Source organism: Erythrobacter sanguineus, from assembly GCF_900143235.1.
GTDB lineage: Bacteria > Pseudomonadota > Alphaproteobacteria > Sphingomonadales > Sphingomonadaceae > Erythrobacter > Erythrobacter sanguineus.
Genome location: NZ_FRDF01000015.1, coordinates 55859 through 101028, shown reverse-complemented (window position 1 = coordinate 101028; position 45170 = coordinate 55859). Strand labels below are relative to the sequence as shown.

45 protein-coding genes (1 of these 45 cut by a window edge) are annotated in these 45170 nt (G+C 64.5%); 16 read left to right on the top strand and 29 right to left on the bottom strand.

Annotated elements, in window-relative coordinates; all coding sequences use genetic code 11:
* Nucleotides 1–249 (top strand): integrase core domain-containing protein (locus BUA05_RS12650; RefSeq protein ID WP_143150315.1); only part of this gene is annotated, 249 nt, incomplete at its 5' end.
* 103 nt (nucleotides 250–352) lie between these two features.
* Here BUA05_RS12650 and BUA05_RS12645 read toward each other — a convergent pair.
* Both BUA05_RS12645 and putA read right to left on the bottom strand, forming a co-directional pair.
* On the bottom strand, nucleotides 353–1120 hold the full coding sequence (locus BUA05_RS12645; RefSeq protein ID WP_072675383.1) for an endonuclease/exonuclease/phosphatase family protein: 768 nt from the start codon (nucleotides 1118–1120) through the stop codon (nucleotides 353–355).
* 46 nt (nucleotides 1121–1166) lie between these two features.
* Nucleotides 1167–4313 carry a bifunctional proline dehydrogenase/L-glutamate gamma-semialdehyde dehydrogenase PutA gene (putA, locus tag BUA05_RS12640; RefSeq protein WP_072675382.1) on the bottom strand — a complete coding sequence of 1049 codons (3147 nt, stop codon included), beginning with the start codon at nucleotides 4311–4313 and terminating at the stop codon, nucleotides 1167–1169.
* A gap of 208 nt (nucleotides 4314–4521) precedes the next feature.
* On the opposite strand from putA, the gene BUA05_RS12635 reads away from it, so the two are divergent.
* The gene (locus tag BUA05_RS12635; protein ID WP_245790196.1) at nucleotides 4522–4809 is read left to right on the top strand and encodes a YciI family protein; all 288 of its coding nucleotides are present in this window, start codon (nucleotides 4522–4524) and stop codon (nucleotides 4807–4809) included.
* 43 nt (nucleotides 4810–4852) lie between these two features.
* Here the strand turns inward: BUA05_RS12635 and BUA05_RS12630 are convergent, their stop codons facing one another.
* The 12 genes from BUA05_RS12630 to pepN all read right to left on the bottom strand — a co-directional run bounded on the left by BUA05_RS12630 (nucleotide 4853) and on the right by pepN (nucleotide 18125).
* Nucleotides 4853–5266: a Na+/H+ antiporter subunit G gene (locus tag BUA05_RS12630; RefSeq protein WP_072675380.1), complete on the bottom strand. Its 414-nt coding sequence runs from the start codon at nucleotides 5264–5266 to the stop codon at nucleotides 4853–4855.
* Nucleotides 5263–5532 (bottom strand): K+/H+ antiporter subunit F, encoded by a 270-nt coding sequence (locus BUA05_RS12625; RefSeq protein ID WP_072675379.1) that lies wholly within the window; start codon nucleotides 5530–5532, stop codon nucleotides 5263–5265. Before BUA05_RS12625 ends, BUA05_RS12630 begins: the two co-directional genes overlap by 4 nt.
* On the bottom strand, nucleotides 5529–6014 hold the full coding sequence (locus tag BUA05_RS12620; RefSeq protein WP_072675378.1) for a Na+/H+ antiporter subunit E: 486 nt from the start codon (nucleotides 6012–6014) through the stop codon (nucleotides 5529–5531). Before BUA05_RS12620 ends, BUA05_RS12625 begins: the two co-directional genes overlap by 4 nt.
* On the bottom strand, nucleotides 6011–7552 hold the full coding sequence (locus tag BUA05_RS12615; RefSeq protein ID WP_072675377.1) for a monovalent cation/H+ antiporter subunit D: 1542 nt from the start codon (nucleotides 7550–7552) through the stop codon (nucleotides 6011–6013). The genes BUA05_RS12620 and BUA05_RS12615 overlap by 4 nt, the downstream gene beginning before the upstream one ends.
* Entirely contained in the window at nucleotides 7549–7920 is a 372-nt protein-coding gene (locus BUA05_RS12610) for a Na+/H+ antiporter subunit C (protein WP_072675376.1), read from the bottom strand. The genes BUA05_RS12615 and BUA05_RS12610 overlap by 4 nt, the downstream gene beginning before the upstream one ends.
* A complete protein-coding gene (locus tag BUA05_RS12605) occupies nucleotides 7917–10757 on the bottom strand; it encodes a monovalent cation/H+ antiporter subunit A (protein ID WP_245790195.1) in 2841 nt (946 codons plus the stop codon). The genes BUA05_RS12610 and BUA05_RS12605 overlap by 4 nt, the downstream gene beginning before the upstream one ends.
* A 169-nt stretch (nucleotides 10758–10926) precedes the next feature.
* Nucleotides 10927–11478, bottom strand: a complete 552-nt coding sequence (locus BUA05_RS12600; RefSeq protein ID WP_072675391.1) for an adenine phosphoribosyltransferase — start codon at nucleotides 11476–11478, stop codon at nucleotides 10927–10929.
* Nucleotides 11479–11577: 99 nt separating this feature from the next.
* The gene (locus BUA05_RS12595; RefSeq protein ID WP_072675374.1) at nucleotides 11578–12435 is read right to left on the bottom strand and encodes a cytochrome c1; all 858 of its coding nucleotides are present in this window, start codon (nucleotides 12433–12435) and stop codon (nucleotides 11578–11580) included.
* A gap of 54 nt (nucleotides 12436–12489) precedes the next feature.
* Nucleotides 12490–13851: a cytochrome b gene (locus tag BUA05_RS12590; RefSeq protein ID WP_072675373.1), complete on the bottom strand. Its 1362-nt coding sequence runs from the start codon at nucleotides 13849–13851 to the stop codon at nucleotides 12490–12492.
* Between the two features lie 67 nt (nucleotides 13852–13918).
* Entirely contained in the window at nucleotides 13919–14482 is a 564-nt protein-coding gene (gene petA, locus BUA05_RS12585) for a ubiquinol-cytochrome c reductase iron-sulfur subunit (RefSeq protein WP_425429523.1), read from the bottom strand.
* 228 nt (nucleotides 14483–14710) lie between these two features.
* Nucleotides 14711–15472, bottom strand: a complete 762-nt coding sequence (gene pgeF / locus BUA05_RS12580) for a peptidoglycan editing factor PgeF (protein ID WP_072675371.1) — start codon at nucleotides 15470–15472, stop codon at nucleotides 14711–14713.
* The gene (pepN, locus tag BUA05_RS12575; RefSeq protein ID WP_072675370.1) at nucleotides 15465–18125 is read right to left on the bottom strand and encodes an aminopeptidase N; all 2661 of its coding nucleotides are present in this window, start codon (nucleotides 18123–18125) and stop codon (nucleotides 15465–15467) included. Before pepN ends, pgeF begins: the two co-directional genes overlap by 8 nt.
* A 51-nt stretch (nucleotides 18126–18176) precedes the next feature.
* On the opposite strand from pepN, the gene BUA05_RS12570 reads away from it, so the two are divergent.
* Nucleotides 18177–18971 carry a Rossmann-fold NAD(P)-binding domain-containing protein gene (locus BUA05_RS12570; RefSeq protein WP_072675369.1) on the top strand — a complete coding sequence of 265 codons (795 nt, stop codon included), beginning with the start codon at nucleotides 18177–18179 and terminating at the stop codon, nucleotides 18969–18971.
* On the opposite strand, the gene BUA05_RS12565 is transcribed toward BUA05_RS12570, so the two are convergent.
* Nucleotides 18954–19865, bottom strand: coding sequence for a DMT family transporter (locus BUA05_RS12565; RefSeq protein WP_072675368.1), 912 nt, complete (start codon nucleotides 19863–19865; stop codon nucleotides 18954–18956). The genes BUA05_RS12570 and BUA05_RS12565 overlap by 18 nt on opposite strands.
* Nucleotides 19862–20881, bottom strand: coding sequence for a threonine aldolase family protein (locus tag BUA05_RS12560; RefSeq protein WP_084662679.1), 1020 nt, complete (start codon nucleotides 20879–20881; stop codon nucleotides 19862–19864). The genes BUA05_RS12565 and BUA05_RS12560 overlap by 4 nt, the downstream gene beginning before the upstream one ends.
* Nucleotides 20882–20973: 92 nt before the next feature.
* Here BUA05_RS12560 and BUA05_RS12555 point away from each other — a divergent pair, with 92 nt between their 5' ends.
* Nucleotides 20974–21291, top strand: a complete 318-nt coding sequence (locus BUA05_RS12555; RefSeq protein ID WP_072675366.1) for a GNAT family N-acetyltransferase — start codon at nucleotides 20974–20976, stop codon at nucleotides 21289–21291.
* Here BUA05_RS12555 and BUA05_RS12550 read toward each other — a convergent pair.
* On the bottom strand, nucleotides 21237–22808 hold the full coding sequence (locus BUA05_RS12550) for a PH domain-containing protein (RefSeq protein ID WP_072675365.1): 1572 nt from the start codon (nucleotides 22806–22808) through the stop codon (nucleotides 21237–21239). The two genes, BUA05_RS12555 and BUA05_RS12550, sit on opposite strands and share 55 nt — an antisense overlap.
* The gene (locus tag BUA05_RS12545) at nucleotides 22805–23323 is read right to left on the bottom strand and encodes a PH domain-containing protein (protein ID WP_072675364.1); all 519 of its coding nucleotides are present in this window, start codon (nucleotides 23321–23323) and stop codon (nucleotides 22805–22807) included. Before BUA05_RS12545 ends, BUA05_RS12550 begins: the two co-directional genes overlap by 4 nt.
* Nucleotides 23324–23479: 156 nt before the next feature.
* On the opposite strand from BUA05_RS12545, the gene BUA05_RS12540 reads away from it, so the two are divergent.
* Entirely contained in the window at nucleotides 23480–24127 is a 648-nt protein-coding gene (locus tag BUA05_RS12540) for a glutathione S-transferase family protein (protein WP_072675363.1), read from the top strand.
* Nucleotides 24128–24907, top strand: a complete 780-nt coding sequence (locus BUA05_RS12535) for an SDR family NAD(P)-dependent oxidoreductase (RefSeq protein ID WP_072675362.1) — start codon at nucleotides 24128–24130, stop codon at nucleotides 24905–24907.
* Between the two features lie 7 nt (nucleotides 24908–24914).
* Here BUA05_RS12535 and BUA05_RS12530 read toward each other — a convergent pair whose 3' ends face one another.
* Both BUA05_RS12530 and BUA05_RS12525 read right to left on the bottom strand, forming a co-directional pair.
* Nucleotides 24915–26225 carry an MFS transporter gene (locus BUA05_RS12530; RefSeq protein WP_072675361.1) on the bottom strand — a complete coding sequence of 437 codons (1311 nt, stop codon included), beginning with the start codon at nucleotides 26223–26225 and terminating at the stop codon, nucleotides 24915–24917.
* Entirely contained in the window at nucleotides 26197–26976 is a 780-nt protein-coding gene (locus BUA05_RS12525; protein WP_072675360.1) for an SDR family NAD(P)-dependent oxidoreductase, read from the bottom strand. The genes BUA05_RS12530 and BUA05_RS12525 overlap by 29 nt, the downstream gene beginning before the upstream one ends.
* A 169-nt stretch (nucleotides 26977–27145) precedes the next feature.
* On the opposite strand from BUA05_RS12525, the gene BUA05_RS12520 reads away from it, so the two are divergent.
* From BUA05_RS12520 to BUA05_RS12510, 3 genes are all read left to right on the top strand, one after another.
* Entirely contained in the window at nucleotides 27146–28456 is a 1311-nt protein-coding gene (locus BUA05_RS12520) for an aromatic ring-hydroxylating oxygenase subunit alpha (RefSeq protein WP_245790194.1), read from the top strand.
* A gap of 209 nt (nucleotides 28457–28665) precedes the next feature.
* Nucleotides 28666–31125: a TonB-dependent receptor gene (locus tag BUA05_RS12515; RefSeq protein ID WP_084662677.1), complete on the top strand. Its 2460-nt coding sequence runs from the start codon at nucleotides 28666–28668 to the stop codon at nucleotides 31123–31125.
* A 155-nt stretch (nucleotides 31126–31280) separates the two neighbouring features.
* Entirely contained in the window at nucleotides 31281–32510 is a 1230-nt protein-coding gene (locus BUA05_RS12510) for an aromatic ring-hydroxylating oxygenase subunit alpha (protein WP_072675357.1), read from the top strand.
* Between the two features lie 55 nt (nucleotides 32511–32565).
* Here BUA05_RS12510 and BUA05_RS14820 read toward each other — a convergent pair whose 3' ends face one another.
* Nucleotides 32566–33030 (bottom strand): nuclear transport factor 2 family protein, encoded by a 465-nt coding sequence (locus BUA05_RS14820; protein ID WP_072675356.1) that lies wholly within the window; start codon nucleotides 33028–33030, stop codon nucleotides 32566–32568.
* A 4-nt stretch (nucleotides 33031–33034) separates the two neighbouring features.
* Nucleotides 33035–33982: an SDR family oxidoreductase gene (locus BUA05_RS12500; protein ID WP_072675355.1), complete on the bottom strand. Its 948-nt coding sequence runs from the start codon at nucleotides 33980–33982 to the stop codon at nucleotides 33035–33037.
* A 146-nt stretch (nucleotides 33983–34128) separates the two neighbouring features.
* On the opposite strand from BUA05_RS12500, the gene BUA05_RS12495 reads away from it, so the two are divergent.
* Together BUA05_RS12495 and BUA05_RS12490 are read left to right on the top strand one after the other, a co-directional pair.
* Entirely contained in the window at nucleotides 34129–35130 is a 1002-nt protein-coding gene (locus BUA05_RS12495) for an NADP-dependent oxidoreductase (protein WP_072675354.1), read from the top strand.
* Entirely contained in the window at nucleotides 35127–35678 is a 552-nt protein-coding gene (locus tag BUA05_RS12490) for a nuclear transport factor 2 family protein (protein WP_072675353.1), read from the top strand. The genes BUA05_RS12495 and BUA05_RS12490 overlap by 4 nt, the downstream gene beginning before the upstream one ends.
* A gap of 28 nt (nucleotides 35679–35706) precedes the next feature.
* Here BUA05_RS12490 and BUA05_RS12485 read toward each other — a convergent pair whose 3' ends face one another.
* The gene (locus tag BUA05_RS12485; protein WP_072675352.1) at nucleotides 35707–36120 is read right to left on the bottom strand and encodes a PaaI family thioesterase; all 414 of its coding nucleotides are present in this window, start codon (nucleotides 36118–36120) and stop codon (nucleotides 35707–35709) included.
* 88 nt (nucleotides 36121–36208) lie between these two features.
* Here BUA05_RS12485 and BUA05_RS12480 point away from each other — a divergent pair, with 88 nt between their 5' ends.
* Nucleotides 36209–37801 (top strand): fatty acid--CoA ligase, encoded by a 1593-nt coding sequence (locus tag BUA05_RS12480; protein WP_072675351.1) that lies wholly within the window; start codon nucleotides 36209–36211, stop codon nucleotides 37799–37801.
* A gap of 1 nt (nucleotide 37802) precedes the next feature.
* Nucleotides 37803–38333 carry a VOC family protein gene (locus tag BUA05_RS12475; RefSeq protein WP_245790193.1) on the top strand — a complete coding sequence of 177 codons (531 nt, stop codon included), beginning with the start codon at nucleotides 37803–37805 and terminating at the stop codon, nucleotides 38331–38333.
* Here BUA05_RS12475 and BUA05_RS12470 read toward each other — a convergent pair.
* Entirely contained in the window at nucleotides 38330–38701 is a 372-nt protein-coding gene (locus BUA05_RS12470; protein ID WP_072675350.1) for a hypothetical protein, read from the bottom strand. The two genes, BUA05_RS12475 and BUA05_RS12470, sit on opposite strands and share 4 nt — an antisense overlap.
* Nucleotides 38698–39231, bottom strand: a complete 534-nt coding sequence (locus BUA05_RS12465) for a carboxymuconolactone decarboxylase family protein (RefSeq protein WP_072675349.1) — start codon at nucleotides 39229–39231, stop codon at nucleotides 38698–38700. The genes BUA05_RS12470 and BUA05_RS12465 overlap by 4 nt, the downstream gene beginning before the upstream one ends.
* A gap of 119 nt (nucleotides 39232–39350) precedes the next feature.
* On the opposite strand from BUA05_RS12465, the gene BUA05_RS12460 reads away from it, so the two are divergent.
* Nucleotides 39351–39704: a nuclear transport factor 2 family protein gene (locus BUA05_RS12460; RefSeq protein WP_072675348.1), complete on the top strand. Its 354-nt coding sequence runs from the start codon at nucleotides 39351–39353 to the stop codon at nucleotides 39702–39704.
* A gap of 33 nt (nucleotides 39705–39737) precedes the next feature.
* Here the strand turns inward: BUA05_RS12460 and BUA05_RS12455 are convergent, their stop codons facing one another.
* From BUA05_RS12455 to BUA05_RS12445, 3 genes are read right to left on the bottom strand one after another with little or no spacing between them, the layout of a single operon-like run.
* A complete protein-coding gene (locus BUA05_RS12455; RefSeq protein WP_158093710.1) occupies nucleotides 39738–40256 on the bottom strand; it encodes a nuclear transport factor 2 family protein in 519 nt (172 codons plus the stop codon).
* A complete protein-coding gene (locus tag BUA05_RS12450) occupies nucleotides 40253–40654 on the bottom strand; it encodes a putative quinol monooxygenase (protein WP_072675346.1) in 402 nt (133 codons plus the stop codon). Before BUA05_RS12450 ends, BUA05_RS12455 begins: the two co-directional genes overlap by 4 nt.
* 15 nt (nucleotides 40655–40669) lie before the next feature.
* Nucleotides 40670–41971 carry a cytochrome P450 gene (locus BUA05_RS12445; RefSeq protein WP_072675345.1) on the bottom strand — a complete coding sequence of 434 codons (1302 nt, stop codon included), beginning with the start codon at nucleotides 41969–41971 and terminating at the stop codon, nucleotides 40670–40672.
* Between the two features lie 113 nt (nucleotides 41972–42084).
* Between BUA05_RS12445 and BUA05_RS12440 the strand changes: the two genes are divergently transcribed.
* Nucleotides 42085–42684: a carboxymuconolactone decarboxylase family protein gene (locus BUA05_RS12440; protein WP_072675344.1), complete on the top strand. Its 600-nt coding sequence runs from the start codon at nucleotides 42085–42087 to the stop codon at nucleotides 42682–42684.
* Nucleotides 42684–43958: a cytochrome P450 gene (locus BUA05_RS12435; RefSeq protein ID WP_072675343.1), complete on the top strand. Its 1275-nt coding sequence runs from the start codon at nucleotides 42684–42686 to the stop codon at nucleotides 43956–43958. Before BUA05_RS12440 ends, BUA05_RS12435 begins: the two co-directional genes overlap by 1 nt.
* On the opposite strand, the gene BUA05_RS12430 is transcribed toward BUA05_RS12435, so the two are convergent.
* A protein-coding gene (locus BUA05_RS12430) for an FAD-dependent oxidoreductase (RefSeq protein ID WP_211277624.1) crosses the window boundary here: on the bottom strand, nucleotides 43955–45170 show its 3' portion. Its footprint extends 404 nt past the window's final position; only the last 1216 of its 1620 coding nucleotides appear in the window; its start codon lies off the right edge, out of view — the gene reads right to left on this strand; the stop codon is at nucleotides 43955–43957. The genes BUA05_RS12435 and BUA05_RS12430 overlap by 4 nt on opposite strands.

Below are 45170 nucleotides of genomic sequence, written 5' to 3'. Positions count from 1 at the left end.
GAGCGTTGGCACCAGACCCTGAAGAACCGCATCCTGCTGGAAAACTACTTCTTGCCCGGTGACCTCGAGGCCCAGATCGAGGCCTTCGTCGAGCACTACAACCACCAGCGTTATCACGAAGCGCTGTCCAACGTGACGCCCGCCGACGCCTACCTCGGCAGGGCGGCTTCCATCCTCAATCAGCGTGAAAGGATCAAGCGACACACCATCGAACATCGGCGCTTGCAACACCGCAAGCTCGCCGCCTAAAACCAACCCCCAGACGAGGTCCGCACTCCGCTAATCTACGCCGCAAGTTGTGCCAAATGTTCTGACGACGGACAAGCCAACCCGGCGCTTGGCCCGATAGCGGTCATTCGCTCGCGCGCTGTCCCAGCGTGAACTCGGCCCATACCGGCAGGTGATCGGATGCGATCGTGGCGAGGGCGCTGCGGTGGACGCCGCAGTCCTTGGCGATCAGCCGTTCGCAATGCATGATCCGGTCGAGCCGCCCCACCGGGCGCGCGGCGTGGAAGCTGGGGCCGGTATCCAGAATGCTGAAATTGCGGCTGAACTCGCGGAAACAGCCTGCCTGTGCGCGCCATTCGTTGAGATCGCCCATCAGCACCGTGGGCCGGTGCTCGCGGGCTTCCTCGGCCAGCGCGGCGATCGCCCGGGCCTGCCGCACACGCCACAGGCCCGACAGATCAAGATGCATTCCGTAGATGCTGATGCTTGCCCCGCCGATCTCCAGCGTCGCTGTCACCACCCCGCGCGGTTCGAGGCAGGGCATGTGGATGATGTCGTGATGTTCCACCGTCACGCTGTCCTTCACCAGAATGGCATTGCCGTGCCACCCCATCGAATCGTGCTGCACGTCGAGCGGCACGGCGGTGTAATCCGTGTGGTTCTGGATCAGGAACGGCGGCAACACGCTGGCGCGCGTGCCAAACCGCAGATCGGCCTCCTGAAGCGCGACGATATCGGCGTCGATCTCCTCCAGCACCTTGAGGATGCGGGCCGGATCGCGCTTGCGATCAGTGCCAACACCCTTGTGGATGTTGTAGCTCGCCACCTTGATGGTGCGGGGCGGCAGGGGAGACAGCGTGGCAGATGGCGGGGGGGGCGGCGTATCGGACATGGCCGATCAGATAGCCGCGCTTGCCCCCCGCTGCCTAGCCCGCTGTCTAACCGGCGGCCAGCAGGCTGGCATTGCCGCCCGCCGCGGTGGTGTCGATCGTCATCACCCGCTCGGTGGCGAAGCGCGTGAGGTAATGCGGCCCGCCCGCCTTAGGCCCGGTGCCCGACAACCCCTCGCCGCCAAAAGGCTGGCTTTCCACCACCGCCCCGATCTGGTTGCGGTTGACGTAGAAATTGCCGACCCGCGCACGCGCCTGCACGAACCGCCGGGTTTCCGCGATGCGGCTGTGCAGGCCAAGCGTGAGGCCATAGCCGGTGGCGTTGATATCATCGATCACCTGACCCAGTTCGCTCGCCCTGAAGCGCGCGACGTGCAGCACCGGGCCGAAATGTTCGCGGCTCAGATCGCGGATCGAACCGAGTTCGACGATGGTCGGCGCAACGAAGCAGCCTTGCGCGATCCCGGGCGGGAGCGGAAGGCGCGTGACCTTGCGCTCGCTGGCAAGGCAGCGCGCGACGTGGCGTTCGAGCCGGGCCTGCGCGTCGGGATCGATAACCGGGCCGACATCGGTCGAAAACCGCGCCGGATCGCCGATAATCAGCGCCTCGAACCCGCCGCGGATCATTTCCAGCATCTGATCGGCGATATCATCCTGCAGATAGAGCACCCGCAGCGCCGAACAGCGCTGGCCGGCGCTCTGGAAGGCGCTGCCCAGCACGTCGCGCACCACCTGTTCGGGCAGGGCCGAGCTGTCGACGATCATCGCGTTCTGCCCGCCGGTCTCCGCGATCAGGGTGGCAATCGGGCCATCCCTGCCCGCCAGCGTGCGGTTGATCGCCTGCGCAGTCTCGGTCGAACCGGTGAAGGCGACCCCGGCCAGCCGCGGATCGGCGGTGATCATCTGTCCGACCGCCCCTGCGCCGGGCAACAATTGCAGCGCCTCGGGCGGGATGCCGGCCTCGTGGCACAGCCTGACAGCCAGCGCGGCAATCAGCGGGGTCTGCTCGGCGGGCTTGGCGATGACAGAATTGCCCGCCGCCAGCGCGGCTGCCGCCATGCCGGTGAAGATCGCCAGCGGGAAGTTCCACGGCGATATGGTGGCAAACACCCCGCGCCCATGGAGCGACAGCGAGTTTTCCTCCCCCGTCGGCCCCGGCAGGATGGTAGGCTGGCCGAATCGCTGGCGCGCGCCCTCAGCATAATAACGCAGGAAATCCACCGCCTCGCGCAGTTCGAGCACGGCGTCGAGCAGGGTCTTGCCGGCCTCGCGCTGGCACAGGCTGAGGAATTCGTCGGTATGCGCCTCGAACAGGTCGGCGGCCTCTTCCAGCAGCAGCGCACGCTTTTCGCCGCCCAATGCATCCCAGCCGGGCTGGATCTGTGCGGCGCGGGCGAAGGCGGCGTCGATTTCTTCGGCCGTGGCATCGCGGCGGGTGCCGACCACAGCGGAGAGATCATGCGGCATGGTGATCGGGGCGATTTCGCCGGGCGTGGCGGCAGGGAAGGTCGGCTCGGCCCGCCAGTGGGCGCTTTCGAGCGCCTTCAGCCGCGCCATCAGCGGGGCGCGCACCATGGGATCGGACAGGTCGATTCCGGCGCTGTTGCGGCGATCTGCGAAAATGTCCCCCGGCAAGGGGATCGCCGGATTGCGCCGCGGCGAGAGTGCCGCCAGTCCGGCCACCGGATCGCCGACCAGTTCCTCGGGCGCGGTGTCGGCATCGCCCATGCGGTTGACGAAGCTGGTATTGGCCCCGTTCTCCAGCAGGCGGCGCACCAGATAGGCCAGCAATTCCTTGTGCCCGCCGACCGGCGCATAGATGCGCACCGGCGTGCGGGCATGGCCTTCGATCGCGTGGAGCGCATCATAGACTTCCTCGCCCATGCCGTGCAGGCGCTGGAATTCGAAGGATTTTCCGGCACTCATCTGCTTGACGGATGCAATCGTATAGGCGTTGTGCGTGGCGAAGGCCGGGTGGATCACGTCGGCGTGTTCGAACAGGCGCGCGGCGCAGGCGAGGTAGGACACATCGGTCGCCACCTTGCGGGTGAACACCGGATAATCGGCATAGCCGCCCACCTGGCTGAGCTTGATCTCGCTGTCCCAGTACGCGCCCTTGACCAACCGCACGAACAGGCGGCGCCCGTGTCGCCGGGCCAGTTTCGCCACCCAGTCGCACAGCGGCACGCCCCGCTTCTGATAGGCCTGAACGGCAAGGCCGAACCCTTCCCAGCGGCTGCCGTCGGGGCGGCGGAACAGATCGTCATCGGCGACCAGTTCCTCGATGATGTCGAGGCTGAGTTCGAGCCGCTCGGCCTCTTCTGCATCAATGGTAAAGTGGATGTCGGCATCGCGCGCCTGCATCGCCAGCGCCTTGACCACCGGCACCATTTCGGCGCGGGCCTGATCGGCGTGAAAGAAATTGTACTTGGGATGCAGCGCCGACAGCTTCACCGAAATGCCCGGCGACCCGCCCACGCCCGCGCCAGCCTCGCGCGCCAGACGCCCAAGCGCAGACTCGTAGGCGCGGCGGTATTTCTCGGCATCGGCAAAGGTCATCGCCGCCTCGCCCAGCATGTCGAAGCTGTGGGTGATGCCCTTGGCCCGTTCGGGCTGGGCGCGCTTCAGCGCTTCCTCGATCGTGCGCCCGAACACGAATTGTCCGCCCAGAATCCGCATCGCCTGCATCGTGGCGGTCCGCACCACCGGCTCGCCCAGCCGGTTCATCGTGCGCTTCAACACCTTGCCCATGCCGCGCTGGTGGGCTTCGGGCTGTTCCAGCACCTCGCCCGTCAGCATCAGCGAGAAGGTGGCGGCGTTGACGAAGGTGGAGGCGCTTTCCCCCAGATGCTCGCCCCAGTCTACGCGCCCGATCTTGTCACGGATCAGCGCATCGGCGGTGGCGGCATCGGGCACGCGCAGCAAGGCTTCGGCAAGACACATCAGCGCGATGCCTTCATCCGTGTCGAGCCCGTATTGCTGCAGGAAGGCATCGACCCCGCTGGCCTTTTCCTGGCGCGCGCCCTTAATCAGCGCGATGGCGAGCGCGGAAGCCTGTTGATGCACGCGCGCCGCCGGGCTTGCCTGTTCGATCCGTTCTGTAATGCAGGCTTCCTCATCCGCGCGGTAGGCGCGGCGCAGGTCGGCGCGGTCGATGAGCTGGGCAGTCCGGGCAGGCAGATCGGTCGTGGTCACGGGCGATGCGCTTTCCTTGTTTTCGGGTCGGGCCTTGTTTTAGGGTCCGGGCTTGAGTTCGACTCGGGGTGTCTTGCGCGATCTGGACTTCATGCGCCGCGCATTCAAGCGAAGTCGCATGCTGGTGGGGCAGGCCTTGTGCTTGAACCCCTGCTGCCTGCTGGTAAGGTCGGCCTGCGCAACAACCCGCGCAATAGGGATCTACGCCATGCGGATGTTCTGCTTCCACTGCCGTGACGGAGAGGATGGCGGGCGGCTGCGTGGAATCCACCGTCCGGCGCATCTCGATTTCATCCATGCCAATGCCGATCATTTCGTGATCGTCGGCCCGTTGAAACGCGCCGACGGGCTGATCATCGGCTCGCTCTTGATCGTCAAGGCCGAGGATGAGGCCGCCGCGCGCACAATCCTGTCAGGGGATCCATACCTTACCGGCGGGGTTTGGCAGTCGATCCGGGTTGATGAATTCTCGCCCCTGCTGGGCGACTGGGCCTGAACGCTGCAGGCCCTGGCATGGTGCCTGCCCTGCGGGCGCTGGCTCATTCATCAGGGAACCAGCCGGGCGTGCCTTCGCGCGGGGCCTCGTAAGTGGCCCAGTCGCTCCCGTCGCGCGGGGCGGTGGGCGGATCGGCGGGACCGGGCTTTTCGCCCAGCCGCAGGCGGTGCAGATGCACCTTGGCGATCATGTTGGCGGCAATCGGCGCGGTGACGAACAGGAACAGCGACACCAGCAGTTCATGGGTGGTCCATTCGCCCTTCACCAGCTGGAAGAACACCACCGATCCGATCAGCATCCCGCCGAGGCCCAGCGTCGAGGCCTTGGTCGGCCCGTGCAGCCGCTCCATCAGCGAGGGCAGGCGCACCAGCCCCCAGCTTCCGATCAGGGCAAAGCTTGCCCCCACCACGATCAGCGCGGCGGTGAGCAGTTCGGCAAGGGGAAAACCGCCGATCATTCGATGATGTCCCCCCGCAGCAGAAATTTGGCATAGGCGACCGTGCCGACAAACCCGACCATCGCCAGCAGCAGCGCGGCTTCGAAGGCGCTGCCTTCGCCATTGGCGATGCCCGCCAGCACGATGATCCCGATGGTGTTGATCACCATCGTATCCAGCGCAAGGATGCGGTCGGCCACCCCCGGCCCCTGAAACAGGCGCCACAGGTTCATCGCCAGCGCCAGCCCGAGCGCGGCAAAACCGAAACCCAAAGCATATCCGATCATGCGAAGATCCTCTTCAGTCGCGCCTCGTAACGCTGCTTGACCCGGGCGATCTCGGCGGAAGGATCAGGCGCGTGCAGCGCGTGCACCAGCAGATAGGTGCCGCAGTCCGACACATCGGCTGAAACCGTGCCGGGCGTGAGGCTGATCGTCCCGGCGAACACGGTGATCGCTTCGGGGGTATCGAGTTCGAGCGGGATCACCAGCCAGACCGGCTGGAGTTTGCGATTGGGCTTGAACAGGATGATCGCCGCGACTTCGAAATTGGCGACGATGATGTCCCAGATGACCAGGCAAACATAGGCGCAGCCGGGGAGAAATCTGACCCGTGGCCGGCCGGGCCAATAGGCGGCGGTGAACAGCGGCACCACCAGCCCGATCACCAGCCCGAGGAACAGCGCGCCGAAGGAGACGTCGTTGACCATCGCCATCCACACGATCACCAGCAAGGCCGACAGGCCGGGGTGCGGGATCAGGCGGTTCATGGCGCGCCCTCCCCCAGCACCGCGCGGGCGTTGGTTGCGCGGTCGAGCACCTGCGCGGCGGCATTATCGCCATAGGCCGTGGCCCAGCCCGCACCGGCGGACAGGGCCGCAAGCAGCGCCAGCGCAATGATCGGTGCGGCAAGATCGGCGCGGGGCGCTGATTCCGGCGTGCCCCTGCACTCGGCCTCGCCCTCGCCATCGCTTTCGGCAACCTTCCAGAACACCGCGCTGCCCGCCCGGGCAAACCCGATCACCCCGATCAACGTGGTGACAAGGATCACGCCCCAGGCCCAGCCCCAGTCGGGCAGCACCGTCACCGATTTCAGGATCAGCAACTTGCCGATAAAGCCCGACAGCGGCGGCAATCCGGTAACGGCGATGGCGACCGCCATGAACATCAGCCCGACCACCTGCCGGTCAGCGAAATCGGTGCCCGAACTGATATTGTCGGAAAATCCCGCCCGCCGCCGCGCGACCACGTCGCTCACCAGAAACAGCGCCGCCCCGGCAATGGTCGAATGCACAAGGTAATACAGCGCAGCGCCCAGCGTTTCAGGCTGCCAGCCGGCGACCGCAATCAGCAGCGTTCCGGTCGACCCGATAATCGCATAGGCCGCCTGTTCCGAAAGCGTGCGCGCGACAAACACCCCGGCAAAGCCGACCGCCGTCGTCACCAGCGCCGCGGGCCACAGGAACGGCTCAGGGGCCCAGGCAGCGGCGCCCGCGCCTTCGCCGAACACCTGCGGCACCACCCGGATCAGCGAATAGACCCCGACCTTGGTCATGATCGCGAACAGCCCCGCCACCGCCGGGGTGGCAACATCATAGGTGCGCGGCAGCCACAGGTGGAGCGGCACGACCGCCGCCTTGATCGCGAAGACGCTGGCAAGCAGCAGCGCCGCGATCCTCAGCAACCCCTGATCGGCAGGCGCGACGTCGGCGATGCGCATCCCCATATCGGCCATGTTGAGCGTGCCGGTCAGCGCATAAAGCAGCCCCAGCGCGACCAGGAACAGCGATGAACCGACCAGGTTGACCACGACATATTGCACCCCCGCCTTCAGCCGTGCCGGCCCCTGACCATGCAGCAGCAGGCCATAGGATGCGATCAGCAGCACTTCGAAGAACACGAACAGGTTGAACAGGTCGCCGGTCAGGAAGGCGCCGTTCAGTCCCATCAGCTGGAACTGGAACAGCGGGTGGAAATGCCAGCCCTTGCGGTCAACCCCGGTCAGCACAGCATGGAGCAGCGCAATCAGCGCGAGGCTTGCCGCCAGCACCAGCATGATCGCCGAAAGCCGGTCTGCCACCAGCACGATGCCGAAGGGCGCGGACCAATCGCCCAGTTCATAGACATGGACGATCCCTTCGCCCGCCCGCCCTAGCAGGGTCAGCGCAATCGCCAGCATTGCAAGGCACGAAACGCCTGCAATCGCGATGGCCCAGCCCGGATGCCGCCGCATCAGCAACAGCGTTAACGGTGCAGCCAGCGCAGGGATGACCACTGGCATGACCGGGAGATGATCGAGCACGCTCACTCGCCCTTCCCCATGTCGCTGTCGTCACCATCGCACGGCACATTGTCGCCATCGACATGGTCGCTGCCGGTCTCAAGGAAGCTGCGCAGCGCGAGAATCACCACGAAGGCGGTCATGCCGAAGGTGATCACGATTGCGGTCAGCACCAGCGCCTGTGGCAGCGGGTCGGCATATTCGCTGATCGCCTTGTCCCAGATCGGCGGGCGGTTCAGCACCAGCCTTCCGGACGCGAACAGGAACAGATTGACCGCATAGGAAAACAGCGTGAGGCCCAGCACGACCTGAAAGGTGCGGGCGCGCAAGGCCAGGAAGATGCCGGCCGCCACCAGCACGCCGATCGCGCTCGACAGGAGGAATTCGTAGCTCACGGCGCATCCTCCGGCGCTTGGGCAGCGGGCTGTTCGGCAATCGCGCGCGCGGCGCGCTGGGCGATGTGGCTCAATTGCGCCAGCGCCAGCATCACCGCGCCGAACACCGTCAGGAACACGCCCGTATCGAACAGCATCGCGCTTGCCAGTTCGAACTTGCCGATCAGCGGCAACGAGAAATATTCGAAGGTCGACGTCAGGAAATTCGACCCGAACACCCACGAACCCAGCCCGGTCACCATAGCCGTCAGCACACCCCATGCGATCATCCGGTGTTCGCCAAAGCGCCGCCGCTTGTCGGTCCAGTCATAACCTGCGGCGAGATATTGCAGCAGGAAGGCAATCGCCACGACCAGCGCCGCGATAAACCCGCCGCCGGGCTGGTTGTGCCCGCGCAGGAACAGGAAAATGCCCACGGTCAGCGTCAGCGGCAGGGCGATGCGGCTGGCCATCACGAACATCATCGGATGCCGCTCGGGCGAATGCGGCATGTCTTCCTGCCAGCTCGCCAGCCGTGCGCCCGCCGCGCCGCGCGCGGTGGAATAGAGCAGGGCATAGATCGCCAGACCCGCAATCCCCAGCACGATGATCTCGCCCAGCGTGTCAAAGGCGCGGAAATCGACAAGGATGACATTGACGACATTGGTGCCGCCGCCGCCGGACTTGGAATTGGCAAGGTGATAGGCCGAAATGCTCGCCCCCGGCTCGCGGGTCAGCATCGCCCAGGCCACCCCGCCGATCAGCACGCCGCCCAGCGTGGCCAGCGCCCCGTCGCGCCATTTGCGCGGGGTTGACGACAGGATCGGCGGCGCCTTGGGCAGCAGGTTAAGCGCGAGCAGCAGCAGCAGGATCGTCACCACCTCGACCGAGATCTGGGTCAGCGCCAGATCGGGCGCGGAAAAGCGCACGAAGGCAAGGCTGACCACCAGCCCGATCACGCTGATATAGATCAGCACCCTGAACCGCTGGCGCGAATCGTTCACCACCGCCGCGGTCGCCGCGATCAGCAGCGTCCAGGCCACGATCGCCGGGGCCGAGGCCGGGATGCCGGGACGTGTGCCGGTAAACGCCCCGCCGCCGGCCTGCGCGCCATCGATGATCAACGCCACCACCACGCCAAAGGTCGCCAGCAGCATTCGTTGCAGCGATGGCGTGTGCGTGGCGATGATCGCCTTGCGCACCCAGGTATCGGCAAAGCCGAGCGCGCCCTCGAACATCTGCCGGGCATCGGAATGGGCGATGCTTTCCCACGCCCGCAGCAGCGCCGCATGCCGCCACAGCAGCAGCGCGCCCCCTGCCACGGCAAGCAGGCTGAGGATCAGGGCAAGATTGACCCCATGCCACAGCGCCAGATCGAAGTCCGGAGCGGGCGCTCCGATCACCGCGCCTGTCACCGCGCCCACCAGCGGCCCGGCGAGCAGCATCGGCATAAGACCCAGCAGCACCGCCAGCGCGGTCAGCACCGCGGACGGCGCCCACATGCCCACACCCGGATCATGCGCGCGGGCAAAGGGTTCCGCCTCGCGCGGCTGGCCAAAGAACAGGTGCCATGCCAGCCGCAGCGAATAGCCGACCGAAAAGGTCGCCCCGATGGTCGCCAGCACCGGCACCAGCCACGGCAGGCCGAACAGGGCGACATTGGGGGTTTCATAGAGCATCAGCTCCTTGGAGATGAACCCGCCCAGCGGCGGCAGCCCCGCCATTGATGCCGCAGCCAGCGTCGCGATCAGCGCCGTCACCGGCATCGCCTTGGCCAGCCCGCCCAGCCGCCGGATATCGCGGGTGCCGGTTTCATGATCGACAATCCCCGCCGCCATGAACAGCGCCGCCTTGAAGGCGGCATGGTTGAGGATGTGCAGCACCGCCGCCAGCGCCGCCAGTTCGAGCGAAAAGCCCAGCAGCATCACCAGCAGGCCCAGCTGGCTGATGGTCGAATAGGCAAGAATGCTTTTCAGATCATGCCGGAACAGCGCCACCACCGCGGCAAACACCATGGTGACAAGGCCCACGCTGGTCACGATCACGGTGTAAGCTTCCGTCCCCGCCATCACCGGCCACAGCCGCGCCAGCAGGAACACCCCCGCCTTCACCATCGTCGCCGAATGCAGATAGGCGCTGACCGGCGTCGGCGCGGCCATTGCGTGGGGCAGCCAGAAATGGAACGGAAATTGCGCCGACTTGGTAAAGCAGCCCAGCAGGATCAGGCCAAGGATCGCCGGATAAAGCGGCGAGGCCCGGACAATGTCCCCGCTTTCAAGGATTGTCGCAAGGTCGAACGATCCCGCCGCCAATCCCAGCAGCACCATGCCCCCGATCAGCGCCAGACCCCCGCCGCCGGTCACCGCCAGGGCCATGCGCGCGCCCCGGCGGCCTTCGGACTTGTGCTGCCAGAAACCGATCAGCAGGAAGGAGGACAGGCTGGTCAGTTCCCAGAACACCAGCAGCAGCAGCACATTGCCCGCCAGCACAATCCCCAGCATCGCGCCCTGAAACAGCATCAGGCTGGCGAAAAAGCGTCCGGTCGCCTCCCCATCGTAAAGGTAGAAATGGGCAAAGATCACCACGGCCAGACCAATGCCGAGGATCAGGCCTGCAAACATCAGGCCGAGGCCATCGACCATCAGCGTCAGTTCCAGCCCGAGCGTCGGCACCCAGCTGACCGTGGCAGAAGGCACCGCGCCGCCGATCACCGGCGCGGCCATGCTGGCCAGCAGGATCAGGCCCGCCGCACTTGCCGCGGCTGCCACACCCGAATGCAGCGCGCGCGATCCGCCCGCGACAAGCGCGATCATCAAGGCGGCGACAAAGGGCAGCGCCACGAGCGTGAATAGCGTCAAGGCAAAAGCCATTGGCGGCCCCGGTCATCCCCTGTGCCAGAATTAGCGTTGCGAATGTGCCCCTTGGACACCGCTCCGCCATAGACGAGGCTTTCGCGCAAGGACAAGTGAAAGGACGAAACGCGCGGACAGCGGGCCATGTTCCCGCCCGCCCAGTCTGGCTGGCGGTTCAGTCGCCGTCGAATTCCATCAGCGCGTGCACGTCCATGCCCGCGTCGCGCAGGCGGGCTGCGCCGCCAAGGTCGGGCAGGTCGATCACGAAAAGCGCCTGTTCGATCACCGCGCCGGCGCGGCGCAGCAATTCGGCCGAGGCCAGCGCCGTGCCGCCGGTGGCGATCAGATCATCGACCATCACCACCTTCTGCCCGGGCTCGATCGCGCCGGGATCCATTTCCAGCCGGTCGGTGCCGTATTCGAGCGCGTAGTCGATGCCGATGGTGGCGATCGGCAGCTTGCCCGGCTTGCGCACCGGGACAAAGCCGATCCCCAGTTTCACCGCCACCGCTGCGCCGAAGATGAAACCACGCGCCTCCATCCCGGCGATCTTGTGCGCGCCGGCGGCGTCGGCCAGTTCGGCCAGGTGATGGACGCTTGCCGCCATGCCCTGATGGTGGCCGATCAGGGTGGTGATATCGCGGAACTGGATGCCGGGATGGGGGAAGTCCGGCACGGTGCGGACCAGCGCCTTTAGCTCCTCGCGCGAGAGATGCGGCGGTGTCATGTCGAAAAGCCCCTTTCGCACGCTGCAATGCACAAGCGCCCCGCCATCCGCAAGGGACGACGGGGCGCCTGCCATCATTCGGTCAGCGCAGGAAAGCGCCTATTTCTTCTTCGGCTTCATGCCGGCCCAGATCTGCTTGTAGGACAGGAAGGCCAGCGCCGTGGCGAACAGCAGGAAACCGAGCACGAACCAGCCGGTCTGCTTGCGCTGCACAAGCGAAGGTTCTGCCGTCCATGTTAGGAACGCGGCCACGTCCTTTGCCATCTGCGGGATGGTTGCCTCGGTCCCGTCGGCATAGGAAACCTGCCCGTCAAGCACCAGCGGCGGAGCCATGGCGATGTTCACATTGGGGAAGTGCTTGTTGAAATAGAGACCCGGCGGGGTTTCAAAGCCAAGCTTGGCGGCCTTTTCCGGATCGGGCTCTTCATAGCCGGTCAGCAGCGAATACACGTAGTTCGATCCATCCGGCCGCGCCTTGGTCATCAGCGACAGGTCGGGCGGGATGGCATTGTTGTTCGCAGCCGCTGCGGCAATCGAATTGGCATAGGGCATCGGGAAATAGTCGGTCGGCGCACCCGGACGGGTCGTGGTCTCGCCGGTGTTGGGATCAATGCCCGGCACCGTCCAGCTGGCCGCCTCGGCATCGACTTCGGCTTCGGTATAGCCAAGCTGCTGGAGGTTCCGGAACGCCACGAACTTCATGCTGTGGCAGGCCGAACACACTTCCTTGTAGACCTGATAGCCGCGTTGCAGCTGGGCCACGTCCCAGGTACCAAGCGGCCCGTCAAAGGCAAATCCGCCCTCAGGCCCCTCACCATGCTCGTAAAAGGCATAGGAGGCCTGCTTTTCCGGCGCGGGGCCGAAGGCGAAATTCATGAAGCCGGGAACCAGCGACCACAACACCAGCACCGCAGTGATGGCAAGGCCGGCAATGATGCCTCCGAGACGAATAGTCATGACCGAGCTCTTTCTCGTTATCGGTTCAGATTGGTAGGGGCTGCGCCCGGCCGATCATTCGGCCGGTTGCAGCGAACCATCGGACGCACTGCCCGGCAGCCCCTTGACGACACCTTGCGGATCACCCCCCGGCGTGCCGCCGGGCTTGTCGCCGCCAACCACCGCTTCGGTGATCGAGAATGGCAGCGGCTTGGGAACTTCGATCTGGCTGACGATCGGGAGGATCACCAGGAAGTGCAGGAAGTAATAGGCGGTCGCCACCTGGCTGAGGATGACGTAGGGTTCTTCCGCCGGTGCGCCGCCGCAGATTGTCAGGACAATCATCGTCGGAATGAGGCCGAACCAGAAGAACCTGCGGAACAGCGGGCGGTAGTGGCCCGAACGCACCGGGCTCTTGTCCAGCCATGGCAGAATGAACCACACCAGGATCGACGCGAACATGGCGATCACGCCCAGCAGCTTAGCCGGCACAAAGGTGACACCGAACAACGCAAGGTCACCGGTGAACGCCCGCAGGATCGCGTAGAACGGCAGGAAATACCATTCCGGAACGATGTGGGCCGGGGTCGAAAGCGGGTTGGCCTCGATGTAGTTGTCAGGATGGCCCAGCGCGTTCGGCAAGAAGAACACGAACAGCGCAAAGGCGATCAGGAACACGCCCAGCCCGAACCCGTCCTTCGACGTGTAATAGGGGTGGAACGGCACGGTGTCGCTTTCGCTCTTCACTTCCACGCCGGTCGGGTTCGACGAACCCGGAATATGCAGCGCCCAGATGTGGAGAATGACAACCCCCGCAATCACGAAGGGCAGCAGGAAGTGCAGCGAGAAGAAGCGGTTGAGCGCGGCATTATCCGGCGCAAAACCACCCAGCAGCCAGATCTGCAGCGGCTCGCCTACTAGCGGGATCGCGCTGAACAGGCCGGTGATCACCTGCGCGCCCCAGAAGCTCATCTGGCCCCACGGCAGCACATAACCCATGAAGGCGGTCGCCATCATCAGCAGGAAGATCACCACGCCCAGCAGCCAGATCATCTCGCGCGGGGCCTTGTAGGACGAATAGAACAAGCCGCGGAAAATGTGCAGGTAGACAACGATGAAGAAGAAGCTCGCCCCGTTGGCGTGGGCATAGCGCATCATCCAGCCGTAATTGACGTTGCGCATGATGTGCTCGACCGTGCCGAAGGCGACCTGCGCGTTGGCGGCATAATGCATCGCCAGAACCACACCGGTGATGATCTGGATCATCAGGCAGAAACCGGCCAGAACGCCGAAATTCCACATGTAGTTGAGGTTGCGCGGCACCGGGTAACCGGCCCCCACTGCATTATAGACAAGCCGCGGAACCGGCAATTTCTCGTCGATCCACTTGGTGAAAGCGGATTTCGGTTCGTACTGTTTGGCCCAGGCAAAACTCATGGCGTTCTCTCGAATTGATCGAAGTTGCTGGTCGGGTCGATTATCGTTCTGTTGCAGTTACGCAAACCTAGCCGACGCGGATGACGGCGTCAGTCTTGAAGCTGTATTCCGGAACCGCCAGATTGAGCGGCGCCGGGCCCTTGCGGATGCGGCCGGCGACATCATAGTGCGAACCGTGGCAGGGGCAGAAATAGCCGCCGAACTCACCCTTGTTCTCGCCTTCGGCAGCGCCAAGCGGTACGCAACCCAGATGGGTGCACACGCCCATGGTGACGAGGATATCCTCGTTCCCTTCCTTGGTGCGCTCAGCCAGGGTCTGCGGATCGCGCATATTCGCCCCGTCATCCGCCTTGGCTTCGGCGATTTCTTCGGGCGTCAGGCGCTTCACGAACAGCGGCTGCTTGCGGAAGGTGGTCTTGATGCTCTGGCCGGGCTGGATCGCGCCGACATCGACTTCGGTCGAGCTCGCAGCGAGCACGTCAGCCGAAGGCGCCATCTGGCTGACCAGCGGGATCAGGACCGAAGCTGCACCAACGCCCGCCGTGCTGAGCGCGGCAATGTGAATCCAGTCGCGACGGCGGACGCCTTCGTCAGTGTCCGTATCGCTCATTGCGGCCGTGTCAGAAGCCATTTTGTCTTACCCTGCTCATCTTGCCGCGCCGGAAAAACGACCTGCGCGGCGTGGTGTTCCAGTTGCGGGGCGAATGCCCCATGACAGTCCGTCGATTGATCCCCGCTCCGGAAAGGCGATGCGCCACCTGGCGCACCATGTCCGGAACTCGCGCAGCAATTAACGGCAATCCAGCGAAAATCCAACCGTGTTTTAAGCAAGTCCGGTTTGCGGTTGCGAAAAGCGGTGTCAGGCCAGCGCGATCATGCTGATCTGCCTGCCGTAATCCGCCTCACGCGCCTGCGTGGACCTGCGATGCGAATGGTAACGCGCGACATGAGAAAAAGTATCCCGGCCAAGATCAGCTATTTTACCGATGCCTGCCCCGGCCAGCCGCGCGGTGATGTAGCCGGGCAGGTCGAACTGCCAGCGCTCAAGCCCGTCACGATCAGGCGCGGCTGCAAAAAAGCATGCGTCCGCATCGGCAAAACGGGCGCGGAACGGCGCATCGACCTCGTAACTGGCCTGCGCGATCATTGGCCCCAGAGCGGCGGCGATGCGGGTTCGGCGCGCACCAAGCTGTTCCATCGCGGCGATGGTGTTTTCAAGCACGCCGTCCACCGCGCCGCGCCATCCGGCATGGGCCGCGCCCACCACGCCAGCCTCCTGGTCGGCAAACAGCACAGGTCCGCAATCGGCGGTGACGATGCCGAGCACGATGCCCGCTGTCGCTGTCACCACCGCATCGGCAATGGGGCGACCTGCGGCGGCATCATCCCATGCCGCCTTGACCTCCACCACATCGGGCGAGTGCACCTGATGCGGCGCGGCAAGCTGGCCGCCGGGCAGGATTGTGTCTGCCGCTGCCGCTCTCAGCGCGCGCATATCGGTAGTTTCGCCCGGCCCGCCAAAGCCGAACTGGTGCGCCCCGCCCGCGCTGCCGAAAAAGCCGTGCGGCACACCGGCGAGGGCATCGCAGCGCTCGATCGCGAAAGGCGCGCTCTCAGCCATCAAGGCTGCGGCTGACCTGTTCAAACGTATCGCGCGACAGGTTGCCCGCCGCCATGATCCGTTCAAGCTCGGCCTTCATCAGCGCCGCCCGGCCCGGTTCGATCCGCCGCCACCGCCCGAGCGAGGGCACAAACCGCGCCGCCGTTTGCGGATTGATCGGATCAAGCGCCAGGATCACATCGGCGACCATGCGGTAGCCTTCGCCATCCGCCGCGTGGAAACCCTTGGGATTGCCGGCAAAGGCCATGTGCAATGATCGCACGCGGTTGGGGTTCTTCATGGTGAAATCGGGATGCTCGGCCAGCTTGCGGACATGCGCAATCACGTCCGGGTGGAGCGACAGGGCTTGCAGCGTGAACCACTTGTCGATCACCAGATCATTGCCCTTGTAGCGCTGATAGAACGACGCCAGCCGTTCTTCACGCTCGCGGCAATCCAGCCCGGTGAGCACCATCAGCGCGCCCTGCCGGTCGGTCATGTTGTCGGCAGCGTCATATTGCTGCGCCGCGAGCGTCGCGGCTCGCGCCGGATTGGCGGCCGCGATCAGGCTGAGCGCGATGGTCTTGATCTTGCGCGCGCCGCGTCCGGCCGGATCGTCCAGCGCGACCGCCGCAGCACGGGTGTGGAGGGCCTGCAATGCGTCTGCCAGCGCGGTGCCGATGGCGGCCTTCAACCCTTCGCGCGCGGTATGGATCGCACCGGGATCAGCCTTGCGCTCCCCGGTCGCCATCACTTCGAACAGATAGGTCTCCGAAGGGAGCAGCATCAATTCGCCGCGCATCGCATCGTCAAGCGCGCCGTCGGCAAGGCTTGCTGCGAAGGCACCGATGATCGCTGCTTCGCCCGCGCCCCGCTCGCCTGCCGACAATTCCCCGCTGGCCGTGCCGACAAGGTGGCTAACCGCAAGCTCCTGCAAGGCTTCGGACCGGGCAGAGGGATCATCATCCTGCGCAGCAAGGAACACAAGATCATCGCGCACCAAGGCCCGGTCAATCACCACCGGGGCGGTGAAACCGCGGTTGATCGATACCACCGGATCGGGGCCAGCCAGCGGCAGGGTGAAGCTCTGCTCGGCTTGTGCGAGCACGATCAGCTGTTCTGCGCCCAATGCGCCCAAGCGCGAATGCACCGCGACCCGCAACGGGATCGGCATCGGCTGCTTGTCGGGCTGGCCGGGAGTGGCGGGAACATGCTGTTTCAGGGTCAGCACGAGGCTGTCGCCCGCGACCGCCTCGCGCACGGTGACCCGCGGCGTGCCAGCCTGCGCATACCAGCGCCGGAACTGCGCGAGGTCGATCCCTGCCCCGTCCTCGATCGCGCGCACGAAATCCTCGCAGGTCGCGGCCTCGCCATCATGGCGGTCGAAATAGAGGTCGGTGCCTGCCCGGAACCGTTCCACGCCCACCATGCTGCGCATCATGCGGATCACCTCGGCGCCCTTGTTGTAGACGGTCGCGGTGTAGAAATTGCTGATTTCACGATAGGAATCAGGCCGGATCGGGTGGGCGAGCGGACCCGCATCCTCGGGGAACTGGGCGGCACGCAGGATCCGCACATCCTCGATCCGTTTCACCGCTTCGCCCCGCATGTCCTGCGAAAACAGCTGATCACGCAGAACGGTGAAGCCCTCTTTCAACGAAAGCTGGAACCAGTCGCGGCAGGTCACGCGATTGCCTGACCAGTTGTGGAAATATTCATGCGCGATCACGCCTTCGACCGCGTCGAAATCGCCATCGGTTGCGGTATCGGGATCGGCCAGCACATATTTGGTGTTGAAGACGTTGAGCCCCTTGTTCTCCATCGCCCCCATGTTGAAATCGCTGACCGCGACGATGTTGTAGAGATCAAGATCATATTCGCGGCCGAACACGTCTTCGTCCCACTTCATCGAACGATGGAGCGATTCGACCGCATGATCGGTGCGCGCAAGGTCTTCGGCCCGCACCCAGACATTGCATTCGACTTCGCGGCCCGAAACTGTGGTGAAGGGCTTGGAATTCGCCACCAGATCGCCCGCCACCAGCGCGAACAGATAAGACGGCTTGGGCCAGGGATCGTGCCATTCGGCCCAGTGAGTGCCGTCGGCGTTATCGCCCTCAGCCACGCGGTTGCCGTTGCACAGCAGGATCGGGAAGGCCGCTTTCTCACCCGCCATCCGCACGGTGTAGGTCGATAGCACATCGGGCCGGTCGGCGAAGAAGGTGATGCGGCGAAAGCCTTCGGCCTCGCACTGGGTGCAGAGCATGCCGTTCGAGGCATAGAGCCCCATCAACTGGGTGTTGGCCGCGGGATCGATTTCGGTCTCGACCACGATCAGGTGGCTGTCGCCATGGAGCGGCACCATCAGATCGGCCCCATCCATGCTCCAGTCGGTGGCCGCACCGTCAACCGTGACCGAAACCGGCTTGAGCCCGTCGCCGTTGAGGCGGATCACGTCGGCCCGGTCAGCGCGGGCGTTGCGCTGCACGGTCAGTTCGGCGCGCACGCGGGTGCGGGTGATACCGAGATCGAAGTCCAGCTTCACCTCCGGCAGCAGCCAGCCGAACGGTCGGTAATACTCGCGCAGGATCACCGGCGGCTGGTGCGGAGTGCGTGCAGCGTCCGCCAGTTCGGGGTTGCCTTCGGGGTTCGTCGGGGTGGTTGCGATATCCATGCCGCCCGATTTAGGTTGATTCGGGCGCAGGTCCAATGGTTAGGTTGGGCGATGGCGCGTTTGTTCACCTTTGGCCTCGGCTACACCGCTCGCAGCATTGCGCAGAACATGGGGATGCTCGGCTGGAAGACGAGCGGCACCGGCAGCAACGGCGATGTTGCCTTCACGAACCGCGACAATGTTCTGCGTGCGATCGACACGGCCAGCCACATCCTCTCCTCCGTCCCGCCTGACCGGGCGAGCGGCGGCGATCCGGTGTTGGAGGCCTATGCCGATGCGCTGGCAGGCAAGCCGCTGTTCTACCTCTCCTCAACCGGCGTCTATGGCGACCGGCAGGGCGCATGGGTGGACGAAGCGACGCCGACCATTGCCCAGAGCGGAGAGGGCCGCCGCAATGCGCGGGCCGAGGCCGATCTGGCGTGGCTCAACATGGGCGCAAGGGTGTTCCGCCTGCCGGGCATCTACGGGCCGGGGCGCTCTGCGCTCGACCGGGTGCGGGCCGGACAGGCGCGGCGGATCGACTTGCCCGATCAGGTCTTCAGCCGCGTCCATGTCGATGACATCGCCAGCGGGGTGGTAGCCGCGCTGGTGCAGGACGCGCCGCCGGGGGCCTACAACCTCGGCGATGATTGGCCGTGCAGCGGCAATGAAGTGACCGAACACGCCTGCCGCCTGCTCGGGGTGGAGCCGCCGCCGCTCGAGTCGCTGGAGGACGCGAACCTCTCGGCAATGGCGCGCGGTTTCTATATGGAAAACCGCCGCGTCGCGAACGGCAAGGCGAAGCGGGTGCTGGGCTGGCAGCCGCGCTATCCCACCTATGTCGAGGGATTAGCGGCGCTGCTTTGATCGCAGCGCCAATCCCATGCCCAGCAGCGCCAGCCCCGCCCCGCTCGCGGTCAGGGGCGTCCAGCGATAGCCTTCGAACGCCGTCGACAACAGCATCGCCACGCACACCGTCACGATCCCGTTATAGGCCGTGCGCCCCGCGCCGATCTCGCGCACCAGATTGTAATGCAGCGGAAAGGTCACCACCGATCCGATCAGCGCAAGATAGGCGGTCCCCGCCCAGAACTGCCATTTTTCCGGCAAGGGCGGCGGGCCTGCGGTCGCAAATGCAAAGCCGAGATCGAAAATCGTGCCGTACAGCATCGCCCAGGCCAGCAGGCTGACCATCTGCACCCCACGCCCGGTGGGGTTGGCCTGCACCACATTGGCAAGCGAGGCCGCCAGCATCCCGCCAATCGCCAGCGCGATCCCCAGCCCGACATTGCCATCCAGCGGAGCCGCGCGCCATTCGTGCACCAGCAACATTGCCACGCCTGCAATCGCCACCATGCTGCCACCGACAAAGCCGCCTTGCACCCGCTCGCCGATGAACACCCGCGCGAACAGGGCATTGGGCACCATCAGCAGCGCAAACATCACTGCGACGATGCCCGACGTGATGTGCAGTTCGGCATGATAGACGAACAGGAAATTGCCCGAGAACTGCGCCAGCCCCACGCCGATGGCGAGCAATTGCTCAGGCCGGTTCAACCTCAGGCGATTGCCCATCAGCACAGCCAGTAGAAACAGCGCCGGGGTCGCCAGCGCGAAACGGTAGAACACGCTCCACGCCGCTGGCACCCCGTCGATCTGCCCGGTGATGACGAACCAGGTCGAACCCCAGATCGTGCCGGTCAGCAGGAACGGTATCAGCACGCGAGGGCTGAGCATCGACGGCGCAGACAGCATGGTCATAACCCGGCGATGGCCTTGCCCAGCAAGGCTGCGTCCTCTGCCCTGGTGTTCCATGCGGTGACAAACCGCGCGGCATCCGCGCCCCAGTCATAAAAGGCGAAACCCTGCGCACGCAGCGCCGCGCGCTCGGCCTCGTTCAGCGCCACGAACAGCTCGTTCGCCTCGACCGGATGCATCAACCGCTCTGCGCAGCCCGCCGCCACGGTGCGCGCGGCGGCATTGGCGTGGGCGGCATTGGCAAGCCACAGGTCATCTTCCAGCATCGCGATGATCTGCGCGGCGAGATAGCGGCCCTTGCATTGCAATTGCCCGGCCCGCTTGCGGCGATAGCGCACTTCGGCGGCGCGTTCGGGATCAAACAGCACCACGGCTTCCGCGCCCATCCCGCCGTTCTTGATGAAACCGAAGGCGAGGCTATCCACCGGGCCGCTCGCCGCGCGCGCGGCAGTTTGCGCGCTGCCGCCCAGAAACGCCGCCGCATTGGCAAACCGCGCCCCGTCCATGTGCAGGCCCAGCCGCCGCTCCTTCGCAAACGCGCCCAGCGCGGCCAGTTCTTCCGGCGCGTAAGCGCGGCCATATTCGGATGCCTGCGTGATCGCGATGGCGTGGGGCTGCACCTGATGCACGTCGTCGCGGATCGGATCGATCAGCGCGGCGATGTCTTCAGGCGACAGCTTCGCACCATCGCCTTCAGCCAGCATCAGCTTCGCACCGTGGAGATAGAACCCCGGTGCGCCGCCTTCGTCGACCTCGATATGGGCTTCGCGGTGGCACACCACCCCGCCATGTGGCGCACACATGGTCGCCAGCGCGAGGCAATTGGCCGCCGTCCCCGTCGCCACCCACAGCGCCGCGCACTCGCGCCCGAACAGCGCGGAGAAGCGCGCATCAAGCTGCTGCGACAGCGCATCGCCATCATAGGGATTATCCGGATGGTCGGCGCTGCGCATCGCCTCCCACAAGCGGGGGTGGACCGGCGCGGCATTGTCGGAGAGAAAGGGCATGGGACGAGTCATCGTCAACCGCCTCTAACCGCGGCTGCCGCCATGACAAGTGGCTTGGTCAACCGGACGGGGCAAGCGGGCGGGGCAAGCGGGAGGAACGTCAGATGAGCGAGGCCAGCGCCGAAGTCACCATCACCCACCACGTCCAGGGGCAGGGCGGATCCTATGTCGCGGTGCTGCGGGATGCCACTTACGAAGCCTATCTCGAATGGGAGCCGGGCGGGACGCAGGATGGCAAGGAGGTGCGCGTCGCGGCGCATACCGTCGTGCCGCGCGCGATCAGCGGGCGCGGGGTGGCGCGGCAGCTGGTCGAACGGATGGTCGCCGATGCGGCGCGGCTGGGCTTTCTGATCCGCCCCGATTGCTCTTATGTCGCCGCCAAGTTCGCCGAGAATCCCGCGTGGGAATCGCTCAGGGCCTGATCCCGGCCTGCATCCAGCTGCGAGAAATCGGTCGCCGCGATGGTTTCCAGCACCTTGGCCCTGAGAGCGCGCGCCTCGGCCAGCGGCACGCCTTCGATCGCAAAGGCGCCCCCCGCCAGCCCGAGCTGCACCGTCGCATAGCCGCGTAGCCGCGCAATCGGCCCCTGTGCGACCTCGACCGAATGCAGCTTCAGCCGGGTCGCGATCTGGCTGGTGGGCGACAGCAGCCCGCGGGTTGAAAAGATCTGAGCCGCATCGATCGCATGGCGGCGGAATTCCCAGGCATAAAGGTTCGCGCCAACCGCCAGCACCGCCAGCCCAAGCGGGATGAAAACGACACCCGGGGGCGCAAGGATCGCCACCGGGATCGCCGCGAGCAAAAATGGCAATGTCCCCAGAATCGCCGTGTCGGTGCGGTGCTGCCTGCTTGCGCGGTGCCAGTGCGTGTTCTCATCCGGCAGACGGAACCCCGCCGCGCTGACAATCGGCGCGATCTCCTCCAATTTTGCGAAGGGTGCGACCACATGGCTGGCGCTTTCGGCATCCTGCGCAAGACTGACGAAGCTCAAGCCGTGCCAGCCGAACCGGTAACGGATCAGCCCGGTGGCGATCACCAGCGCCTGCACCCGGTGCGCGGGCATCACCACGTCGGTGCGGGTAAACAGCCCGCGCATCCGCCGGAAACCCCGGGCCGAGCGGGTCAGCACAAAGCCCCATTCACGCGCGAAGATGCGGGCAATGCCGGTCACCATCCCGATCATGACGAGGCCGATCAGACCGGCCATCGCGCCCGCCGCCTGCGCATAGGGGCCAAGCCGGGCAATGGTGGTGCCCTGTTCTTCCAGCCAGCCACGCCACAGATCGACGTTCCACACATCGATGCTGGAAACGGTGTCGACATATTGCAGCACGCCGGCCAGCACCGCAAAAACGGCAAGCGAGAATTCGAACAGGCCGAAGGTCAGCAGGCGGCGAGGCCCCATCCGGAACAGCGCTTCGCCTTCGACCGCTTCATCGCGCATGGGAGCTGCCACCATATCCGTGGCCGCAGCATGATCTTCTTCACGCCGCGCGCGCACCAGTTGGCGCAGGCGCTCGCCCTCGGTGCTGGCGAGGTATTTGAGCGCGATATCCTCGCCCCCGCCCGCCCCGGTCTCGAACTTGACCGCCACCAGCCCGAGCAGGCGCGGCAACAGCTTGGCCTCGATGCTGACATCCTGAATGCGTTCATAGGGTACGGACCGCGCCGCGCGGCTCAACACGCCGCTTTCGACGCGGATATCGGCCTCGCCCACGGTGTAGGTCAGCCGCCGCCAACCGATATAGCTCATGCCGGTCCCGATCACGATCACCGCCAGCCCGGCCGCGATGGCGATCAGAAAGCGGCCCGATCCGCCGATCCCCGAAAAGGCGATGGCGAGGGCTGGAATGATGGCATTCTGGATCGCCTCCAGCGCGCCGACGGCAATGGTCAAAGGCGCGGTGCGGCGGGCCGAGTCAGGGGGGGCGGGGTTCACACGGTTTCCCGGCGGATATGGGCGCGGATATCCTCGCGCATGTCGCGCGCCAGTTCTGCGCCCAGCCCGGGCAACGACACGCTGGCATTGTGGTTGCCCGCGGTGTGGAGCGTCAGCGTGGCAAGGCCGAAAAAGCGTTCGAGCGGGCCCTGATTCACATCAATATGCTGCACCCGCCCAAACGGCACCACCGTGTCCGAATGCCACAGCAATCCGCGCACCACCCGCAGCCGGTCGCCGCTGATCTGGTAGCCACGCGCATTGTAACGGCGGGCCGGCACGCGAATCACCAGCGCCAGCGCGATCAGCAGCACCGGTCCGGCCATCACGCCGGGCGGGAACAGCGCGGCTTCGCGCAGCATGGTTTCCGCCACCAGCGCCGCAATCAGGAACGGGATCGCGACAAGCGCCGCCTGCACCCGCAGCATATGGGTGTAAGCGGGGTGGAGACGGGTCAGCGCGCCGTCATCTTCCCATGATTGATCGGCAAGGGCGGCTGGGGGCGAATGATCCATGGTGCCTTACTGGCGCAATACAGTGCGCCCGCGCAAGCGATTTTGCGCGGCCTGCCAGCGGCCTGCCTGCGATTGCAGCCCCTAGCGCATTTATGAGGGCGACGGGCAGGCGCTGCGTGCCTAGAAACAGGGCAAATCCAAACGGGAGAGAACCGCATGACCACCCTGCATTCCAGCCTCGGCCCCAACCCCCGCCTCGTACGGATGTTCATGGTTGAAAAGGGGCTTGAGGAAGGGCCCGATTTCACCCGCGTCCATTACGATATCATCTCCGGCGCGAACCGGCAGGATGCCGGATATGTCGCCAAGAACCCGCTCGGCACCACGCCGACGCTGGAACTGGATGACGGCACCTGCCTCACTGAAAGCTGGCCGATCTGCGAATATGTCGAGGAACTGCACCCCACCCCCAACCTGTTCGGCGAAAGCCCGGTTGAGCGCGCGACGGTGCGCAAGTGGACGCGATTGTTCGATCAGGAAGTGGTGGTGCCGATGACCATGGGCTTTCGCGCCACAACGGGCCGCCCGATGTTCGAACCGCGCATGACCGTTGTCTCGCCCGAGGCCGGGGCAGAACTGTTCGCGATGGCGGATGAAAAGTGGCGATTGTTCGACGGCTTTCTGGGTGGCAGCAACCATATCGCACTGGGCCGCTTCACCTTTGCCGACCTCATCATCTTCGCTTTCGCCAATTTCGGCTTCACCGTGGGGTGGAAACTGCCCGAGGGGACCGACAACCTCGCGCGCTTCGTTGATACCCACAACCAGCGCCCCTGCGCCGCGATCTGGACGCAGGCGGAGTAAATGCCTGACCTGTCGGGAAAGGTCGCGATCATCACCGGTTGTGCCAGCGGCATCGGCGCGGCGACGGTGCGGCGCTTCGTGGCGGACGGCGCGCAGGTGCTGGGAACGGATGTGAACGAGGCCAACGGCGCGGCCCTGTGTGCCGAAGCCGGCGCGCTGTTTGCGGTGCAGGATGTGTCCGACCGCTCGCTCTGGCCGCAGATCGTCGCCCGCGCGGTGGAGGCCTTCGGGCGGCTCGATATCCTCGTCAACAATGCCGGCATGGTCTCGGGCGCAGGAATCGGCGACCTTGATGATAAGGCCATGTTCGCGGCCTGGGATCAGGTGCTGGCCGTCAACCTCACCGGAACGATGGCAGGCTGCCGCGCGGCGATTGCGGCGATGCGGGCGAACCCCGGCGGTTCCGCAGGCGCGATCGTCAACATCGCTTCGACCACCGCGATGGCTCCGCTCCCCACCGATGTCGGCTATTCGGCGAGCAAGGGCGCGGTGCGGGTGCTGTCGAAATCGGTCGCGACATGGTGCGCCCAGCATAAGCTCGACATCCGCTGCAACACCGTGATCCCCGGCGCGACGCAGACCGGCATTCTTGAAGCGGCAGAGCAGCAAGCCCCCGGCCTGATCGCGGCAGTGGCGAAAACCTCGCCCCTCAATCGCTTGGCCGATCCTGCCGAAACGGCAGCGGCGATTGCCTTTCTCGCCAGCGACGAATGTCCGTTCATGACCGGGGCGGAGATGGTGGTGGATGGCGCGATGATGGCGATCCATCCGGGATTCTAGCCCCGAATTACCCCCCGCGCATCCGTGCCAGATAGCCGCTCGGCCCCATCTGCGCCGCTGTCCATGCGAAGATCGCGAGCGACAAAAGCCCCGACACCAGGCACACGCCGAACAACGCCAGCGCCAGCGCGCTCTGCCCTTGTGTCGGCGCGAGCGTATCGCTGACCGCGCCGATCACCGCAAGGCCCAGCGCCTGCCCGACAAGGTTGTTAAAGAACAGCGCAATCGCCACCGCGAACCCCCGGCTGGCCGGTTCCACCGCCGCCTGAATGCCCGACATGATACCCGCCTGACTGGCGACATAGATCGCGTAAGCCACCCCGAACCAGCCGAGAAAGGCACCGAATCCGCTCGACGTCAGGCTCAACGCCAGTGGCACCACGCAGCCAAGGCTCACCACGCCGGGCAGCCATGCCCGCCAGCGCTCGTCTCGCCCGCACAGCCATTGCGTCAGGTAGCCGCCCAGAATCGGCCCCGGTATGCCGCCCAGAAAGAACGTGAAGCCGAGATACAGCCCGACATCCCCGGTCGAGATCGGAAACTGCCGCAGCATCACTGCCGCCATCCAGAAGGCGAGCGCATAGCCGATCATGATCTGCACCGCCCAGCCCAGTGCGAGGCCCATGAACACGCGGTTGGTCACCAGGCTCATGATCGTGCGCCCCAGCGGCAATTGCGCCATGTCGGTGCCGGCCGGGGCATAGCGCCCCCGCAAGGGCTCGCGCACGGTCAGGTAGATCACCCCGCCCAGCAGCAGTCCCGGAAGGCCCATCAGCACAAATGCCCAGCGCCAGTTGAACATTTCCGCCAGTTGCCCGCCGATGATGAGGCCCCCGGCTGTCCCCATGCTCGCGCCGATGGTCAGGAACCCCATCGCCTTGGCCAATTCGCCGCGGACGAAGAAATCGGCGACAAGGCTTTGCGAGGATGGGCCGGAACAGCCCTCGCCCACGCCCACCCCGGTGCGCGCGGCAAACAGCGTCCAGAACCCCGTGGCCAGCCCGCAGGCCGCCGTCATCAGGCTCCAGAAACTGATCGCGCCGGCAACGATGTTCTTGCGCACTGATCGATCCGCCAGCCGCGCAGCAGGGAAGCCCGCGAGCACATAGATCAGCGAAAACGCCGCCCCGCCGAGCAGGCCAAGTTCGAAATCGGACAGGGCAAACTCGGCCTTGATGTCCTCCACCAGAATGCCGAACACCAGCCGGTCCGCCACGCTGAACGCGCTCGTCAGCGTCAGCAGGCCGAGCACGTACCAGCGGTACGCGCCCGGCTCATCGCCAGCCGCCTCAGTGGTGCGGTCTGGCGTAGAGGCCATTATCCACCGGGATCGTTAGGCCGTTGAGGAAGCGCGCATCATCCGAGGCAAGGAACAGCACGCACCCCGCCACGTCCTGGGGATGGCCGAGCGCGTCGGCTGCCAGCGGGCCTGCGGGGATGTCCATCGGAGCCGTGCCCGCACGCCCGGAAATGCCCATCACCATCGGGGTTTCAATCCCGCCGGGCGCCAGCGCGTTGACGCGGATGCCATAGCCCTTGTCCTGAAAATCCATCGCGAGGCTGCGGGTCATCCCGGCAATCGCCGCCTTGGACGCGGCATAGGCAGGGATGTTGCCATAGCCCAGCAAAGCGGCGGTCGATGCCATGTTGATGATCGACGAGCCGCCCCCGCCGATCTTTTCATGGCGGTTCTTCATCAGCGGCACGGCGTATTTGCACCCGAGGAAGGTGCCGACCACGTGAATATCGAGATGCAGGCGGAAATGATCGAGCGAACATTCCTCGATGCTTTCGAAGATCACGTTGCCGGCATTGTTGACGAGGATATCGAGCCCGCCGTGGCGTTCCGCGACCGCACGCATCACCTCGGCCCATTGCACTTCGTCGGTAACGTCGAGCGCCATCGCATCGCCGCCGATCTCGTCTGCGACCTTGTGCGCCAGTTCGACCTCGCGGTCGGTCACGATCACAGTAGCGCCTTCACGCGCCAAAGCCTCGCAATCGGCCTTGCCCAGCCCCATCGCGCCGCCCGTTACCAGCGCCACCTTGCCCGCTACCCTGTCCCCCATCGATCTCTCTCCCCCTGAAGGCGTTTGTTTTCTGACGCGCAGCCTATCGGGCGCACGGGCCGCCGCCACTGTCGAAAGCGCGCATTTCCCGATAGCCGCCACCTCGCACAAGTCGCAGTCGTGCCCACGCCCGCCTTGGGCCTATTCGTGGCCCGTGGGAGAGCCGAGGATGATGGACCAAAGCGAAGTCGCGCAGTTGAAGGCGCTGATGGAATGGGAAGCCACGCGCACCGCGCCGCCCGAAGGCTTCCCCAGACTGCCCGACATGCCCGCCGCGCGCTATACCAGCGCGGAATATTTCGCGCTCGAACAGACGCATGTCTTCCGCAAGAGCTGGCTGTTTGCCGGGCATATGGACGAAATTCCCGAACCCGGCTGCTACATGCGCTGGCACAATGCCGGCGATCCGATCGTGATCGTGCATGGCATGGACGGGGTGGTGCGCGCCTTTTACAACACCTGTCGCCATCGCGGCGCACCCGTGGTGACCGAGGATCGCGGCAAGGCCAGCCGGTTGATGTGCGGCTATCACAACTGGACTTACAAGACCGATGGCAGCCTGGTGGGGGTGCCTGAACGGCGCGATTTTCCTGCCGATTTCGACATGAGCTGCCGGGGGCTGCTGCCGGTCAGGTGCGAATTGTTCGGCAAGGTCATCTTCGTCAATTTCGATGCCGATGCCATGCCGCTGATCGACTGGCTCGGCCCGCTCGCGCGCGAATGGGAAGAATTCGCCTTTGACCGCATTCGGCTGGCGGCGCGGCACAGCTTTGATCTCAATTGCAACTGGAAGGTGGCGATGGAGGCCAACATGGAAGTCTACCATGTACCCTTCATCCACCCCGCCACGGTCGCGCCGCTGGTCGACTCCGCCCGCAACTTGAACACGATGTATCCCAACGGCCATGCGCGGATGCTGGCTCCGGCGCCGCGCACCACCAACCGCGAACACGTGCGCGCGATCGATTCTCCGGCGGGCTGGCAACAGATCGACAGCGTCGGCGAACTGGGCCGCACCTGCACGCAAAGCTACACCCTGTTTCCCAACTGGGTTTCGCCGCTGTCGAACTTCTTCGTGCCGCCGCTGGTGTTCTGGCCGACCTCGCTCACCACCACCCGGCTGGAACTGGTAACTATGGCGCTCGACTGGGGAGACGCGCCTGCGCCCGATCTGTGGACCGTGCCGGACGACAGGCAGCCGAACGGACGACAGATGAGCCCGATCATCCTTGAAGACACCCAGTTTGGCGAGGCGATCCAGCATTCCATGCAATCAGCCGCTTTCCGCTCTGTCCCATTGTCCTATCAGGAAGCGCGGATCTATGCCTTTCACCAAAGCCTCGATGCGATGATCGGAGAGGGCAATATTCCCAGCGAATTGCGGGTCGAACAGGTCATTGGCGAGGCGTGGGTGTGGCCCAGCGAGCCGCGCCTTGCGCAAATGGAGCGGGATCGGGCAGCAGCCCCTCATCCGGGCTGAATGACGTTACGGCATTCTTTATTTTGCGCGCTTTAGCGGGCCAATGTGGCGTTTTTGTCGCACATTGTCCCGGTCACTATCGCTTTTGCTGATAGCGTGTTTGCACGCGTGCCATACACCTTGCGGCCATACCGAAAGGCGCGGCGAAACGCGTCACGGTTTGGGGAACCAGGGCGGCAGCTGATGCCGCCCGCAGGGGAGAGAAAGCCATGAACACACTTCGTGCCCGAATTGCATCTGGCGGCCGTGCGAGCGGACTGCGTACGGCGCTGCTTTGCGGCGCTGCCTTGGGCGGCGTTGTCGCCTTGCCGAGCGCTGCCTTTGCGCAGGACTCCGAGACGGCGGCATCCCAGGATGATGACTTCGGCGAGCGGGTGATCATCGTTCAGGCCCGGCGCCAGAACGAAACCCTACAGGAAGTCCCCGTCACCGTGACGTCGATCGGCGGCGAGACGCTGCAACGTTACAATGTCGATCAGGTCGCCGACATCACCAGCCGCGTGCCGACGCTGAATGTGCAGTCTGGCGGTTCGGGTTCGGGCGGCCAGATCAGCTTGCGCGGCGTGGGTTCGTCCAACATCTCTGCCGCCTTCGATTCGGCGGTGGCGTTCGAATATGACGGGGTGGTGGTTTCGACCATGCGCCTCGTGCAGGCGGGCTTCTTCGATGTCGAACAGATCGACGTGCTGCGCGGCCCGCAATCGCTGTTCTTCGGCAAATCGGCGACCGGGGGCGTGCTTTCGCTGCGGTCAGCCAACCCCACAGCCGACTGGGAAGTGGGTATGCGCGGGTCCTACGAATTCGAGGAAAAGGGCTACCTGATCAACGGCTATATCTCCGGCCCGATCACCGATACGCTGGGCATTCGTATCGCCGCCCAGTTCAATGATATCGACGAATTCCAGCTGCTTCAGGAAAACACCCCGGCGGTGAACCAGGAGCGCGGGCTGACCGATTTCATTGGTCGCCTCACGCTCGACTTCAACCCTTCGGATCGCTTCCGCGCCAACCTCAAGGTGCAATATACCAAGAACGAAAATGACGGCGCCATCGGCACGGCAGAGATCGGCTGCGGCGCCAATGGCGTGGCCGATTCGATCTTCCTGCTGGGCGGGGCGGTCAACCTTCCCGCCGGCTATGATTGCAACACCAATGACCAGCGCTATTACCTGACCGATGCTGCCGGGCCGCTGGCTGGGCCGGTGCCGGGCAATTCGCCCGCTGATGGCCGCAATGGTGTGCCTTTCGGCGAGACCGAGATCTGGTTCGGGCGGCTGCAGTTCGATCTCGACCTGTCCGATACGCTGACCCTGACGTCGGTCACCGGCCTGCTCAACATGGATGCGATCGATTTCGACGCCTACTCTTATGGCGGCTTCATTCCCGGCCCCAACGGAACCCGCCTGCCCGGCGGTGCGGGTGCATCCGATCCGATCAATACGCTCGAGCAATATAGCCAGGAACTCCGGCTGGCCTCGGACTTCGACGGTGCGTTCAATTTCATGCTCGGCGCGTTCTACGAAGACCGCACCTTTGTGTTCGACACCTCCCAGCAGGGGGTGAACATCTCGTTCGGCGGCGCCGACCCGGTGACCGGGTTCACCTATGACTGGGACAAGATCCACACAACCAAGACCGAAGCCCTGTCGTTCTTCGGCAGCGCAATGATCGACATCACTGACAAACTGGAATTGTCGGGCGGGATCCGCTGGACCGACGAGACCAAGGTCCAGACCATCTCGGTGCCCTATGTCCACGCGGGCTTTGCTGCATTCGGCGGGGCGTTCCTGTCGTCGGGCTTCTTCTCCGGCCCAATCAACTTCGCCGACGACAACCTCTCGCCCGAAGTGACCCTGCGCTATCAGGCGACCGATGATCTCAACATCTTCGCCTCGTACAAAACCGGCTTCAAGTCGGGCGGGATCGACAACTCGGCACTGCCGTCCAACAGCCTCAGCCAGGCGGCGGCGAGCGGTGACTTCAGCTCGCTAATCTTCCAGTCGGAAGAGGCCGAAGGCGGCGAAATCGGGTTCAAGTCGCAATGGGCAGGGCGCAGCTTCACGCTCAACGCCACCGCCTATTACTACGTGTTCACCGACTTGCAGGTGCAGAACTTCAATGCCGTGACCGTGCAGTTCGCCACCAGCAACGCGGGCGAACTGACCACCAAGGGTGTCGATCTCGAAACCCGCTGGATCACGCCGGTGGACGGGCTGAACATTTCGGCCAACCTGTCCTATCTCGATGCCGAATATACCGACACCTTCATTCAGCCGCTGGGCATCAGCACGGTCGATCTCAATGGCCGCCGCGGGAGCCAGGCACCCGAATGGTCGGGCAATATCGCGGCTGACTGGACCATCCCGCTGTCCGACAGCCTCGAACTGTTCCTGTCGGGCAACGCGGCCTATAATGACGGCTACATCACCGACGAAGCCACGCTGAACGACTTTGTCCAGCCCAGCTTCTGGACGATCGATTCGAACGTCTCGATCGGGCATCCCGATGGCAAATGGAAGCTGGCGCTGATCGCCACCAACCTCACCGATGAAATCTTCGTGATTACTTCGGGCGGGCGTCCGTTCCTTGAGCCGGGGGTGGGCGACGACCTCGTGCTCACCCAGAACCGCGGACGGCAAGTGTTTGCGGAGATCAGCTTCCGGTTCTGATTGCTCCGAGCTGCAAGAAAAGGGGGCGGGTCGGCAACGGCTCGCCCCTTTTCTTTTGGCCCCTTGCTTTTGGCCCTTTGCCAAAAGTGAGCATTGCCGCGCGCGCGGGGAAGCCGGATGCTGTGCGCCAAGATCGCTGCTTCGGGAGAACGAGCATGTCACGCGAAACGCTGGTCGCCATGACCCGCAATCTGGTTGCCCACGGCGCAGCCGATACGATGGAATATGCGGATGATGTCGTGCGCGTGCCCGCCAGCGCCTATACTGATCCTGCGCTGTTCGAGCTGGAAAAGAAGCAGATATTCCGCCGCCTGCCGCTGATGGTCGCGCCGTCTTGCGAACTGCCAAACCCCGGCGATTTCAAGGCAATGGACATCTGCGGCGTGCCGCTGCTGCTCAGCCGCCAGAAGGACGGCAGCATGGGCGCCTTCCTCAACATGTGCACCCACCGCGGCAACCCGCTGGCCGCGGGCTGCGGCAATGCCAGCCGCTTCACCTGCGGTTATCACGGCTGGACGTTCAAGGCCGATGGCGATCTGATCGGTGTGGCTGACGCGCAGGATTTCGGCAAGATCGACAAGGCCAAGCACTGCCTCACGCAGTTCCCGGTCCACGAGAATGCCGGCCTGATCTGGGTCACGCTTGACCCGGCGTCCAAGCTCGACATCGCCGATTACCTGTGCGGCTATGATGAATTGCTCAAAGCCTTCGAGTTCGAAGGCTGGACACTGTTCGCACAGCGCACGCTGGAAGGACCGAACTGGAAGACGGCCTATGACGGCTATCTCGATTTCTACCACCTGCCGGTGCTGCACAAGGACACGTTCGGCGCGGATTTCTATAACCGTGCCAATTATTTCGCCTTCGGCCCGCACCAGCGCCTGTCCACGCCTTCACGGTTCGCCATCAAGGTTTCGGGCGAGGACGACCAGCAGATGGACCTCTCAGCGATGAGCGACGAGGAACTGCCGCAGGAAGTGCTGGTGCAGGGCGTGTGGACGATCTTCCCCCACATCTCGATCGCGAGCTTTTATGGCGGCGGGCAGCGCGGGGCGTTGATCAGCCAGCTGTTCCCCGGCGCGGATGTGGGGACAAGCTACACCACCCAGTTCTACGTCATGGAAAACCAGCCCGAAACGCCCGAGCAGGTGCAGGCGGCGCACGACCAGTTCAACTTCCTCGAAATCGTGGTGCGCGATGAAGATTACGCCACCGGCAAGCGCCAGCATGAGGCACTGCAATCGGGGCTGATGAAGGAGGTCTTGTTCGGCCGCAACGAAAAGGGCGGGCAGGTCTTCCACGGCTGGGCCGAGCGGCTGGTCGCAGCGAGCGACGAGGAGCTGGTGGAAATCTTCGCAGCTGAACAGCGTCAGGCGGCAGAGTAGAGTGAGAAAGCGCCCTCTACAGCACCATTAGGCACCGCCCGAGGGAGCAAAAACCTCAGAATTCAAAGGGCCGGGCTGGAATGCCTGGCCCTTTTGCTGTCGGGTTGTCGTTGAGCGCCAGTTCGACCAACGCGGTGTCGAAAAACTCGTGCAGTTCCACGATCAACCCGTCCCGGATGGTGAGGATCTGGCAGTAGGTCTGCAGATACTCGTGTCTATTGGTGCCCATGCCGCCGCCGCGCATCAAACCAACGACTCGCTCCTCATCAGCGCACATAATCCGCCACTGGCGCGAGAAGCGGATAGTGTCAGCCACCAGCTTGCCGATCACACCGTCGGCCACAACCGGGCCAAAGCACTCTGCCTTACCCACCCAGCGTCCCGACACCGGCGTCGTGCCGACGAGGTTGAACACCACATCGTCGGCATGGAGCGCGGCGAGCGCATCGAAGTCGCCCGCCGCCAATGCTTCATAGTAGCGCGTGACGAGCGCAATATTCGCCTCGCGCAGCCCGCTCATGCGATCAACCGAACGCAGGCCGGAAGTTGCTTTCGCCCCACTCCTGACGCTTGGTCCATTCGCCCAGCGTCTCGAGCTTGCCGTCGAGTTCGGGGAAGCGATCGTAAACATGCTCCATATCGACTTCGAACGGCCGGGTCGGCGCGTCGTTGTTGTATTCGTAGAAGGCCTGGATCCCCTTGGCGAAATCCTCGCGCATTTCCGCGGGCATCGTGTCCCCGGCGGCCTCGACCAGATAGCGTCCGAATTCCTCGGGTGTGCATGGATCATAGGCGATATCCTTGTCCAGCGCTTCGGACAGGTATTGCGTCACCTGCTTGCCGACCAGCCGCTCCGGCCCGCCGATGTTCAGCCATGCGCCTTCCATGTCCGGCCGATCGAGGCTGGCGAGCATGAAGCGCGCGACATCATCGAGGCTGATCCAGTTGGCTTCCAGCGCCGGGTTGTGCGGATAGACATAGCGGCCTTCATTGACGATGAAGGGCCGCGCCCAGTTGGTCAGCAGGTTGTCCATGAACAGCACCGATCCAAACACCGTACCCGGCGCACCGGAACGCCACAGGGCATTGATGCCCTTGGTGTTCTCGCCATAGGTGAAGGGGTCGCCGGGACGATCGGGAATCCAGCTTGACGTGTTCCACACCACCCGCTTGACCCCCAGTTCGGCCGCGACCTTGCCAATTTCGCCGATCAGATAGGCACGGTCGGCGCGGGCCTGCAGCGGATGGGTGTAGAAGATATAATCCGTGCCATCGAGAGCGGCATGAAAGCTCGCGGTGTCATAGAGGTCCATCGGTCGCACCTCGACCCGCTCGACCCCTTCGATCGGCGCGCCGGCAAACGGATCTGCCTGCCGCGAGATTGCGCGCACGTCGTACCCGGCCGCCAGTGCCTGCCGCACCTGCGCCATACCTTGTCGGCCGCTTGCGCCGATCACCGTGATGGTTGCCATGTCTTTCTCTCCCGTCGTGTGGTCTGGCGGCAAGACTAGGAAGCGCCCATCGCCCGCGCACCGCGCCAAAATGATAGCCGGGCGGCTTTGGCCCCTAGCGAAAAGGCGGGGTTGCCGTGGCTGCGTGCCAACCGGACAGTGCGGCCATGCAGAACCGCTTCTGGCGCATTGCCCGCCGCCCCGAGGGAACCGATTTCGCCAGCGCGCTGGAGCTGGAGGCAGCCCCGCTTGCCGCGCTGGCAGAGGGCGAGATCCGTATCCGCAATTCGCATCTTTCAATGGATGCCGGCACTCGCCTGTGGCTGACATCGCGCGAGGATGGCTACCAGCCGCCGCTCCCCGTGGGCGCGCCGATGACAGGGCTGGTGCTGGGCGAAGTGGAGGAAAGCCGGGCCGAAGGTTTCAAGGCGGGCGATCTGGTGCGCGCGTTCGGCCAGTGGAGCGATGTCTCCACCGTGGATGCGGTGATGTCGGGCGCGCTGGTGCTTGATCCTTCAGTGGCTGACCGGCGCGCATGGTTCGGCCCGCTGGGCATGAACGGGTGGACGGCATTGTGGGGCGTCGAACAGACCGGCGCGGCCAAATCGGGCGAGCGGGTGCTGGTGTCGGCAGCGGCGGGCGCGACCGGGATCCTCGCGGTGCAGATCGCCAGGCTGCTTGGCTGCGAGGCATGGGGGATCGCGGGCGGCGCGGCGAAGTGTGCTTATCTGACGGATGAACTCGGGATCGCGGGGGCAATTGATTACAAGGCAGCAGACGTAGGCGCACAGCTGGATGCAGCAGGCGGCTTCGATGTCTATTTCGACAATGTCGGAGGGCCGCTGCTCGACGCGGTGCTGACCCGGATGAGCCACTATGGCCGGATCGCGGTGTGCGGATTGCTGGCGGATTATTCCTCCGGCACCCGCACCGCGCCAGCCGAATTCGATCAGGTGTTGATGCGGCGGCTGCGGATCGAGGGGTTTTTCTCGCCCGATTTCATGCACGAAGGCCCGGCTCTGACCGCGCGGCTGCGCAGCTGGCACGAGGCGGGCGATCTGGTGATGCCCTATGACGTGACGACGGGGCTTGAAAATACCCTCACTGCCTATGCCAAGCTGTTCACCGGCGGCAATATCGGCAAGGTGATTGTGGAGCTGGAACCATGACCGGAACCCTTGAAGACCGCGAAGCCATCCGTGATGTGATCGCCGCCTATGCCCATGCGATTGATCGGCGGCGGTGGCAGATGATGGAGCGCCTGTTCCATAGCGATGCGGTGTTCAAGTTCGGCGTGATCGAAGGCGATTGGCGCGGTTTTGTCGATCAGGCCCGCGGGGTGATCGACCCGTGCCTCGCCACCCAGCATCAGCTTGGGCAGGTGATCTTCGGCTTTGATGGCCCGGATATCTGTCACACCGAAACCTATATGACCGCGATGCACACCATCCCGCCGGGCTATCCGCTGGCGGAGGTGTTTCCGGACAAGGGCGTGATCTATTCCGCCGTCGTCGCGGGCCGATATGTCGACCGGTTCGAGAAGCGGTCCGGACTCAATGGCCCCGAATGGCGCATCGCCCAGCGCACCGGCCTGTATGACTGGCGCGAATTCCGGGTGGTGGAGGGCGTTGATCTCAGCGACACGCCCGAAGGCGCGGCGGGCTATCATGACGAACGCGACCCTTCGACGCCGGTGGTGGCACGCTGGCTCGGTTAGGCCACCCCTGTCGTTGGGCAGGCGAGCCTCAACGCCGAAACGCAAACACCCCGCTCATCGTCGCAATCTGCTCGTCTCCCCGCCAGACACCGCCTGAGGTATAGGCGGTGCGCCCGCCCAGCCGATCAACCCGTACGCGAGCTTCCAGCCAGTCCCCCAGCCTTGCTCCGCTGAGATAATTCACCGTCAAGGTCACGGTTGACGGGGCAAGTCGGGGCCGTTCGGCATCATAGACCGCATGGCTCAAGGCGACATCGGCGAAGGTCGAGATGACCCCGCCATGGGCTGCTTGCTGGTAATTGATGTGGTGCGGGCGGATCAGCAGGCCCACGGCCCGCACGCCATCGACCTGCGACCCGAGATAGTAAGGCCCGCCATGATCGAGGAAGCCGGGGGTGAAATCAGCCGGTTCGAAACCGGCAGGGATCGCGTCTGCGCTCATGCACGCCAACCTAGCGTGCTGGCGCGGCTGCGCCGCTATGAATTGTGCCAATGACAGCAGCCCGGTGTGCGGGCTATCCCTTCCGCCCATGGCAGACATCACAGAATTCGCGGGCGATTCCTTCTGCGACATCGTGCGCGAACACGCGCAGAACCAAGGCGATGTGATCGCCTTTACCTACGCGCAGGAGGAAACCAGTTTCGCTGCGCTGGATGAAGGCGCGAACCGGGTGGCGAACGGTCTCGTCGCGCTGGGGGTGAAACCGGGCGAACGCGTCGCCTTCCTCGGCAAGAACCATCCGCTCTATTTCGAGGCGTTGCTGGGCGCGGCCCGCATCGGCGCGGTGATGACCCCGGTCAACTGGCGGCTGGCCCCGCCCGAAGTGGCCTATATCCTCGACAATTCGCAGGCCCGGGTGGTGTTCGTGGGCGAAGGATTTGCCGCAATGATCGCCGAGGTGCGCGCGAGCGTGCCGCACGTCGCCGAAATCATCGGCATCGACGCGCCCGAACATGCCGGCACCGATTACCGCCAATGGCGCGACAGCTTCCCCGCCACGCCCCCGGCCCACAAGATCAAGCCCGAAGATGACGCGCTGCAGCTTTACACCTCGGGCACCACCGGCAAGCCCAAGGGCGCGGTGATGACCCATGGATCGATCCTTTCCAGCCGGGATGCGATGGCGTCGGGTGATGAAATGCGCACATGGCAGGAGCCGATCCCGGGCGACGTTACCCTGCTGGCCATGCCGTGCTTCCACATCTCTGGCACCGGCACCGGTATCGGGACGATGGTGGCAGGAACCAATTCGATCGTCCTGCCCGAATATGATCCGGCCAAGGCACTGGATCTGATCGCCAATTACAATATCTCGAAAATCTTCCTTGTGCCGGCCGCGATCCAGATCCTGCTCAACCACCCGCGCGTGTCCGAGACCGATTTCAGCCGCCTCAAATATGTCACCTATGGTGCCTCGCCGATTCCGCTCGAACTGATGCGCGAGGCGATGCGGGTGCTGGGCTGCGGCTTTGTGCAGATGTACGGGATGACCGAGACCAGCGGCACCATCGTCGCATTGGACCCCGAAGATCACGTGCCCGAAGGCAGCCCCCGGATGCGCAGCGTGGGCAAGCCGCTGGCGGGGGTGGAGATCAAGATCATCGACGAAGCGGGCAACCCCGTGCCTGCGGGCGCAGTGGGCGAGATCGCCACACGGTCATCCAAGAACATGCGCGGCTACTGGAACAACCCGGATGCCACCGCCGCCACCATTGATGCCGAAGGCTGGCTGCGCACCGGGGACGCGGGCTATCTGGATGAAGACGGCTACCTCTATATCCACGACCGGGTGAAGGACATGATCATCTCCGGGGGCGAGAATGTCTACCCGGCCGAGGTCGAGAACGCGCTCTATGCCCATCCCAAGGTGGCGGACGTGGCGGTGATCGGCGTGCCCGACGCCAAGTGGGGCGAGGCGGTGAAGGCCTGCGTGGTGGTGCAACCGGGCGAGGAACTGACCGAGGCGGATCTCATCGCCCACGCCCGCCAGCATATCGCGGGTTACAAGTGCCCCAAATCGGTCGATTTCATCCCCGCCCTGCCGAGGAATCCCAGCGGCAAGATCCTGCGGCGCGAATTGCGCGCGCCCTATTGGGCGGGCAGGGACCGGGCGGTGAATTAGCGTGCTGGCCGGCGGTTTGGCGGTTCGCCAGCTCGCCTACAAGGTCAATGATCTTGCAGCGGCAGCGGCGGCGCATCACCGGCAGTTCGGATCAGGGCCGTTTGTCGTGTTGCGGCACGTGGCCCTCGCGTCCTCGCAGCATCGCGGGGTGGAACGGCCATTTGATCACTCCAGCGCATACGGCCAATGGGGCAGCGTGATGGTGGAGCTGGTGGTGCAGCACAATCCCGACCCATCGGCCCTCCACGACATGTTCCCGCACGGGTCTGGCAAAGAGGGCCTGCATCACGCGGCGCTGTTCGTCGATGATCTGGAGGCGGCGATTGCCCGGTTCGAGCGGGACGGCGCGCCGCTCGCCCAGCTTTCGGTCACGCAGACAGGCACCGCCTTTGCCTTTGTCGATACCCGGGTGAGCCTTGGCCATATGCTCGAACTCTACGAGCCGACCGCACAACTCACCGGGTTCTATGAATTTGTGGCGCAAGCGGCGCAGGGGTGGGACGGCGCAGATCTGCTGCGCGAACTGGGTTAAGCCCCCGCCAGCCCCGGCAGATCAACCAGCGCAGCACGGCATTCCGCATCGGCCAGCGCCGTTACGACCGAGAAAGCGACAAACCCCGGCTCACCCAGATGCGTCACCAGCGCGGCGGCCTCGGCATCGCTGATTGCGGTGTGTTCAAACGGCATCCGCCGCGCATAGGCGAGGCAGGCGCAGGTGCCTTCGTCGAGCGCGCTGTCATCGATCGGCGCCGCCTCCATCCCGTGCACCTGTGCCACCGCCTGCCGCACCAGCGCCGCCAATGCAGGGTCGAGCGCCCCTTCAGCCTTGGCGCGGAAATCGGCATAGTGTGCCGCCAGCACCGGATCGCCTGCCAATGCGGCCTGCACCGGCCCGCTCATTCCGCAGCCTCCAGCACAGCGGGCGTGGGCAACACGGTGCGATCCATCACTTCCGGCTCCAGCCCCATGGTGATCAACGCCTTGGCGAGCGCGAGGAACAGCGTCACCCCCAGCCCAGCTTCCGCAATCTGCGCCGGGCTGAGGTGGCGTTGCAGGGCGGCCCGCGCATCGCCCGTCAGCAATTCGGGATCATGGATCAGCGCATCGGTGAATTTGAGCACGGCTTTCTCGGTATCGGTCAGCCGGCCTGAGCTTTCATAGCCATCGGTGATGTCGTCCACCACGTCCTCGCCCAGCCCTTGCGCCACCGCCTTGTCGAAGCGGACATTGCGGCAGAACCCGCATTCGGTGATGCGCGCGTTGCGCATCCGCGCCACCTCCTTGATCCGCGCGGGCAGCACGTCCGATCCCCAGAACCGGCCGTAAAGCGCAAAGAAGCTTTCCGCGATCTCCGGTTGGTGCGCCAGCACTGATCCGAAATGCGCTGGTTCGCCCGCAATGGCGGAGGATACGCGGGGGATGGTGGACATGGGCTTTCTCCTTGGGAGACAGGATAACAGGCCCGCCCGCGCGCCCGCCCTCGCCTTTTTCACAGGGGGGCTTGGGGCGATGTCATGGCACATTGCCGGCAGCACAGGGAGGCGAGACAATGACAGGCGAAGCACAGCGCGTGATCGAGGAATTCTGGCGCATTCAGGATGATGGCGACTACACCCGGCTGGTCGATCTGTTCGCCGAGGACGCGCTGCTCGAAGACCCGATCTGGGGCCGGTACGAAGGGCGCGAGGCGATCCTTGGCTTCATGACCACAATGGTCGAGGAAATGGACAGCCGCAAAGTGCACTTTACCGTCGATGAAATCTGCGGTGATACCCATGCCGCATGGGCGCGCTGGACGATGCACATGGAAGGCCACGCACCTCGTGGCGGGGTCGGCATCTACAAGGTCGAAGGCGGGAAGATGACCTATTACCGCGATTACATGGACCCTGCGGAGGAATAATCGCTGCTTCTCCCCTTCCCTCAAGGGAAGGGGCTAGAAGGGCCGGTAATCCGGATGCCCGCTGGCGATGATCTGGAGCACCGGCAGGGGAAAATCGGGGTTGGGTTCATTGCCGGGCTGATCGTCGAGCGGCAATTTCCAGTCCATGATGTAGCGGCGGCTGGCGATGCGCCATTCGCCCTCTCTTTTCTCGAATTCATCCAGATAGCGCCCACCATAGAGCCCGCCTGACCAGCTTCCATCCTCCTGCTGGCGGATGCCCGTGGCAAAGCCGTAGCATTCAACGCTGGCATGATCGGCGGAATCGAACGCAATCGCCGGAGCGGACAGGAAATGCCAACGCCGCTGGCTGGCGCGCTCGATTGCCATCACCACCGGCAGGAAATCCGCGGCGCTGCCGGTGAAGAACCCGTAGTCGATCGGTGCATCGGGCCAGAAACAGCCAGCCTGGCCCTCGTCATCCAGCCAATCGAGCGTGCGCGAATAGCGTTGCAGCACATCGGCGATTTCCTGCTTGTCGAGCAGCGCCTGAAGCTGTGCGTCCATACTCATGCGCGCCCGCTCCACCATGCAGCGATATCCAGCGGAAAACGTTCCTGCGCGGTGCGCATCGCTTCGCTGGCATCATCGGGCAGCGCCGGGTCTGACGTCGGCGGCAGGCTTCCGCCCGCGCCTTCGACCGGATCAATATATTCAAGCCTGATCCCCGCCAGCACATCAGCGAAATCATGGCCTTCGTGATGGTCGGACATCTGGTGATGATAGAACGCCCATTTGTCCTTGAAGCTGAGCAGGCAGTAATAGGAAAGCGGCTCCTGTCCCTTCCAGTATTCATAGCGGACCACGCCGTCTTCGCTGCCGAAGGTTTCGGCGACCATGTCGCGCATGATCGCTTCCCACTTGGCCTCCTTGCCGGGCTTGATCTGGATGTGGGCGAGCAGTGTGGCCATCGGTGCGTCCTTCGTTCAGGCGGGGGTGAGGTTGAGCAGGAGGCGGTGAATGCCGAGCATGATGCCGCCCTGATGGCGGAAATCATTGCCCGGCGCGCAAGCCATGTCGTCAAAGGCATCGCACAGGCGCTCCCACGCGATCATCTGTTCCAGCCGCGACAGGTTCGATCCCGGGCATGAACGCGGCCCCTGGCTGAAGGCGAGGTGGCGGGTCGCGGCCTTGCGGCCGAGTTTCAGGTCGAGCGGGTCGTCGAACTCTTGCGGGTCGATATTGGCTGCCGCCCAGCGCAGGTGGAGCATCGAACCGGCTGGCACCTTCACGCCCTGAAACACTTCGTCTTGCGCACAGATGCGGGTGGAAAGCCCTTGAGTGGGCGAACGCAGCCGCATCCCTTCCTCGATGAAAGTGCGGATCGCGGCGCGGTCGCCGCGAAGCTCGTGGAACATGCCAGGGCGTTCGCACAACAGCTGCGCCTGTTCGGCGATGGCATATTGGGTCGTTTCCAACCCGCCGATAACCATCGCATAGACCACGCCGTTGATTTCATCATCGGTCAGCTTGCGGCCCAAGGCCTGATATTCAACCTGCGTGAGGAAGCTGACCATGTCATCCTTGGGGGCCGCGCGCTTCGCCCGCGTCTGCTCGGCGACGTATTCCTTCATCCCCGCCAGCAGCCGGAACTTCTCCGCCGTCTGTTCCGGCGTAAGGATGTTCTTGTGGGTCGTCCCGTGGACATAGGACATGACCTGCGCATTGCCCCATTGTTCCAGCCGGGGGATGTCTTCGAGCGGGAAGCCTAGCACATCGGCCATCGTGCGCTGCGGCAAGGGGCGGGCGAAATCGGCGACGAAATCCACCGGCTCCCCCCGCTTCACCTTGGCCAGCATCCCGGCGATCAGATCATCGACATGCCGCCCGATCATGCCCGCATGGCGGGTGCAGCCCGGCCCCACCCACGGATCGGTCAGCTCCTTGCGGTGCGCGCGCCACAGATCAGGGTCGGGCCGCAGGGTGACAATCGAGGCGATCATCGCGTCGAGATCAGGAATATGGGTCGGCATTTCGCCAGAAGCCTGAATCTGCTCCACCAGCAGCGACAGCGTCGGCGGGAAGCGATCCCAATCGCGCACCACCCGCTTGATATCGGCATATCTGGTGAGGACGAAGGCATCGCTGCCGGGCGTCAGACCCTCGCCGGGAAGGCGCAGCACCGGGGCCTGTTCGTGGAGGATGGCGTAAGCTTCGTACCAGTGCTCCTGCGCGCCGGGGGCGAACAGATCGACATCTTCGAGCGAACGCGGTGCGTGCCCCTGCAAAACCGCCTCTCCCTGGCTTAGCGAATCCGCCAATTGCTGTGGCACCGGTTGTCCCCCAGCCTCTCCCCTACGGAAACGGGCTAATTTGCCAGTGCCGAAATGGGGAGAGAAACGTGAGCCGCCCAAAAAGCCGCATTGCCAAATTGCCTCCGGAACAATGGGATGAACGGCTGGTCAAGGCGATCCAGCCGGACAGCCTGACCGATCTCGAACAGGGTCTGACCCGCTATTTCGCGCATTGTCCGGAACAGGCGCTGGGGCTGATGGCGTTTGGCGGGGCGTTGAAGCAGAACCGCAGCCTGCCCGATCGGCTGGTGGAACTGGTGCGGCTGCGCATCGCCTTCTTCAACCAGTGCCGTTCGTGCATGGCGATCCGTTATTCCGATGCCGTGGCGGACGGGGTGACCGAGGGGCTGGTGTGTTCGCTCGAACGTCCGCAGGAGGCCGAGAACCTTTCAGCCGCCGAGAAGGTCGCGATCAAGTACGGCGAGCTGATGGCGACCGATCACCTTGCGATTGATGACGCGATCTACGCCGATCTGCGTGCACATTTCAGCGAAGCGCAGATTGTCGAACTGGGTATGACGGTCGCGTTCTTTGTCGGGTTCGGGCGGCTGGCCGCAACGTGGCACATGGTCGAGGAATTGCCCGAGGCGTTCCGGCAGGCCGAGGCGATTGCGCCCTGGGGCGCTGACAAGATTCAGGTGCGATGATGCCAAATCCCTCCGGCACCCCCCAGATCAACCTGTTCGATCCCGCGCTGCAACAATGCCCTTACGACGCGTATAAAACCCTGCGCGACGAGGCCCCGGTCTACAACATCCCCGGCACCCAGATTTACGTCATCAGCCGTTACGACCACGTGCGCGAAGTGCTGATGGACCCCGCCCGGTTCCCCTCCACCGCCGCCAACGAATTGCTGCGCGCCAGCCCCACCGACATGGAGCGCGGGCGCAAAGTGGCCGAACGCTTTCGCGAAAAGGGCTGGCTCCCGGCGCCGACGCTGGCCGGGCGTGATGACCCGAACCACAAGCAGATGCGCAGCATGTTCAACGAGGCATTCAAGCCCAGCCGCATCAAGGCCATTGATCCGCGTGTGGAAACGCTTGCCTATGAATTGATCGACGCGTTCGTGGATGACGGAAAATGCGACTGGGTGCGCCAGTTCTGCGTACCGTTGCCGCTGTTCATCATTGGCGAACAGATGGGCGCACAGCGTGAGGACATGTGGCGGATCAAGGGCTGGACCGATGCCTTCTTCCACCGCATTTCGATGATGCTGCCAGAGGATCAGCATCTGGAAATGGTCGACCGCGAGATCGAGGCGCAGCATTATTTCCAGCCGATCTTCGATCGCCTGCGCCAGCACCCCGATGGTTCACTCATCAGCGTGCTGGTCAACACCGTGATCGAAGGCTGGGGGCGGCCATTGAACGACAATGAACTCCACGCCGAGATGATGGCCGATACCTTTGTCGGCGGTTCGGAAACCACCACCAACGCGCTCGCGGCAGGGATGAAGCTGCTGATCGAGAACAAGGACGTGTGGCACAAGCTGAAAGCTGATCCCGACAAATATATGCGCACCTTCGTTGAAGAAGTGCTGCGGCTGGAAAGCCCGGTGCAGAGCCTGATGCGCTTCACCCATGCCGACGTGGAACTGGACGGGGTGGCAATCCCTGCCGGATCGGTGATCAATGTCCGTTATGGCGCGGCCAACCGGGATGAACGGTTTTTTGAATGCCCGGAGAAACTCGATCTCGACCGGCCCAAGCCCGGCGCGCACATGGCCTTCGGGTCAGGCACGCATCACTGCCTTGGTGCGCCGCTCGCCCGGCGCGAGCTGACATGGGGGTTTCAGGCAGTGGTCGACCGGTTTGACGATATGTGGTTTGCGCAAGGGCAGAACGATTTCAGCTACCACCCGCATTTTCTGCTGCGGTCACTGAAACAACTGAATATCGGGTTTGCGGCGAAGAAACGCTAGGCGTTGGCCAAAGCCGCCGTCCGCCCGGCCAAATAACCAAACGTCAGCGCTGGCCCCAATGTCCCGCCCGCGCCCGCGTAGATGCCGCCGGTGGGACAGGCGATGGCATTTCCCGCACCCAGCAGGCCGGGGATGATCTCTCCGTCGTGGCCCAGAATGCGCGCCTGCCCATCGGTGCGCGGCCCGCCATTGGTGCCGAGCAGGCCTGATGCGATCTCGACCGCATAGAACGGCGCCTCGCCGATCGCACCCAGCGTTACCGCCGTGCCTTCCCGCGAACGGTCGCCGTAAAAATGGTCATAGGCACTGGTGCCGCGCCCGAAATCGGGATCGTGACCCGCATCGGCATGGGTGTTGAACCGCGCCACGGTTTCTCCCAGCGCCGCACCATCGATACCGATCTGCGCCGCCAGCCCTTCCAGCGTATCGGCGCGCATCACCCAATCGGGAATCGGCTGCCCCGGCTGGCGCGTGCCCAAAGGATAGCGCGCAGCATATTGCGCATCAAAGATCAGATAGGCGGGCAGGTTGCGGTAATCGTAATTGGCCGGGTCGAACTGGTGGAACACGCCCCCCAGCGCCGAATAATTCGCCGCCTCGTTGCAGAACCGCCGCCCTGAGCGGTTGACCATGATCGAATGCGGCACGGTGCGTTCGATAAGGATGATCTGCGCGCGTTGTTCACCGCTGGCCCATGGCTGGTCTGGTGTCACCAAGGTCGGCGCCCACCATGCACTGGTCATATTGCCCAGCTTTGCGCCCGCTTGCATCGCCAGCTTCAACCCCTCACCCTTGGCGGTTGGCGGGCTGGCGGGCGCGGTGACAGGGCCGCGCAGGAAGGTCTGGCGCATCTCTGCATCCCATTCGAACCCGCCGGTGGCGATCACCACCCCGCGCCGGGCGTGCAAGGTGATCGGCTGGCCGTTCTGCTCTGCCTCGACCCCCGTGATCCTTGCCCCATCGCGCAGCAGGTGTCTGGTCGAAACGCCGAGCATCGGTTCAATCCCGCGCGCAAGGCAGGCTTTCAGCAGCCGCGCCACCATCGCCTGACCGAAGCCGCATTGCCGCGTTGCCATGCGTTCACCCAGCACCTCCATCGGCGGCATGGCGGTTGCCCCGCCGAGCGGGGTTTCGCGCAGCATCAGCGGCTTGGGTTCTTCAATCGCGTAAATCCGCTCGGCCCATTCGCCCAGTTCGCCAAGGCTGAACAGA

Bases quoted from the DNA above. Each gene is read 5' to 3' on its own strand.
- BUA05_RS12590 (WP_072675373.1), bottom strand. From the start codon at position 13,851: ATGAGTTTTGCCTGGGCCAAACAGTACGAACCGAAATCCGCTTTCACC.
- BUA05_RS12530 (WP_072675361.1), bottom strand. From the start codon at position 26,225: ATGGCCTCTACGCCAGACCGCACCACTGAGGCGGCTGGCGATGAGCCG.
- BUA05_RS12620 (WP_072675378.1), bottom strand. From the start codon at position 6,014: ATGAACCGCCTGATCCCGCACCCCGGCCTGTCGGCCTTGCTGGTGATC.
- BUA05_RS12470 (WP_072675350.1), bottom strand. From the start codon at position 38,701: ATGAGCGGGCCGGTGCAGGCCGCATTGGCAGGCGATCCGGTGCTGGCG.
- BUA05_RS12455 (WP_158093710.1), bottom strand. From the start codon at position 40,256: ATGAGTATGGACGCACAGCTTCAGGCGCTGCTCGACAAGCAGGAAATC.
- BUA05_RS12635 (WP_245790196.1), top strand. From the start codon at position 4,522: ATGCGGATGTTCTGCTTCCACTGCCGTGACGGAGAGGATGGCGGGCGG.
- BUA05_RS12645 (WP_072675383.1), bottom strand. From the start codon at position 1,120: ATGTCCGATACGCCGCCCCCCCCGCCATCTGCCACGCTGTCTCCCCTG.
- pgeF (WP_072675371.1), bottom strand. From the start codon at position 15,472: ATGGCTGAGAGCGCGCCTTTCGCGATCGAGCGCTGCGATGCCCTCGCC.
- BUA05_RS12540 (WP_072675363.1), top strand. From the start codon at position 23,480: ATGACCACCCTGCATTCCAGCCTCGGCCCCAACCCCCGCCTCGTACGG.
- BUA05_RS12495 (WP_072675354.1), top strand. From the start codon at position 34,129: ATGCAGAACCGCTTCTGGCGCATTGCCCGCCGCCCCGAGGGAACCGAT.
- BUA05_RS12570 (WP_072675369.1), top strand. From the start codon at position 18,177: ATGGCGCGTTTGTTCACCTTTGGCCTCGGCTACACCGCTCGCAGCATT.
- petA (WP_425429523.1), bottom strand. From the start codon at position 14,482: ATGGCTTCTGACACGGCCGCAATGAGCGATACGGACACTGACGAAGGC.
- pepN (WP_072675370.1), bottom strand. From the start codon at position 18,125: ATGGATATCGCAACCACCCCGACGAACCCCGAAGGCAACCCCGAACTG.
- BUA05_RS12480 (WP_072675351.1), top strand. From the start codon at position 36,209: ATGGCAGACATCACAGAATTCGCGGGCGATTCCTTCTGCGACATCGTG.
- BUA05_RS12630 (WP_072675380.1), bottom strand. From the start codon at position 5,266: ATGATCGGCGGTTTTCCCCTTGCCGAACTGCTCACCGCCGCGCTGATC.
- BUA05_RS12490 (WP_072675353.1), top strand. From the start codon at position 35,127: ATGACCGGAACCCTTGAAGACCGCGAAGCCATCCGTGATGTGATCGCC.
- BUA05_RS12555 (WP_072675366.1), top strand. From the start codon at position 20,974: ATGAGCGAGGCCAGCGCCGAAGTCACCATCACCCACCACGTCCAGGGG.
- BUA05_RS12520 (WP_245790194.1), top strand. From the start codon at position 27,146: ATGATGGACCAAAGCGAAGTCGCGCAGTTGAAGGCGCTGATGGAATGG.
- BUA05_RS12525 (WP_072675360.1), bottom strand. From the start codon at position 26,976: ATGGGGGACAGGGTAGCGGGCAAGGTGGCGCTGGTAACGGGCGGCGCG.
- BUA05_RS12565 (WP_072675368.1), bottom strand. From the start codon at position 19,865: ATGACCATGCTGTCTGCGCCGTCGATGCTCAGCCCTCGCGTGCTGATA.
- BUA05_RS12595 (WP_072675374.1), bottom strand. From the start codon at position 12,435: ATGACTATTCGTCTCGGAGGCATCATTGCCGGCCTTGCCATCACTGCG.
- BUA05_RS12450 (WP_072675346.1), bottom strand. From the start codon at position 40,654: ATGGCCACACTGCTCGCCCACATCCAGATCAAGCCCGGCAAGGAGGCC.
- BUA05_RS12460 (WP_072675348.1), top strand. From the start codon at position 39,351: ATGACAGGCGAAGCACAGCGCGTGATCGAGGAATTCTGGCGCATTCAG.
- BUA05_RS12500 (WP_072675355.1), bottom strand. From the start codon at position 33,982: ATGGCAACCATCACGGTGATCGGCGCAAGCGGCCGACAAGGTATGGCG.
- BUA05_RS12625 (WP_072675379.1), bottom strand. From the start codon at position 5,532: ATGATCGGATATGCTTTGGGTTTCGGTTTTGCCGCGCTCGGGCTGGCG.
- BUA05_RS12435 (WP_072675343.1), top strand. From the start codon at position 42,684: ATGCCAAATCCCTCCGGCACCCCCCAGATCAACCTGTTCGATCCCGCG.
- BUA05_RS12485 (WP_072675352.1), bottom strand. From the start codon at position 36,120: ATGAGCGCAGACGCGATCCCTGCCGGTTTCGAACCGGCTGATTTCACC.
- BUA05_RS12535 (WP_072675362.1), top strand. From the start codon at position 24,128: ATGCCTGACCTGTCGGGAAAGGTCGCGATCATCACCGGTTGTGCCAGC.
- BUA05_RS12465 (WP_072675349.1), bottom strand. From the start codon at position 39,231: ATGTCCACCATCCCCCGCGTATCCTCCGCCATTGCGGGCGAACCAGCG.
- BUA05_RS14820 (WP_072675356.1), bottom strand. From the start codon at position 33,030: ATGAGCGGGCTGCGCGAGGCGAATATTGCGCTCGTCACGCGCTACTAT.
- BUA05_RS12600 (WP_072675391.1), bottom strand. From the start codon at position 11,478: ATGACACCGCCGCATCTCTCGCGCGAGGAGCTAAAGGCGCTGGTCCGC.
- BUA05_RS12545 (WP_072675364.1), bottom strand. From the start codon at position 23,323: ATGGATCATTCGCCCCCAGCCGCCCTTGCCGATCAATCATGGGAAGAT.
- BUA05_RS12510 (WP_072675357.1), top strand. From the start codon at position 31,281: ATGTCACGCGAAACGCTGGTCGCCATGACCCGCAATCTGGTTGCCCAC.
- BUA05_RS12515 (WP_084662677.1), top strand. From the start codon at position 28,666: ATGAACACACTTCGTGCCCGAATTGCATCTGGCGGCCGTGCGAGCGGA.
- BUA05_RS12560 (WP_084662679.1), bottom strand. From the start codon at position 20,881: ATGACTCGTCCCATGCCCTTTCTCTCCGACAATGCCGCGCCGGTCCAC.